The organism is Streptomyces sp. CRN 30, assembly GCF_034105845.1.
This window is the reverse complement of the sequence record NZ_JAVRHI010000390.1, coordinates 1-57,671: the sequence shown is the minus strand read 5'-3', so window position 1 is coordinate 57,671 and position 57,671 is coordinate 1. Positions and strand designations below refer to the sequence as shown.

General features: G+C 72.7%; 46 protein-coding genes and 1 pseudogene (1 of these 47 running past the window's edge). 30 read left to right on the top strand and 17 right to left on the bottom strand.

Annotation, left to right across the window (positions count from 1 at the left end; all coding sequences use genetic code 11):
- Both narH and UW392_RS42250 read right to left on the bottom strand, forming a co-directional pair.
- On the bottom strand, positions 1-1,498 hold the 5' portion of the coding sequence (gene narH / locus UW392_RS42255; RefSeq protein WP_320780599.1) for a nitrate reductase subunit beta. 47 nt of this gene lie to the left of the window's left edge; 1,498 of the gene's 1,545 nt are visible here — the first part of the coding sequence; it begins with the start codon at positions 1,496-1,498; the stop codon falls past the left edge of the window.
- Positions 1,498-5,187, bottom strand: coding sequence for a nitrate reductase subunit alpha (locus UW392_RS42250; protein WP_320780598.1), 3,690 nt, complete (start codon positions 5,185-5,187; stop codon positions 1,498-1,500). The genes narH and UW392_RS42250 overlap by 1 nt, the downstream gene beginning before the upstream one ends.
- Positions 5,188-5,882: 695 nt before the next feature.
- Between UW392_RS42250 and UW392_RS42245 the strand changes: the two genes are divergently transcribed.
- The 4 genes from UW392_RS42245 (at position 5,883) to UW392_RS42230 (ending at position 7,577) form a co-directional block, all read left to right on the top strand.
- Entirely contained in the window at positions 5,883-6,038 is a 156-nt protein-coding gene (locus tag UW392_RS42245) for a hypothetical protein (protein WP_320780597.1), read from the top strand.
- Entirely contained in the window at positions 6,017-6,175 is a 159-nt protein-coding gene (locus UW392_RS42240) for a hypothetical protein (RefSeq protein WP_320780596.1), read from the top strand. The genes UW392_RS42245 and UW392_RS42240 overlap by 22 nt, the downstream gene beginning before the upstream one ends.
- A 126-nt stretch (positions 6,176-6,301) precedes the next feature.
- Entirely contained in the window at positions 6,302-6,487 is a 186-nt protein-coding gene (locus tag UW392_RS42235; RefSeq protein WP_320780595.1) for a hypothetical protein, read from the top strand.
- 100 nt (positions 6,488-6,587) lie between these two features.
- Positions 6,588-7,577: an Acg family FMN-binding oxidoreductase gene (locus tag UW392_RS42230; RefSeq protein ID WP_320780594.1), complete on the top strand. Its 990-nt coding sequence runs from the start codon at positions 6,588-6,590 to the stop codon at positions 7,575-7,577.
- 38 nt (positions 7,578-7,615) lie between these two features.
- On the opposite strand, the gene UW392_RS42225 is transcribed toward UW392_RS42230, so the two are convergent.
- On the bottom strand, positions 7,616-8,038 hold the full coding sequence (locus UW392_RS42225; protein WP_320780593.1) for a pyridoxamine 5'-phosphate oxidase family protein: 423 nt from the start codon (positions 8,036-8,038) through the stop codon (positions 7,616-7,618).
- A gap of 225 nt (positions 8,039-8,263) precedes the next feature.
- On the opposite strand from UW392_RS42225, the gene UW392_RS42220 reads away from it, so the two are divergent.
- Complete coding sequence (locus tag UW392_RS42220; RefSeq protein WP_320780592.1) at positions 8,264-9,514, top strand: MFS transporter; 1,251 nt, start codon at positions 8,264-8,266, stop codon at positions 9,512-9,514.
- A 47-nt stretch (positions 9,515-9,561) separates the two neighbouring features.
- Entirely contained in the window at positions 9,562-10,041 is a 480-nt protein-coding gene (locus tag UW392_RS42215) for a hemerythrin domain-containing protein (protein WP_320780591.1), read from the top strand.
- Positions 10,042-10,051: 10 nt separating this feature from the next.
- Here UW392_RS42215 and UW392_RS42210 read toward each other — a convergent pair whose 3' ends face one another.
- From UW392_RS42210 to UW392_RS42200, 3 genes are all read right to left on the bottom strand, one after another.
- Positions 10,052-11,833, bottom strand: coding sequence for a GAF domain-containing protein (locus UW392_RS42210; protein WP_320780590.1), 1,782 nt, complete (start codon positions 11,831-11,833; stop codon positions 10,052-10,054).
- Positions 11,834-12,047: 214 nt separating this feature from the next.
- Positions 12,048-13,139: a MerR family transcriptional regulator gene (locus UW392_RS42205; protein WP_320780589.1), complete on the bottom strand. Its 1,092-nt coding sequence runs from the start codon at positions 13,137-13,139 to the stop codon at positions 12,048-12,050.
- A 109-nt stretch (positions 13,140-13,248) separates the two neighbouring features.
- Positions 13,249-14,799 (bottom strand): long-chain fatty acid--CoA ligase, encoded by a 1,551-nt coding sequence (locus UW392_RS42200; protein ID WP_320780588.1) that lies wholly within the window; start codon positions 14,797-14,799, stop codon positions 13,249-13,251.
- Positions 14,800-15,131: 332 nt separating this feature from the next.
- Here UW392_RS42200 and UW392_RS42195 point away from each other — a divergent pair, with 332 nt between their 5' ends.
- From UW392_RS42195 to UW392_RS42160, 8 genes are all read left to right on the top strand, one after another.
- Positions 15,132-16,808, top strand: coding sequence for an MFS transporter (locus tag UW392_RS42195; protein ID WP_320780606.1), 1,677 nt, complete (start codon positions 15,132-15,134; stop codon positions 16,806-16,808).
- Positions 16,805-17,245 (top strand): universal stress protein, encoded by a 441-nt coding sequence (locus tag UW392_RS42190; protein ID WP_320780587.1) that lies wholly within the window; start codon positions 16,805-16,807, stop codon positions 17,243-17,245. The genes UW392_RS42195 and UW392_RS42190 overlap by 4 nt, the downstream gene beginning before the upstream one ends.
- Before the next feature lie 258 nt (positions 17,246-17,503).
- Positions 17,504-18,406, top strand: a complete 903-nt coding sequence (locus UW392_RS42185; RefSeq protein WP_320780586.1) for a helix-turn-helix domain-containing protein — start codon at positions 17,504-17,506, stop codon at positions 18,404-18,406.
- Positions 18,407-18,580: 174 nt separating this feature from the next.
- The gene (locus UW392_RS42180) at positions 18,581-19,873 is read left to right on the top strand and encodes a helix-turn-helix domain-containing protein (protein ID WP_320780585.1); all 1,293 of its coding nucleotides are present in this window, start codon (positions 18,581-18,583) and stop codon (positions 19,871-19,873) included.
- Positions 19,874-19,987: 114 nt separating this feature from the next.
- The gene (locus tag UW392_RS42175; protein WP_320780584.1) at positions 19,988-20,893 is read left to right on the top strand and encodes an alpha/beta hydrolase; all 906 of its coding nucleotides are present in this window, start codon (positions 19,988-19,990) and stop codon (positions 20,891-20,893) included.
- Positions 20,894-21,030: 137 nt separating this feature from the next.
- On the top strand, positions 21,031-21,678 hold the full coding sequence (locus UW392_RS42170; protein ID WP_320780583.1) for a helix-turn-helix domain-containing protein: 648 nt from the start codon (positions 21,031-21,033) through the stop codon (positions 21,676-21,678).
- Positions 21,679-21,698: 20 nt separating this feature from the next.
- Entirely contained in the window at positions 21,699-22,451 is a 753-nt protein-coding gene (locus tag UW392_RS42165; protein ID WP_320780582.1) for an alpha/beta hydrolase, read from the top strand.
- Positions 22,452-22,480: 29 nt separating this feature from the next.
- Complete coding sequence (locus tag UW392_RS42160; RefSeq protein WP_320780581.1) at positions 22,481-23,836, top strand: APC family permease; 1,356 nt, start codon at positions 22,481-22,483, stop codon at positions 23,834-23,836.
- A 21-nt stretch (positions 23,837-23,857) separates the two neighbouring features.
- Here the strand turns inward: UW392_RS42160 and UW392_RS42155 are convergent, their stop codons facing one another.
- Positions 23,858-24,292 carry a MarR family winged helix-turn-helix transcriptional regulator gene (locus UW392_RS42155; RefSeq protein WP_320780580.1) on the bottom strand — a complete coding sequence of 145 codons (435 nt, stop codon included), beginning with the start codon at positions 24,290-24,292 and terminating at the stop codon, positions 23,858-23,860.
- A 92-nt stretch (positions 24,293-24,384) separates the two neighbouring features.
- On the opposite strand from UW392_RS42155, the gene UW392_RS42150 reads away from it, so the two are divergent.
- A complete protein-coding gene (locus UW392_RS42150) occupies positions 24,385-25,875 on the top strand; it encodes a DHA2 family efflux MFS transporter permease subunit (RefSeq protein WP_320780579.1) in 1,491 nt (496 codons plus the stop codon).
- Between the two features lie 15 nt (positions 25,876-25,890).
- Here UW392_RS42150 and UW392_RS42145 read toward each other — a convergent pair whose 3' ends face one another.
- Positions 25,891-26,403 carry a DUF1203 domain-containing protein gene (locus UW392_RS42145; protein ID WP_320780578.1) on the bottom strand — a complete coding sequence of 171 codons (513 nt, stop codon included), beginning with the start codon at positions 26,401-26,403 and terminating at the stop codon, positions 25,891-25,893.
- Between the two features lie 107 nt (positions 26,404-26,510).
- Here UW392_RS42145 and UW392_RS42140 point away from each other — a divergent pair, with 107 nt between their 5' ends.
- Positions 26,511-27,314 (top strand): SAM-dependent methyltransferase, encoded by an 804-nt coding sequence (locus UW392_RS42140; RefSeq protein ID WP_320780577.1) that lies wholly within the window; start codon positions 26,511-26,513, stop codon positions 27,312-27,314.
- Positions 27,315-27,349: 35 nt separating this feature from the next.
- The gene (locus UW392_RS42135; RefSeq protein WP_320780576.1) at positions 27,350-27,973 is read left to right on the top strand and encodes a DUF1349 domain-containing protein; all 624 of its coding nucleotides are present in this window, start codon (positions 27,350-27,352) and stop codon (positions 27,971-27,973) included.
- A gap of 42 nt (positions 27,974-28,015) precedes the next feature.
- Here UW392_RS42135 and UW392_RS42130 read toward each other — a convergent pair whose 3' ends face one another.
- The gene (locus tag UW392_RS42130) at positions 28,016-29,035 is read right to left on the bottom strand and encodes a YihY/virulence factor BrkB family protein (protein ID WP_320780575.1); all 1,020 of its coding nucleotides are present in this window, start codon (positions 29,033-29,035) and stop codon (positions 28,016-28,018) included.
- A gap of 650 nt (positions 29,036-29,685) precedes the next feature.
- On the opposite strand from UW392_RS42130, the gene UW392_RS42125 reads away from it, so the two are divergent.
- A complete protein-coding gene (locus tag UW392_RS42125) occupies positions 29,686-30,051 on the top strand; it encodes a hypothetical protein (RefSeq protein ID WP_320780574.1) in 366 nt (121 codons plus the stop codon).
- A complete protein-coding gene (locus UW392_RS42120; protein WP_320780573.1) occupies positions 30,048-30,707 on the top strand; it encodes a nucleotidyl transferase AbiEii/AbiGii toxin family protein in 660 nt (219 codons plus the stop codon). The genes UW392_RS42125 and UW392_RS42120 overlap by 4 nt, the downstream gene beginning before the upstream one ends.
- A 580-nt stretch (positions 30,708-31,287) precedes the next feature.
- Here UW392_RS42120 and UW392_RS42115 read toward each other — a convergent pair.
- Positions 31,288-32,679, bottom strand: coding sequence for a hypothetical protein (locus UW392_RS42115; protein WP_320780572.1), 1,392 nt, complete (start codon positions 32,677-32,679; stop codon positions 31,288-31,290).
- A gap of 361 nt (positions 32,680-33,040) precedes the next feature.
- On the opposite strand from UW392_RS42115, the gene UW392_RS42110 reads away from it, so the two are divergent.
- Entirely contained in the window at positions 33,041-33,214 is a 174-nt protein-coding gene (locus UW392_RS42110; protein ID WP_320780571.1) for a hypothetical protein, read from the top strand.
- Positions 33,215-33,566: 352 nt separating this feature from the next.
- Here UW392_RS42110 and UW392_RS42105 read toward each other — a convergent pair whose 3' ends face one another.
- From UW392_RS42105 to UW392_RS42090, 4 genes are all read right to left on the bottom strand, one after another.
- Positions 33,567-34,406: a hypothetical protein gene (locus UW392_RS42105; protein WP_320780570.1), complete on the bottom strand. Its 840-nt coding sequence runs from the start codon at positions 34,404-34,406 to the stop codon at positions 33,567-33,569.
- Positions 34,403-37,462 carry an AAA domain-containing protein gene (locus UW392_RS42100; protein ID WP_320780569.1) on the bottom strand — a complete coding sequence of 1,020 codons (3,060 nt, stop codon included), beginning with the start codon at positions 37,460-37,462 and terminating at the stop codon, positions 34,403-34,405. The genes UW392_RS42105 and UW392_RS42100 overlap by 4 nt, the downstream gene beginning before the upstream one ends.
- Before the next feature lie 36 nt (positions 37,463-37,498).
- Positions 37,499-38,836, bottom strand: a complete 1,338-nt coding sequence (locus UW392_RS42095) for an AAA domain-containing protein (RefSeq protein WP_320780568.1) — start codon at positions 38,834-38,836, stop codon at positions 37,499-37,501.
- 594 nt (positions 38,837-39,430) lie between these two features.
- Positions 39,431-39,784 carry a hypothetical protein gene (locus UW392_RS42090; protein ID WP_320780567.1) on the bottom strand — a complete coding sequence of 118 codons (354 nt, stop codon included), beginning with the start codon at positions 39,782-39,784 and terminating at the stop codon, positions 39,431-39,433.
- Between the two features lie 250 nt (positions 39,785-40,034).
- Between UW392_RS42090 and panD the strand changes: the two genes are divergently transcribed.
- Positions 40,035-40,454, top strand: a complete 420-nt coding sequence (gene panD / locus UW392_RS42085; RefSeq protein ID WP_320780566.1) for an aspartate 1-decarboxylase — start codon at positions 40,035-40,037, stop codon at positions 40,452-40,454.
- 62 nt (positions 40,455-40,516) lie between these two features.
- On the top strand, positions 40,517-40,861 hold the full coding sequence (locus UW392_RS42080; protein ID WP_320780565.1) for a GNAT family N-acetyltransferase: 345 nt from the start codon (positions 40,517-40,519) through the stop codon (positions 40,859-40,861).
- Positions 40,862-41,378: 517 nt separating this feature from the next.
- Here the strand turns inward: UW392_RS42080 and gndA are convergent.
- Positions 41,379-42,818: an NADP-dependent phosphogluconate dehydrogenase gene (gndA, locus tag UW392_RS42075; protein WP_320780564.1), complete on the bottom strand. Its 1,440-nt coding sequence runs from the start codon at positions 42,816-42,818 to the stop codon at positions 41,379-41,381.
- 300 nt (positions 42,819-43,118) lie between these two features.
- Between gndA and UW392_RS42070 the strand changes: the two genes are divergently transcribed.
- The gene (locus UW392_RS42070; protein WP_320780563.1) at positions 43,119-44,390 is read left to right on the top strand and encodes a transglycosylase family protein; all 1,272 of its coding nucleotides are present in this window, start codon (positions 43,119-43,121) and stop codon (positions 44,388-44,390) included.
- On the opposite strand, the gene UW392_RS42065 is transcribed toward UW392_RS42070, so the two are convergent.
- The gene (locus UW392_RS42065) at positions 44,380-45,405 is read right to left on the bottom strand and encodes a DMT family transporter (protein WP_320780562.1); all 1,026 of its coding nucleotides are present in this window, start codon (positions 45,403-45,405) and stop codon (positions 44,380-44,382) included. The genes UW392_RS42070 and UW392_RS42065 overlap by 11 nt on opposite strands.
- A 295-nt stretch (positions 45,406-45,700) precedes the next feature.
- Here UW392_RS42065 and UW392_RS42060 point away from each other — a divergent pair, with 295 nt between their 5' ends.
- The 7 genes from UW392_RS42060 to UW392_RS42030 all read left to right on the top strand — a co-directional run bounded on the left by UW392_RS42060 (position 45,701) and on the right by UW392_RS42030 (position 57,459).
- Positions 45,701-46,495: a (2Fe-2S)-binding protein gene (locus tag UW392_RS42060; RefSeq protein WP_320780561.1), complete on the top strand. Its 795-nt coding sequence runs from the start codon at positions 45,701-45,703 to the stop codon at positions 46,493-46,495.
- A gap of 37 nt (positions 46,496-46,532) precedes the next feature.
- Complete coding sequence (gene glgA / locus UW392_RS42055; RefSeq protein WP_320780560.1) at positions 46,533-47,693, top strand: glycogen synthase; 1,161 nt, start codon at positions 46,533-46,535, stop codon at positions 47,691-47,693.
- A 118-nt stretch (positions 47,694-47,811) separates the two neighbouring features.
- Entirely contained in the window at positions 47,812-49,032 is a 1,221-nt protein-coding gene (glgC, locus tag UW392_RS42050; RefSeq protein ID WP_320780559.1) for a glucose-1-phosphate adenylyltransferase, read from the top strand.
- A 281-nt stretch (positions 49,033-49,313) separates the two neighbouring features.
- Entirely contained in the window at positions 49,314-51,938 is a 2,625-nt protein-coding gene (locus tag UW392_RS42045; RefSeq protein ID WP_320780558.1) for a PA14 domain-containing protein, read from the top strand.
- Positions 51,939-52,044: 106 nt separating this feature from the next.
- A complete protein-coding gene (locus UW392_RS42040) occupies positions 52,045-54,363 on the top strand; it encodes a GH92 family glycosyl hydrolase (protein WP_320780557.1) in 2,319 nt (772 codons plus the stop codon).
- Positions 54,364-54,512: 149 nt separating this feature from the next.
- A complete protein-coding gene (locus UW392_RS42035) occupies positions 54,513-55,853 on the top strand; it encodes a wax ester/triacylglycerol synthase family O-acyltransferase (RefSeq protein ID WP_320780556.1) in 1,341 nt (446 codons plus the stop codon).
- Between the two features lie 103 nt (positions 55,854-55,956).
- Positions 55,957-57,459: an SDR family NAD(P)-dependent oxidoreductase gene (locus tag UW392_RS42030; protein ID WP_320780555.1), complete on the top strand. Its 1,503-nt coding sequence runs from the start codon at positions 55,957-55,959 to the stop codon at positions 57,457-57,459.
- On the opposite strand, the pseudogene UW392_RS42025 reads toward UW392_RS42030, so the two are convergent.
- Positions 57,438-57,671: pseudogene (locus tag UW392_RS42025) on the bottom strand (hypothetical protein); the annotation flags it as partial. The gene UW392_RS42030 and the pseudogene UW392_RS42025 overlap by 22 nt on opposite strands.

Sequence of the window (57,671 nt, the reverse complement as noted above, 5' to 3'; positions counted from 1 at the left end):
TGGGCAGGCCGAGCATCACCCGCCGGCCGCCGGCGTCCACGGGGGCGCCGGACGACTCGACGGGACAGCGGTTCTCCACGGCGGACAGCGCCGCCGCGTCCTCCTTGTGCGCGGCCGGGACGACGTACCGGTCGGCGTACTTGGCGACCGCGAGGAGCCGGTGCAGGTCCTCCGCCTCGCGCGGGGTGAGCCCCACGGCGTCCAGGGCGGCCGTGTCCCCGGCCTCCCCGAGGGACCGCTCGCGCATGTACGAGCGGAGCGCGGTCAGTTTCATCAGCACCCCGGCGACCACGCCGGTGTCACCTGCGGTGAACAGCTCCGCCAGGTACTCCAGCGGGATACGGAGCCGGGTGACCGCCGCGAAGACGTGGTCGGGGTCGTCCTGGTCGCCGCCCGCCGCGCCCACGGCGTCCAGGACGGGGGAGAGCGGCGGCACGTACCAGACCATCGGCATCGTCCGGTACTCCGGGTGCAGGGGCAGCGCGACCCGGTACCGCACGGCCAGGTCGTACACCGGCGAGCGGCGCGCCGCGGCCAGCCAGTCCTCCGGGATGCCGGAGGACCGCGCCGCCGCGATCACCTCGGGGTCGTCCGGGTCGAGGAACACCTCGCGCTGGGCCTGGAGCAGGTCCCGCACGTCCTCGGTGGCCGCGGCCTCGCCGACGCGGTCGGCGTCGTACAGCAGCACCCCGAGGTAGCGCAGGCGCCCCACGCAGGTCTCGGAGCAGACGGTGGGCTGGCCGGCCTCGATCCGCGGGAAGCAGAAGGTGCACTTCTCCGCCTTGCCGGTGGCGTGGTTGACGTACACCTTCTTGTACGGGCACGCCGTCACGCACATCCGCCAGCCCCGGCAGGCGTCCTGGTCGACGAGGACGATGCCGTCCTCCACCCGCTTGTACATCGCGCCGGACGGGCACGCGGAGACGCAGGCCGGGTTGAGGCAGTGCTCGCAGAGCCGCGGCAGGTGGAAGAGGAAGGTCTGCTCGAACGCGAACTTGACCTTCGCCGCCCACGCGCCGCGCAGATTGGGGTCGTCGCCCGCGTGCTCGGGGGCGCCGCCGAGGCCGTCCTCCCAGTTGGGGCCCCAGGTGATGGGGGTGGGGCGGCCGGTGAGGACCGAGCGGGGCCGGGCGACGGGGACGTCGGGCCCGGCGGGGGCCGACACCAGGTTGTCGTAGTCGTAGGTGACCGGCTCGTAGTAGTCCTCAAGGCCCGGCAGGTCGGGGTTGGAGAACAGCGACAGCAGCCGCTTGACCCGGCCGCCCGAGCGCAGCACGAGCCGGCCGCGCCGGTCGAGGGCCCAGCCGCCCTTCCAGCGGTCCTGGTCCTCGTAGCGGCGGGGGTAGCCGACGCCGGGCTTGGTCTCGACGTTGTTGAACCAGGCGTACTCGACACCGGTGCGGTTGGTCCACGTCTGCTTGCAGGTGACGGAGCAGGTGTGGCAGCCGATGCACTTGTCGAGGTTCATGACCATCGCTACCTGGGCGAGAACACGCATCAGTAGTCGACCTCCTGCGACCGCCTGCGGATCACCGTGACCTCGTCGCGCTGGTTGCCGGTCGGGCCGTAGTAGTTGAAGGCGTAGGTGAACTGGGCGTGTCCGCCCGCCAGGTGGGTGGGTTTGAGGAGCAGCCGGGTCAGGGAGTTGTGGATGCCGCCGCGCTTGCCGCTGACCTCGGTCCTCGGCACGTTCACGGTGCGGTCCTGGGCGTGGTGCATGTAGACGGTTCCCTCGGGCATGCGGTGGCTGACCACCGCGCGGGCGGCGACGACGCCGTTGCGGTTGTACGCCTCGATCCAGTCGTTGTCGGCGACGCCGGTCTTCCCGGCGTCGGCGGGGGACATCCAGATCGTCGGGCCGCCGCGCGACAGCGCCAGCATGTAGGCGTTGTCCTGGTAGTTGGAGTGGATGGACCACTTGGAGTGCGGGGTGAGGTAGCGGACGGTGACCTCGGCCCGGCCGTCGTCGCGCAGGTGCTCGTCGCCGTAGTGCCGCGGAGCGTTCAACGGAGGCCGGTAGGCGGGGAGTTGCTCGCCGAGTTCGCTGATCCAGCCGTGCTGGACGAAGAAGTGCTGGCGGCCGGTGAGGGTGTGCCAGGGCTTGAGGTGCTCGGTGTTGATGACGAACGGCGAGTACCGGCGCCCGCCCGTCTCCGAGCCCGACCACTCGTAGGAGGTCATCACCGCGCGCGGCTGGGCCCGGGTGTCGGCGAAGCTGATCCGCTCCGCCTCCCGCTCGGCGGCGAGTCCGGTGAGGCCCTCGCAGCCGGTCTGCCGCTCCAGCTCCCGGAATCCCTCGGTGGCGAGGCGTCCGTTGGTGGTGCCGGACAGCGCGAGGATCGCCTCGCACATGTCACTGGCGGTGGCGAGGGAGGGCCGCCCGGCGGCGACACCCTCCCGGACGGTGCCGCACCGGTGGCGCAACTCCTCCACCTCCCGGTCCGGGTGGACGGTGACGCCCTTGGTGGTGGTGCCGAGGGTGTCGAGGAGCGGGCCGACGGCACGCATCTTCTGGGCGACGGCGGCGTAGTCCCGCTCGACGACGACGAGTCTCGGCATGTTCCGCCCCGGCACCGGCTCGCACGCGCCGGTACGCCAGTCCGCCGCCTCCCCGCCGGGCTGGGCGAGTTCGTCGGGGGTGTCGTGGGTGAGCGGCACCGCGAGGACGTCGGTACGGGTACCGAGGTGCTCGGCGGCCAGCTCACTGAACCGGTCGGCGATCGTCAGGAAGGTGTCGTGGTCGGTGCGGGCCTGCCAGGGCGGTGCGATGGCCGGGGTGAAGGCGTGCACGAAGGGGTGCATGTCCGTGCTGGACAGGTCGTCCTTCTCGTACCAGGTCGCGGCGGGCAGTACGACGTCGGCGAACAGCCCGGTGGAGGTCATCCGGAAGTCCATGCAGACCAGCAGGTCGAGCTTGCCCTCGGGCGCCTCCTCCCGCCACACCACCTCCTCGGGCCGGCCCTCGGGCGGTGTCTCCTCCGACCGGACGGCCGCGTCCGTCCCCAGCAGGTGCCGCAGGAAGTACTCGTTGCCCTTGCCGGAGGAGCCGAGCAGGTTGGCCCGCCACACGGTGAGGACACGCGGGAAGTTGGCCGGGTCGTCGGGGTCCTCGACGGCGAACCGCAGCCGCCCTTCCTTGAGCTCGTCCACGATGTGCTCGGCGACCGGCCGCCCGGCCCGCGCGGCCTCGTCGGTCAGATCGAGCGGATTGCGGTCGAACCCCGGATGCCCCGGCGTCCACCCCAGCCGCACGGCCTGCGCCAGGACGTCGGCGAACCCCTTGCCCCTGAACCGCCCGTCGCCGAGCGGCGAGGCCAGCTCGTCCGGGCCGAACGTCTCGTACCGCCACTGGTCGGAGTTGAGGTACCAGTACGAGGTGCCCGCCATGTGCCGGGTGGGCCGCTGCCAGTCGAAGGCGAACGCGAGATGCTGGAGACCGGTGAGGGGACGGATCTTCTCCTGCCCCACGTAGTGCGCCCAGCCGCCGCCGTTGACACCCTGGCACCCCGTCATCGTCACCAGCGCCAGGAACGCCCGGTACATGGTGTCGGAGTGGAACCAGTGGTTCGTACCCGCCCCCAGCGCGATCATCGAACGCCCGTCGGTCCGCTCCGCGTTGCGGGCGAACTCCCGGGCGATCCGCGCCGCCTGCTCGGCGGGCACGGAGGTGACGGTCTCCTGCCAGGCGGGGGTGTACGGCTCGCTCGCGTCCTCGTACGACGCCGGCCAGGTGCCCGGCAGACCCGGCCGCTCGACGCCGTACTGGGCGAGCATCAGGTCGAAGACGGTGGTGACCCGGTGGCCGCCGATCCGCCGCACGGGCACCCCGCGCACCATCACCGAACCGCCCTCCGTGCCGCCCTCGTCGAAGCGGGGCAGCGACACGGCCACCGTCTCCTCGGCGCTGTCGAGGAGGCTGAGTTCGGGCACGGTGCCGCCGAGGTCGAGGTTCCAGCGGCCGGGCTCGGACTCGCCCCAGCGGAAGCCGAGGGAGCCGTTGGGGACGACCGGCTCCCCGGTGGCGGAGTCGACGAGCACCGTCTTGGACTCGGCGTGCTCCGTGTCCCGCCCCAGGTCGGCGGCGGTCAGGAACCCGCCCGGGACCAGCTCGCCGTCCGCGTGCTCGCGCAGTGTCACCAGGAACGGCGCGTCGGTGAACGTCCGCAGGTAGCGCCGGAAGTACGGCACCTCCCGGTCGACGAGGAACTCCCGCAGGATCACGTGCCCCATCGCCATCGCCAGCGCGCCGTCCGTCCCCGGGTGCGGGGCCAGCCACTCGTCGGCGTGCTTGACGTTGTCCGCGTAGTCGGGGCTGACGGCGACGACCTTCGTGCCGTTGTAGCGGGTCTCGGTGAGGAAGTGCGCGTCGGGCGTGCGGGTGACGGGGATGTTCGATCCCCACATCACCAGGTAGCCGGCGTTCCACCAGTCCGCCGCCTCGGGGACGTCCGTCTGGTCGCCGAACACCTGCGGCGAGGCCACGGGCAGATCCGCGTACCAGTCGTAGAACGACAGCAGCGTGCCGCCGATCAGCGAGTGGAAGCGGGCGCCCGCCGCGAACGACGCCATCGACATCGCCGGGATCGGCGAGAAACCGGCGACGCGGTCGGGACCGTACTCCTTCACGGTGTGCACCTGCGCGGCGGCGACCAGCTCGGCCACCTCGTCCCAGTCGGCCCGCACCAGACCGCCCTTGCCGCGCGCCCGCTTGTACGCCCGCGCCTTCGCCGGATCACCGGTGATCTCCGCCCAGGCGGCGACCGGGTCGCCCAGCCGGCGCCTGGCCTCCCGCCACAGCTTCAGCAGCGCGCCGCGCACATAGGGGTAGCGGACGCGGCTGGGGGAGTAGGTGTACCAGGAGAAGGAGGCACCGCGCGGGCAGCCGCGGGGTTCGTACTCCGGGCAGTCGGCGCCGATGGACGGGTAGTCGGTGGCCTGGTGCTCCCAGGTGATGAACCCGTCCTTGACGTACACCATCCACGAGCAGGAACCGGTGCAGTTCACGCCGTGCGTGGACCGCACCACCTTGTCGTGGGCCCAGCGGTCCCGGTAGAAGTGCTCCCACCGCGGGTCGCCCGTGCCGAACACGGCGCGTCCGTCGGCGGACACCTCGCGTCGGGTGAGCAGTCTGCGCGCCGCCAGCGGCCACCCGGCGCCGGCGCGGGGCGCTTCGTGATCGTTCTCCATGCCCAGGACGCTAGGCGCGGCGGACGCCGGTCCGCGTGGGGCGACGGGCCCCGGGCGCCCGCCGCCCGGCCCCATCCGCCCGCCCGCACGGTGCCCGAAGGTCCCGGCGGCCGGGGCCGGTCGGCCGGGACACGGACGGCGGTGGTCCGGCTGTGCGGTTTTTCGGGTGTGCGGTGGTCCGGCCGTGCGGAGGTTCGGCAACGAAGGACGGCATGTCATGGAGAGGACCTCCTGGCACCTCACCGCCCTGGTCACCGGAGTCGGTGCCGCCCTCACCGGCACGTGCGTCGCCCCGGTCGCCGCCGCCGGCGCTCTGTCCCACCGGCCCTGACCGCACCGACCGGCCCACCCGCACCCCGCCACGCGGGGACCAACGGCCCCGCCGGTCAAGACCATCGGCCGCCGCGCCACCGGCCCCCGCGGTGGAGGCTGACGGTGACCGACCCGGAGGTGTCCCGTGCACGACCCCATCGACCGCCCTCACGGCCGAACCCACCGCTGTCGCTCGCGGAGGGCACCGCGCACGGTCGGGTCCGGTCGCTCTCCGGCCGCCCGCCGCGTCCGCCCCGACTCCCGGGCGGCCGGACACGGCCCGCGCGCCCTGGGCAGGGCCGCCCGGTGACCGCCGCCGTCCGCCACCAGCGGCACGACGCCGCGGACCGGCCGTTCATCGTCATCTGGAGGCCACCGGCACCGTGCCCCCCCAGCAATTTCCTGCCGCAGGCCGCCGGGACGTCCTCGATACCCCCCTCGCCGAGGAACCGTGGTGCCGCTACGCCCCCGGCTCCTTCCCCTACCGCCGGGAACTGGCGGCCCTGCTGGCCGACCCGTGGGCCACCCCCGGCCGCTGAAGGCGAAGGCCGGGGAACGGGTCCGGTTCCGGGTCGTCGCCGCCGGACCGGACGACGGCGTCGCCTTCCACGTCGTCGACCCCTCGATGCGCCACGCCGACGGCGGCGCGCACGGCACCGTGGAGGTGAGCGGCTGATGGGCACCCTCGCCCCGTGGACCCTGGTGCGGTTCGCGCACGTGGCCGGTGCCGCCCTGTGGGTCGGCGGACAGCTCGCGCTGTCCCTGGTGATCCTGCCGCCGGTTCGGGATGCTGACCGGCGCGGTGTTCCTGCCCGTACAGCTCGCCACCGGCCTCGCGATGGCCGTGCACCGGGGCGTCACCTGGGACTCCCTCGCCGAACCCGGTTACGGCCGCACCCTGTCCGCCGAACTCGCCCTGTTCGCCGTGGTGATGCTCGTCGGCTCCCTCGGTGTCGTCCTGCCGGCCACGGCCCTCCCCGTCACCTGACCCGCGGCCGTACCCCTCTCGGCGCGGAGCCGCGAAGCCACAGAGCCGCGACACCACAGAGCCGCGAAGCCACAGAGTCGCAGAAAGGAAGAGAAGGCCCATGCGTACCCGGACCCAGCTCGACGCCGCCACCGTCAGGTCGCTCCTGGCGGCCGCCGTCGCGGCCCCCTCGATCCACAACACCCAGCCCTGGCGGTTCCGGCTCGCCCCCGACGGCGACACGCTGGAGGTCCGTTCGGCCCCCGAGCGGACCCTGCCGGTGACCGACCCGACGCACCGCGCCCAGTACCTGTCCGTCGGCGCGGCCGTCCTCAACCTCCGGCTCGCCGCCGTCCACCTGGGCCGCCGCCCCGAGGTACGGCTGCTGCCGGACCCGCGCGACCCCGGCCTGCTCGCCGCCGTACGCCTGGCCGAACCCGTCGACGCCGGGGACCTGCCCACCGACCCCGGCCTGTACGAGGCGATCGCGCGGCGGCACACCAGCCGGCTGCCGTTCACCGGCCGCCCGGTGCCGGAGCCGGTCCTGACCCGGATGACGACGGCCGCGCACGACGCCGGCGCCCGGCTGCACCTGCCGGACATCGCCGGGACCCGGCGGCTGCTCGCCCTGACCGCGGCGGGCGAGGCCCGCAACAACGCCCGCCCCGACCGCGCCGCGGAGACCCTCCACTGGCTGACCGCACCCGGCTCGGACGCCCCCTACGGCATCCCCGTCACCGCCCTCGGCCCGCCGGACGCGGGCCGGCGGATGCCGATGCGTGACTTCACCGGCACCGCGCCCGCGCTGCGCCGGCCCGCCCGGTGGTTCGAACGACACGTGCAGCTGGCCCTGTTGTGGACGCCGCACGACCGGCGCGAGGACTGGCTGCGGGCCGGGCAGGGACTCCAGTACGTCCTGCTGACCGCCACCGCCCACGGGCTGCGCACCTCGCTGCTGCACCAGGCGATGGAGTGGTCCGACCTGCGCGCGGCGGCGGCCCCGCACGGACAGAAGCGCTGCCACCCGCACCTGCTGATCCGGTTCGGCTACGGCCCCGACGGCGGCCGCACACCACGGGCGGCCAACGGGTCGGTACCGGCGGAGGGCTGAGCGCGGGGGAGACCCGGTGGGCCGTGGCCGGCCGCGGCTCACCGGGAGCCGCACGCTCCGCGCAGTTCGCGGCCGGTGACCATCTCGGACTCGACGCGGAGGAAGACCGCGTCGCGCAGCGGCATCCACGAGGTGGGGCCCGACCGCGACAGCCGGTCGTGCTCGGCGGGGTCGGTCACCACACTCGCCCGGCCGGTGACGACGACGCTCCACCCCGACCGGGTCTCCGCGTCGAACTCGTCCGCCTCGAAGGCGACCACGACGCCGTCGACGGCACGCATCAGGTCCGATTCGGGCGAGGTGCTCAGCAGCACCGAGTCGTCGGTGTCCAGGGCGAAGTTGACGGGGAGGACCGCGGGCAGGGCCTGCCGGGTGTAGACCACGCGGCCGACCGGCACCTCGGCCAGCAGGCGCAGACACTCCTGCCGGTCGAGTGCGCCGAAGACGTCGTTCTGGGACATCGGCCCATCGTCGCAGCGCCGCCGGCGGGCGGGTAGGGCCGGTCGGCCCACCCCGCACCGCGCGGTGGACGGAAGGGGCCGCCGGAACGGCCGGGACGGCCGGGACGTCGGGGCCCGCACCCGGGGACCGTCCGTCCCCTGACCGGGACCCCCGGCCCCTCCCGGCGCTCCGTTCCGGTGGCGACAGTGGACCCGTACCACCCCGAGAGAAGAAGGACGGACAACATGGTCCAGTCGTTGAGGCCGGCGAGCGACGCCGCGTCACCGGGTGCGCCGGTCCCCGGCAGGGCGTGGCTGACGCTCGCCCTCGCCACCGTCGGATTCGCCGTGAACTTCTGGGCGTGGGCGCTGCTCAGCCCGCTCGGCCCCCGGTTCAAGGACGGCCTCGGCCTGACCTCGTTCGAACAGTCCCTGCTGGTGGCGGTGCCGGTCGTGGTCGGCTCGCTGGGCCGGATACCCGTCGGCGCGCTGACCGACCGGTTCGGCGGGCGGGCCGTGTTCCCGATCGTGTCGGCCGCCACCATCGTGCCGGTCCTCTACCTCGGTCTCGCCGGCCACTCCTCGCTCACCGCCCTCCTCGTCGGCGGACTCTTCCTCGGCATCGGCGGCACCGCCTTCGCCGTCGGGGTACCGCTGGTCAACGCCTGGTTCCCGCCCGAACGGCGCGGCCTCGCCGTCGGTGTCTTCGGCGCGGGCATGGGCGGTACGGCGATCAGCGCCCTCACCACGGTGAAGCTGGTCGACGCGCACGGCACGGCCACCCCGTTCGTCCTCACCGCCGTCGCCCTCGCCGTGTACGCGGTGCTCGCCGCCCTGCTGCTGCGGGACGCGCCCGGCCGCACCGTGCCGACCGAACCGGCGCTCAGCCGGCTGGCCGCCACCGCCCGCCTCGGCATCACCTGGCGGGCGTCGGCGCTGTACGCGGTCGCGTTCGGCGGCTACGTCGCCTTCTCCGTCTACCTCCCCACCTACCTCAAGACCGCCTACGGGCTCGGCCAGGCCGACGCCGCGAACCGCATGGCCGGGTTCGTGCTGCTGGCGGTGGCGATGCGCCCGGCCGGCGGCTGGCTCTCCGACCGCGTCGGCCCCGTCCGGGTGCTCGCGGGCTCCCTGGCCGTGGTCGTCGCCGGGGCGGTCGTCCAGTCGTTCACCCCGCCGCTCGCCCCCGTCGGCACCGTCGCCTTCCTCTGCCTGGCCGCCGCGCTCGGCGCGGGCAGCGGGGCGACGTTCGCGCTGGTCGCCGCCGAGACCCCGACCGGCCAGGTCGGTTCGGTCACCGGCGTGGTCGGCGCGGCGGGCGGCCTGGGCGGCTTCCTGCCCCCGCTGCTGATGGGCTCGCTGTACGGCGAGTACGGCACCTACGCCGTCGGCCTGGTGCTCCTGGCCGCGGTGGCCGCCGCGGCGCTCGCCTTCACCCTCACCGGCGTCCGCGCCGCCCGCACGGCCCCCCGTACGACCGTCCGCACGACCGCCTGACCGCGACGACCGCCTGATCCGTAGGACCGCCTGAAGGGAAGAAAACGGTGTGTGAGTACTGCGGCTGCCAGGCCCTGGAGACCATCGACGAACTCACCCAGGAGCACGAGGAGGTCGTCCGGCTGATCAGCCTGCTGCGGTCCGCCCACCGCGACGGCGCCGTGATCCGCATGGCCGAACTGGCCCGCGAGATCAGCCGGGTGCTCGGCCCGCACACCCGGGTCGAGGAGCGGGGCCTGTTCCCGGCCCTGGCCGGGGAGTTCCCCGAGCGGATCGCCGCGCTGGAGACCGAGCACCGCCGCATCGAGGCGGTGCTGGCCGAGGCCGCCCACGGGGCCCTGCCGGAACCCGGCTGGCCGGACCGGCTGATCGACGCCATGGACCTGCTCCGCGACCACATCCTCAAGGAGCAGGACGGCGTCTTCCCGGCCGCGCTCGCCACCCTCGGCACCGAGGAGTGGGAGGCGGTCGAGGCGGCCAGGAAGGAGGCGGGCGGCACGCTGTCCCGCCCGGGAACGGGCCGCTGACGCCCGCCCCTCACGCCTCCGGCCGCCGCGCCTCCGTCCCCTGCGCCCCTGCCCGTTCTTCCGCGGGCAGGGGCACGTCCCACTCCGCGACCGTGCCGGCGGACCCGCCCGGCCGGACGGTGAACTCGCCGCCCAGGTCGGTGGCGCGCCGACGCAGGTTGTCCAGGCCGCTGCGCCGGGTGACGGCGGGGTCGATCCCGGTGCCGTTGTCGGTGACGCGGACCCGCAGCCGGGTGCCGTCGGTCTCGGCGGTGACCTCGACCTGGGTGGCGTGCGCGTGCCGGGCGGCGTTCGCCAGCGTCTCGCGGACCACCGCCAGCAACTGCCCGGCGTACTCCTCGGGCACACAGGTGTCCAGCAGACCGGTCATGCGCAGGGCGGGCGTGAAGCCCAGCATCGCGGCGGCCCGGTCGGTCTCGGCGAGCAGCTTCGCCCGCAGTTCGCCGCGCCCGCCGGACCGGTCGCCCTCGTGGAGCGCGTAGATCGTGCCCCGTACCGTCTTGATGGTGTCGTCGAGGTCGTCGACCACCCGCCGCACCCGCTCGGCCGCCTCGGGCCGGTCCGCGATCCGCCCGAGCACCGAGTTGAGGGTGAGACCGGACGCGAACAGCCGCTGGATCGCGAGGTCGTGCAGATCGCGGGCGATCCGGTCGCGGTCGGAGAGCACCATCAGCCGCTCGGCCTCGCGCCGGTGCTCGGCGATCTCCAGCGCCAGCGCCGCCTGGTCGGCGAAACCACTGATCATGGCCATCGCGGCGTCGGAGAAGTCGGGCCGCCCCGGCAGGTTGGCCACCTGCAGGACACCGCGCGCGTGCTCCTGGCCGCCGAGCGGCAGCAGGAACCCCGGCCCCAGCTCGATCTGCCCGGCGGAGCCGCCGCCGCCCTGCGCCTCGTCGGACAGGGCGGCACTGGATATCCGCTCGTTGGAGCGGTACACCTGCGCGGCCAGCGTGGCAGGCGCCAGCACGAGGCCGCGGGCCCGCTCGGCACCCTCCCCGTCGGCGGCCTCGATGACCAGTTCGTCACCGCCGCCGGCCAGCGGCACCGCCACGGTCACCAGGTCGGCGCGGGCCAGCGCCCGGACGGTGGTGGCCACCTGGTGCAGCACCGTGTCGGGATGGGTGCCCGAGAGCAGGCTGCGGGTCAGGTCGCTGCTGGCCGCGAGCCACTGCTCCCGGCGCCGGGTCCCCTCGTACAGCCGAGCGTTGTCGACGGCGACACCGGCCGCGGCGGCGAGGGTGCGCAGCACCGCCTCGTCCTCGTCGTCGAACTCCGCGCCGCCGCGCTTGTCGGTCAGGTACAGGTTGCCGAAGACCCGGTCGCGCACCCGGACCGGCGTCCCCAAGAACGTGGTCATCGGCGGATGGCCCGACGGGAACCCGACCGAGGCGGGGTGCGCGCCGAGGTCGGTGAGGCGCAGCGGGTGCGGCTCCTTGATGAGCAGCCCGAGGATGCCGTGGCCCTCCGGGTAGTGGCCGATCTCCTCGACGAGTTCCTCGTCCATGCCGACGGTGATGAACTGCTTGATCCGTCCCTCCTCGCCGAGCACCCCCAGCGCCCCGTACCGGGCGTCCACCAGCGCCACCGCGGACTCGGTGATCCGCCGCAGCACCACGTCGAGGTCGAGGTCGGAGCCGATGGCGAGGACCGCGTCGAGCAGGGTGTGCACCCGGTCCCGGGTCGCCCGCACCTGCGCGACCTGCGCCTGCAGGCCCTCCAGCAGCTCGTCCAGGCGCAGCCGGGGCGCCGTCGGACCGCCGTCCCCGCGCCCCCCTGCCGGAGTCTCCGCCATTGCCGCTCCCTCCGGGACGGCACCGCCGGCGCCCTCCCTCGTCGTGCGGGACGGCCCTGTCGGCACGCGACGACATCAACGAGGCGCGGCCGTCCCCAGCGGTCCGCATCCTATGGCCCCCGCCCTGTCCACCGGTGCGGCCGGGTGGGGCTCCTCGGCCCTCCGGCCGGACGGGCATCAGGAGTCGGCCCTCCGGCCGGACGGGCATCAGGAGTCAGTCCTCCAGCCTGACGGGCATCAGGAGCGAGAACGTCCCCTCGTCGTCGGGGCGCCGGACCGCGAGGGGCGCCGTCGGGGCGCCGAACTCCACGACCAGCTCGGACCGGCCGCCGGCGGCGAGCGCGTCCAGCAGGAACCGGCGGTCGACACCGACCGGAGCCGCGGCGTCCTCCTCGCCCCTGTCCTCGTCCCCGCAGACGGCCACCGAGCCGTCGTCCGTCACCTTCAACACACTGACCTCGCGGGACCCGTCGTCCGCGCCGCCCGGACGGACCGGGCCGCGCCGCACCGCGTCCGCGAACGCCGGTACGTCGACGAGGACGCGGCGCCCGGCGGGCAGCCGGACGAGCCGCCGGTAGTCGGGGAAGTCATGGCCGAGGCAGGCCCCGGCGGTCCGCCGGTCACCGGCTTCCAGGGCCACCTGGTCGCCGTCCACGGTGAGGGCGACGGAGCCCTCACCGCCCAGCAGCGCCCGCATCGCGTCGACGAGCGGTGCGGGTACGACGGCCCGGACGGGCGGCCCGTCGTACCCGGCGACGGCGGTCTCCGCGACGGCCAGCCGGTACCGGTCGGTGGCGACGACGCGCAGCACCCCGTCCGCGAGGTCGAAGAGGACACCGCCCAGCACGGGCAGCTCCGGGTCGGTGCCGACGGCGAAGCGGACCGCGTCGAGCGCGGTGGACAGTCCGGCGGCGGCCGGCCGCACGGTCGCCGTACGAAGAGCGGGCATGAGGTTCTCCCTGGACGCTAGTAGGGCTCGGAGCGCGGAGAACTCGGCGCGGGCGTCGGACAGACTCCGTTCGAGGCGGCGCAGGTGCGTCCGGAGCAGCTCGGCCACCAGCTCGCCGTCGGCCGCCGACCAGCCGGCCAGTACCAGGCGGATGTCGGCCAGCGGCATCCCGGCCCGGCGCAGCCGCGCCAGCACCCGCGCCTCCGCCACCTGCTCCGGCGCGTACCACCGGTACCCACTGCCCGGGTCCACCCGGGCGGGCACCAGCACCCCGGCCCGGTCGTAGAACCGCAGGGCACTCACCCCCAGGCCACTGTCCCGGGCCGTCTCGCCGATGCTGCGCATGTCGTTCTCCACGGGAGGGACTCTGGTGCCTGCACCTGGTCGAGGGTCAAGCCGAGCCACCGAGCCACCGAGCCACCGAGGGACGAGGGGTGATACGAGGACCGGGCGCGGCGATGGGCGGTCACGGGCGGGGCCGGTCCTCCGCCCCCGCCGCGCGGGCCGCCCGCACCGCCGCCTTGACGACCTTCCCCGACGCCGTACGCGGCAGTTCCGGCGCGAATGCGACGGTCTTGGGAATCTTGTACTTCGCCAGCCGTCCCCGCAGATGGGCGAGGAGTTCCGCGCCGTCCGCCCGTGCGCCCGGGGCCAGGACGACGACCGCGTGGCCGACCTCGCCCCACTCGGGGTCCGGCACACCGACGACCGCGCACTCCCGGACCGACGGATGGCTCAGCAGCGCGTCCTCGACCTCGGCGGGGGAGACGTTCTCGCCGCCGGAGACGAACATGTCCTTGAGCCGGTCGACGATGTACGCGTACCCGTCCTCGTCCGTCCGCGCGACGTCGCCGGTGCGCAGCCAGCCGCCGTCGGTGAACGCCGCCGCGGTGTCCTCGGGGCGGTTCCAGTAACCGCGCATGACGTTCGGGCCCCGGACCAGGATCTCGCCGCGCTCCCCGGGGCCGGTGTCGCGGCCGTCGGGCCCGGACACCCGGGTGTCGGTGAAGAAGTGCGGCACCCCGGCGGACCCCGCCTTCGCCGCCGTCTGCTCCCGGTCCAGGAAGAGCACACCGGGCGACGCCTCGGTCATGCCGTACCCCTGGCTGAAGGCCAGGCCGCGGGCGAGGTACGTCTCGATGGTGCGGGCCGGGACCGGGGCGCCGCCGCAGCTCAGGGAGCGCAGACTGGACAGGTCGGCGGTCGCCCACCGCGGCTGTGCGGCCATCGCGTCGTACATGGTGGGGACGCCGAACATGTACGTCACCCGGTGGCGCTCGATGACGTCGAGGACGCGGGCCGGGTCGAAGGAGTCCAGCAGCACCACCCGGCCGCCCTTGAGGAGCGTCGGCAGGCAGGTCATGTTGAGTCCGGCGGTGTGGAACAGCGGGGCGACGACCAGGGTCACCTCGTCGGCGGCCAGGTCGGTGTCGACGAGGACGTTGACGCTGTTCCAGGTGATGTTCGCGTGGGTGAGCACCGCTCCCTTGGGACGTCCCGTCGTCCCGGAGGTGTACATGATGAGACAGGGGTCGTCCGGGCCGACGCTCCCGTCCGGCGGGGCCGGCGGCGCGTCACCGGTGCCGCCGAGCAACTCCTCGTAGCCCGCGGCGCCCTCAGTGGGCGCGCCGAGCACGATCCGGTGCTTCACCGCCGTGCCCGCCGTGCCCGCCGTGCCCGCCAGGGCCGTCGCGTCGTGGACCAGTACGGTGCTGCCCGAGTCGGCGAGCTGGTACGCCAGTTCCGGCGCCGCCAGCCGGGTGTTGAGCGGCACGAAGACCGCGCCGAGCGTCCCGGCCGCGAACAGCGTCTCCAGGAACGCGGGATGGTTGGGGCCGAGGTAGGCGACCCGGTCGCCGTGGACCACTCCGAGGTCGCGCAGCGCGCGGGCGAGGCGCAGGACCCGGCCGTACAGCTCCCGGTAGGTGTACCGCCTGTCCCCGTGGACGACCGCCGTGCGCCCGGGTGTTTTGCGGGCCCGGCGCGCGGGCCAGGAACCGATGCCTTGGTCCACCACGGGGCCCCCTTCGGTCCTCGGACGGAACGAGCGGCCGGGCGGCGTGCTCGGCGTCCACGGTGGACACCACGGCGGCCGCACGACGCCCCCGGTGGTACGCGGCCGCCCCGTCGGAGGCGGGCCGCCGGGAACCCCGGTGGTCGCGTCCAGTGTTCTCGGTCGTCGGAAATCCTGTCAATCACCCGGGGCGGGCCGCCGCGAGAGACCGCACCGTGCGCTACCGGGCAAGGCCCGGTGCACTCGCCACGGACCGGACCGCGCCGACCGGCTTAGCGTGGCGACGGAACCACGCACGCCTTACACACGCAGGAGGCCGGCCCCACGTGCCCACCATGCCGACGGGCGGGACGACCCGGACGACCCGGACGACCCCCCGCACCACCGACGCCGCCTCGGCCTGGGCCCCCCTCGCCACCCGTGTCTTCCGCGCGCTCTGGATCGCCCAGCTCGTCTCCAACACCGGCACCTGGATGCAGACGGTCGGCGCCCAGTGGCTCCTCGTCGGGCACAGCGCCGCGCTGGTGACGCTCGTACAGACCGCGTCCAGCCTCCCGGTCGTGCTCCTCGCGCTGCCCTCGGGCGTCCTGGCCGACCGCTACGACCGCCGAGCGGTGCTGGTGACCGCGGAGTTCGCCATGCTCGCCGTCTCCGGCGTCCTGACCGTGCTCGCGTTCCGGGACGCGCTCACCCCGGCGCTCCTGCTCGCCCTCACCTTCCTGCTGGGCTGCGGCACCGCCCTGATGGGTCCGGCCTGGCAGGCCGTCCAGCCGGAACTGGTGGCCCGCGAACAGCTCGGCCAGGCCGCCGCGCTGGGCGCCGTCAACATGAACCTGGCCCGCGCCGTGGGACCCGCCCTCGGCGGAGCGGTCGTCGCGGCGGCGGGCGCGGGCTGGGTCTTCGCCTTCAACGCCCTGTCCTACCTCGGCATCGCGGCCGTCCTGCTGCTGTGGCACCGGCCGGCCGAACCGCGGACCGCCATCGGACGCGAGGGACTGCTGGCCGCCGTGCAGGCCGGCCGCCGCTACGTCCGGCACGCCCCCGCCGTCCGCCGGGTCCTGCTGCGCACGGTCCTGTTCATCCCGGGCGGCGCCGCCCTGTGGTCGCTGCTCCCGCTGGTCGCCGGCGGCTCCCTCGGCCTCGGCTCCGGCGGCTACGGACTGCTGCTCGGCGTCGTCGGCGTCGGCGCGGTCGGCGGCGCCTTCGCTCTGCCGGCGCTCCGCCGCGTCCTCGGCCCGGACGGCGTGCTCGCCGCCGGGGCGGCCGTCTTCGCCGCCGCGCTGGTGGTCCTGGCCACCGTCCGCCAGCCCTGGGCGGCGATCGTCGCCCTGCTGCCCGCGGGCGTGGCCTGGATCGCCGTCCTGTCCACCCTCAACACCGCCGTCCAGCAGCGGCTGCCCGGCTGGGTCCGGGCCCGCGGCCTCGCCGTCTACCTGGTGGTGTTCCAGGGCGGGCAGGCACTGACGGCTCCCCTGTGGGGCGTCCTCGCCGACCGGCTGGGCCTCGGCCCGGCCCTGCTGGCCGGCGCCGCGCTGCTGGTGGCCGGCGCGCTGACCGTCCGCCGCCTGCCGCTGTACGCCACGGACCCGGGCGGGCCCGAGCCGTCCGACCACTGGCCCGCCCCGCCACTGGTGTTCGAGCCCGGTCCGGCCGACGGCCCGGTCCTCGTCTCCGTCACCTACCGGGTCGCACCCGAGGACGCGGCCGCCTTCACCGCCGCCATGCGGCACGTCGCCCGCTCCCGGCGCCGCACCGGCGCCCTCACCTGGGGGCTCTACCAGGACGGCGGCGACCCCGGCCGGTTCGTGGAGAACTACCTGGTCGCGTCCTGGGCGGAACACCTGGCCCAGCACCACGGCCGGCTCACCGCCACCGACCGCCGCTTCGAGGAGTCGGCCCGCCGGCTGCTCGTGGCCGGCACCGCGCCGGAGGTCACCCACGCGTTCGACGCGTCCGGGGGGCCACCGGTCCACCGCAGTACCCTTCCGTCCGGACTCACCGAAGAGAGATGAACACCGTGTTCCAGCACATACTCGTCGCCGTCGACTCCAGCCCCTCCCGCCGCGGCGCCGTGCGCCTGGCCGCCGACATGGCCCGGCTGACCGGCGCGAAGGTCAGCGTGGTGCACGTGGCCGCCGCCGCCGCGACGCTCGCCGCCGTGGTCTCCCTGGAGGACGAGCAGGAGGCCGGGGCCGTCCTCGACGAGGCCCTCACCGCGCTGCGCGAGGCGGGCGTCACCGCCGAGGGCACCGTCGTCCACGCCCTGACGACGCAGATCGCCACCACCATCTCCGCCGCCGCCGAGGAGCAGGGCGCCGACCTGCTCGTCCTCAGCCCGCACCACCGCGGCTCGCTGGAGGCGCTCATCCACCCCCGGGTCAGCGACATCGTCGCCCACGGCGCCCGTACGGCCGTACTCCTGGCGCCCGAGGACGAGCAGTCCCGCTGAGACGACGCCCCTGGCCGCACCGACCGGCGCCGACGGAGCCGCGCCGCGACACGCGCTGCCCGAAGGGAGCCCCGCCCGTGTCCGAACGGGCGGGATTCCGCGGTCCGGCCCGGCGGACGTCCCTGTACCGCCTAGGCTCCGGAACGGGCGGCGCAGCCACGGGCCCCGGGCCCCGGGCCCCATGGCCCAGGGACACAGGGACACAGGGACACAGGGACGGGCACGGTGGTCGAGTACTTACACGGACAGGGGCCCTCCGTGGCCGCCGCCGGCACGGGTCCGGGCGGCCCCCGGTTCGTCGTCTCGCCGCTGCGCGAGACCTGCCACAGCCTCTGGACGCTGCGCGACCCCGGCCGCTACCCGCACCAACTGCCCTGGCTGCGGCGGCTGCGGAGACTGACCCCGCGTCCGGACGCCGCCCTGCTCGTGGCGCTGACCGGCGACGGCCACCGGCTGCCGCGCTTCCTGACGGCACTCCCGCCGACGCCCGCCCCGGACCTGCCGGCCGAACTCGCCGCCGTCCGCCGCGCCGAACCGGCCACCGTCGTACGGGACATCGCGGCCGTCTACCGCGACGGACCCCCGCCCGCCGTCCTCGGGGATGACGCGACCCACCTGCGCGACCGGCTCGCCGACGCCCTGGAGAGCTACTGGACGACCGTCATGGAGCCGCACTGGCGGCGCCTTCGGGGCGTACTGGAGGCGGATGTGCGGTACCGGGGCCGCGTCCTGGCGGAGCGGGGCACACCGGCACTCGTCGCGTCCCTGCACCGGCAGGGCGAAGAGCCGTACCGGCCCCGTACGGACGCCGACGCGGTCCTCTGCCCTTCGGTCTTCGCCCACCGGGTGACGGTCGCCGAGGAGGAGACCCTCCAGATCACCTATCCCGCGCGGGGCGCGGCCACCGTCTGGGACGACGTCACGCCGCCCACGGCGGAGGCGCTCACCGGTCTCATCGGCCGCCCCAAGACGACCATCCTCACGACGCTGTCCGTCCCGGGCACGACCGGGGCGCTGGCGCGCGCCATGGGTGTCTCGCCGAGCGCCGTCTCCCAGCACCTGGCCCGGCTCACCGCGTGCGGCCTGGTGACCCGCCGCAAGGAGGGACGGACGGTGCTCTACCTCCGCAGCGAACTGGGCGACCGGCTCGTGGGCGGGTGACACGGCGGTGCGCGTGCGCGGCGGTTGCCGATCCGTGCACGGTCCTTGTCCGTGCGTGCATCCGCCGGGGCCGGCCACCGGCCGTGACCTCACACTGTAGGAACCGAGGGTCCCCTCTTCCACGCCCTGTAGGAAGGGATCGACCCGGTGGGAGGGACCAGGGGAAGGAACGGCATGGCGGACGGGTCGCGGCGGGCACGGGCGGGCAGCGAGGAGCTGCGGGAACTCGTGGAGGAACTGGCCGACAGACTCCGGCGCTCCGTGGTCCTCGACGACCCGCTGGTCCGCCTGGTCTGTTCCAGCCGCCACTTCGGCGACGCCGACCCGGTACGCGTCCGCAGCCTGCTCCAGGGACGCGCCGACGACGAGATCATCCGCTACGTCCTCGACCAGGGCGTCACCCAGTGGCGGCAGCCGGCCTATCTCCCGGCCGACGACGGCCTCGGCTTCCAGGCCCGCTACTGCGTCCCGCTGCGCGAACACGGCCACCTGCTCGGCCTGCTCATGGTCCTCTCCCCCGAGGAGGATCTGACGGAGCAGGAGACCGCCGACATCGACAAGTGGGCACGGCTCGTCGCCACCCAGATGTACGCCGAGCACCTCGCCGACGGCGCCGGGTCGCACGAGGCGCGGGAACAGGAACAGCTCCTGGCGCTGATCGGGGCGAGCCCCGCCGCGCGGACCGCGGCCCGGCGCCACTTCCTCGGCACCGGCACGGACACCGGCGCCGGCACCGACGGCACGGACGTACGGCACGCGCTGGTCACCGTCGTCCAGGTGACCCGCACGCAGGAGCCCCCCGGCCGGACGGAGACGGCGCTGCGCGGCGCCCTGGAGCGGTTCCGGCGCACCCGTCGGACCCAGGACGCCGTCGCCGTCAGCCCCGACCGGGCCGTACTGCTCCAGTTCGGCGAACGGGCCCCGGACGCGGGCGCCCTGAGTGCCCAGTCGGCCGGCATCCTGGAAGCACTCGGCACCTTCCTCGACGCGGGGGCCGCCCCCGTCCTCGGTGTCGGCGGAGCCCAGGCGGGCCTCGCCGACGCCTGGGTCTCCTACGAACAGGCACTCGTCGCCGCCCGCGCCGCGCGCCGGCTGCCGCGGTTCGGCCGGATCGCCCGCTGGGAGGAACTGGGGGAGTATGCCGTCCTGTTGCAGCTGCCGGACCGCGCGCTGAACGCCTCGCTGCTGCCGGGGCCCCTGCGCGCACTGCTGGAGGCACCAGGCGGCCCCCGGCTGGTGGACACGCTGAGCACCTTCCTGGAGCACGCCGGTTCGGTGCCGCGCACCGCGGAGAGCCTGGGTATCCACCGCACCTCCCTCTACTACCGGCTGCGGCAGATCCAGGACATCACCGGGCTCGACCTCGACAGCGGCGCCGACCGTCTGGTCCTCCACCTCGGTCTGCGCCTCGACGGTCTTCTACAGAGCGAGAAAAACGACACCGCCGGTTCCACAGCCGCGCAGTGACCGCTACAGAGTGACGAAGTTCTCGTGAGCCGATCCCTACGAAGCGCGGTGGTGCGCCCAGGGCCCGGCGGATCACAATTAGCCCCGTCGGAGCCGGGGAGACGGAGCGGAGCAATGGGGAACACCACGGGTGAGCTGACGACGAACGACGGAGTCCGGCTGACCTATCGGGACAGCGGCGGTGACGGAATTCCCCTGGTGCTGCTGCACGGCTGGGGACAGACCCAGGAAATGTTCCGTCACCAGTTGTCGGGTCTCGGGCGGCGCGTCGTCACCCTGGACCTCCGGGGGCACGGCCGCTCGGAGAAGCCCCGCCACGGCTACCGCGTCGCCCGCCTGGCCGGGGACGTCCTCGACCTCGTCGACCACCTGGGCCTCGGCCGTTTCGACGCGCTGGGCTGGTCGATGGGCGCGTCCGTGTGGTGGAGCTTCATCGACCGGTGGGGGACCGGCCGGATACGCCGGTTCGTCGTCGTCGACCAGCCGGCCGCCGTCGCCGCCGTACCGTGGATGAGCACCGAGGAACAGCAGCTCAGCGGCGCCATCTTCGACGTCTCCGGTCTGCTGGAGCTGGCCGCCGGGCTGGCGGGTCCCGACGGTGAACACGTACGCGGTCAGTTCGTGCGCTCGATGTTCTCCGGCACCCCCGACCCGGACCTGCTCGCCTTCGTCGCCGAACAGATCCGCGCCACCCCGGCGTACGCGGGAGTGCCGCTGCTCTTCGACCACTGCGCCCAGGACTGGCGCGACGTCCTTCCCCGCGTGGACGTCGAGACACTCGTCATCGGCTGCGACGGCAGCCATGTCGACCCCGTCTCGCAGCGCTACATCGCCGACCGCATTCCCCGGGCGCGACTGCACGTCTTTCCCACCGACGTGGCCGCCAGCCATTTCCCGTTCCTCGAAAACCCCGCAGCCTTCAACGCGGTGGTGGACGCGTTCCTTTCCGAGGACACGTTCCTCTCCGAGGACGCGTTCCTTTCCGAGGAACCCGCTCAGCCTCAAGACTTGATTTCATAACTGGAGTTCACATGACCAGTTCGGTCATCACACGCATGCCCGAAAACCCGGAACACGGGCCCTGCACTACCCTCCCCTGGAATTTCCGAGAAGCCAAGGATGCCTTCCTCTACATCGGGCTGAACGGCACCGGCGACATGCTCCTGCTCGACGCCCGTCACCACGCACCGCTCGCCCGTGACCCGCGCCTCACCTTCTTCCGCGTCCCCTGCTCGCACCTCGGCGTCGCACCGGAGGAGCTGCGGCACCTGGCGGACCTGCGGGTCGACGGGGCCGGCGGCATCCCGGGGCTCATCGCCGGCTTCCTCTCCACACTGACCGGCGAGAGCGGCCTGCGCGACTCGGCGACCGGCCGACGGCTCGCGCTCAACGCGGTGGACCTCATCGCCCTGCTCGTCGCCGGCCTGCTGGAGCCCCACCGGCCGGCGGCGCCCGGCACGGGCAGCGACCTGGTGCCCAGGATCCGCGCCCACATCGAGGAGAACCTGATGGACCCGGATCTCTCCCCGGACACCATCGCCCGCGCCCACCACATCTCCGTCCGCTACCTGCACAAGCTGTTCCACACCGAGGGCACGACCGTGGGCACCTACGTGCGGCAGCGCCGGCTGGCGGCCTGCCGCCTCGACCTCGGCCGCTCCCGCAACCGCCGCCGCACGGTCGCGGCCGTCGCCCAGACCTGGGGCTTCGCCAACCCGTCGCACTTCAGCCGCCTGTTCCGCCGCGCCTACGGCGTCTCGCCGAGCGAGTGGCAGGTCACGGCGTCGGGCCACCCGGGCCCGTGACCGAGGAAGGACACCCACCCATGTCCCCCGCCCTCCCCACGGCGGTCCTCGTCCACGGTGCCTTCACCGACGGCGCGAACTGGCTCGGCGTCATCGACGAACTGCAACGCGACGGTGTGTCCGTCGTCGCCGTGGCCAACCCGCTGCGGGGCCTGACGGCCGACGCCGCGTACGTAGCCTCCCGCGTCGCGCAGATCGACGGCCCGGTGGTCCTGGTGGGCCACGCCTACGGCGGCGCGGTCGTCACCGTCGCCGGGACCGCGCGGAACGTCGTCGCCCTCGTCCACGTGGCCGCGTACATCCCGGCGGAGGGCGAGACCCTCGCCGCCCTCCGGGACCGCTTCCCGCCCCCGGCGCCGCCGGGCGACCTGCGGCGCTGGACCTACCCGGGCGGCGACGGGGAGGCGGCCACGGAGGTCAGCGTCGCCGCGGAGGCGTTCCACGCGACCGTCGCCGCCGACGTCTCCCCGGCCGTCGCCCGCGCCCTGGCCGCCACCCAGCGCCCGCTGGCGGCCGCCGCCCTCACCGAGCCCGTCCCGGCGGCCGCCTGGCGCACCAGGCCGTGCTGGGCCCTGGTGGCCGGCGCGGACCGTGTGATCCACCCCGGTCTGGTGCGCTTCGGCGCCGAGCGGGCCGGGGCCGTCACCGTGGAACTGGCGGACGCCTCCCACGCCGTGACGGTCTCCCGCCCGGCGGCGGTGGCGGCCCTGATCCTGGAGGCGGTCCACGCCGCCGCCGCGCCGGAGCGGACGCGCGGCACGTCCCGGGCGTGACTCCCGCGCCGCGGGGGACCTGGGACGGCATGGCAAGAGTCGCGAAACCGCTGTCCGCGGACACCGGGGGCCCGGCGCTCAAGCGCACCCTGACCACCCCGCTGCTCTATCTCTTCATCCTGGGCGACGTCCTCGGGGCGGGGGTGTACGTCCTGGTGGGGCAGGTGGCCGCCGACGCCGGGGGAGCGGTGTGGGCGCCGCTGGCCGTGGCGCTGCTGCTGGCCCTGCTGACCGCGGCGTCCTACGCGGAACTGGCCACGAAGTACCCCCGCGCGGGCGGCGCCGCCCACTACGCGACCCGCGCGTTCGGGCCCTTCGCCGGGTTCGTCGCGGGGTTCTGCATGCTCGCCGCCGGCATCGTCTCCGTGGCCGCGCTGGCGCGGGGCTTCGCCGGGGACTACCTGTCCGCCTTCGTGACCCTCCCCGTGGGCCCGGTCGCGGTGGTGTTCCTCGCCCTGCTCGCCCTCGTCAACGCGCGCGGTGTGAAGGAGTCGACCCGCGCCAACGCCGTCGCCACGGTGATCGAGGTGGGCGGCCTGCTGACCGTCGTCGTCCTCGGCGGCGTGCTCCTGCTGCGCGGTGACGGCGACCTCGGCCGGCTGGGCTCGCTCGGCACCCCCGAGCAGGGGCCCACCGCGGCGCTGCTCGGCGGCTCGGTCCTCGCGTACTACTCCTTCGTCGGATTCGAGACCTCCGTGAACGTCGCCGAGGAGACCCGGGACCCGCGCCGCTCCTACCCCCGTGCCCTGTTCGGCGCGCTCACCACCGCGGGGGCCGTGTACGTGCTGGTGGGCGTCGTCGCGTCGGCCGCCGTGCCCACCGCCCGGCTGGCCGGGTCCAGCGGGCCGCTGCTGGAGGTCGTCGAGGCGGCCGGCGGGGTGCCGCCCCGCCTGTTCGGCGGCGTCGCGCTGGTCGCGGTCGCCAACGGCGCCCTGCTCACCGGCATCATGTCCTCCCGGCTCGCCTACGGCATGGCCCGCGACGGTCTGCTGCCCGGCGTCCTGGCCCGGGTACTGCCGGGCCGCCGTACGCCCTGGGCGGCGATCGCGGTCACCACCGTGCTGTCGATGGCGCTGGCCCTCACCGGCAGTGTCACCACCCTGGCCGCCACGCTGGTCCTGCTGCTCCTCGTCGTCTTCCTCGCGGTCGACATCGCCGTGCTCGTCCTGCGCCGCGACCCCGGGGAGCCCGGTCACTTCCGCGCCCCGACCGCGCTTCCGGTCCTGGGCGCGGTGTCCTGCGTGGTCCTCGCCACGCAGGTCGAGGCCGAGGTCTGGCTGCGCGGACTGCTGGTCCTGGCGACCGGGACGGTACTGGCCGCGGTCGTCGCCGTACGCGCGGCCCGGCGCCCCGCCCCGGCCGGCGGGCGGCCCCCCGCTCCCTGACCGGCCGGGCCCCGGCCGGCCTCAGACCGTGTGCTCCCTGATCCGCGCGAGCAGGGAGCGCAGCTGTTCCCGCTCCCCGGCGTCCAGGGCCGCCGTGGCCTCGGCGAGCGCCAGCCGGTCGATCTCCTCCGCCTCCCGGTGGCGGCGCACGCCCTCGTCGGTGAGGCGGAGCAGGAAGGCCCGCCGGTCGCGGGGGTGGCGGACCCGGTCCACGAGCCCGTCCCGCTCCAGGCTGTCGACGATGGTGGTGGCGGTGCGCGGCGCGATACCCGCCCGTTCGCTCAGATCGCGCATCCGCAGGGGCTCCTCCGCCCGCGCCAGCATGCGCAGCGCGCGCAGCCGTGCCACCGACGCCCCCTTCGCGTGCAGCCGGTCCTCCACGAAGTGCCGCAGCCGGTACGTCGTCTCGTACAGCTCGTCGATGAGGATGTCGCTGCTGCCCTGTACCGCCGCCATGATCCGCGTCCCGTCGTCCGGTGCCGTGCTGTCTGCGTGGCGCCTGTTGCGGCCACTCTACTGAGTACACACATAGTGTGTATGCTCAGCATATGCGTCGCCGACGTCACTCCTCCGTGCTGTCCGCACTTCCCCTCCGGCTCAGCCAGCGCCTCGTCGTCCCCGTCGTCTGCGTCTGCGTGACCTTCATCGCGATCGTGGACGGCGCGATCACCACCGTGGCGCTGCCCTCGATCGCCCGGCAGTTCGACCTGACGACGGCGGCCCTGGACGGGGTCGTCGTGGCCTATCCGGTCTGCCTGGCGATGGCGATACCCGCCTCCGCGTGGCTGGTCGAGCGGTTCGGCGGCAAACGCGTACTGCTGACCGCGCTCGTCGGGTTCCTCGTCTCCTCGACGCTGTGCGGCGCTGCCGCCGACCTCGGCCAACTGGTCGCCTACCGCGTGGTCCAGGGGCTGTCCGCGGGGCTGCTGCTGCCCGCCTCCGCCGCGCTGCTCTTCTCCACCTTCACCGCGTCCGAGCAGGTACGGGTCTCCCGGTACATGATCGTCCCGCAGCAGATCGCCCCGGCCGCCGCGCCGGTCCTGGGCGGGCTGCTGGTGGACCATCTCTCCTGGCGCTGGGTGTTCTTCGTCAACGTGCCGGTGGGCCTGCCGGCCGTGCTCTTCGGCGCGCTCTTCCTGGCCGGTCACCGGGGCGGCCGGCCGGGCCGTTTCGACCTGCCCGGTCTGCTGCTCAGCGGGGTGGGCCTGGGCGCCGTGATGTTCGGGGTCAGCGAGGGCCCCAACCGCGGCTGGTCGTCGCCCGCCGTGGTCGTCTGCCTGGCCGTCGGCGCGGCCCTGCTGGGCGGCGCCGTCTTCCACGAACTCCGCGTCACCGCGCCCCTGTTGAAGATACGGCTCTTCGCCGACCGCCTGTTCCGGGACACCAACCTCCTCAACATCGTCGGGCTGGTGCCGATCCTCGGCGCGATGTACCTCGGGCCGCTCTTCCTCCAGCAGGCGCAGGGCCGCAGCGCGTCGGAGTCCGGCCTGGCCACCTTCCCCGAGGCGTTCGGCGTGCTGCTGACCGTCCAGCTCGTCGGCGTGCTGTACGCCCGGGTCGGTCCGCGTGTCATCGTCGGCTGCGGCATGACCGGCGTCGCGGTCGTGCTGCTGCTCTTCGCGGGCTGCGACGCGGACACCGGCCTGTGGACGTTCCGCCTCTACATGTTCCTGCTCGGCCTCTCCATGGGCTGCTTCTTCATCCCGACGACGGTGGCCTCGCTCGCCACGATCGACCGCGCGGACCTGCCGCACGCGACCACCCTCAACACGGTCGTACGGCAGACCGGCGGCGCCCTGGCCCCGGCGGTGGTGACCAGCGCCCTCGTCCTGGCCACCCCCGCGGCGGCGGTGGCGGACCCGCCGGTCACGGCCTACCAGCAGGCGTACCTGGTCCTGGCCGCGCTCGCGGCGGTCACCGCGGCCTTCGCCTTCACCCTCCCCGACGGTCCCGCCCGCGCCGCCGCCCGCGGCACGACGACGGTCTCCGCCCGCCCCGCCCCGGCACCGGAACCCCCGAAGCGGGCCGGCCTCCACTGACCCGGCCCCACCGCTTCAGGGCCGGGACACCTCGTACAGGAAGCAGCCGTGTTCGACCGCCCGTACCTGCACCAGTGCGGTCTCCGGATCGGCGAACGCCTTCTCCACGGCGTCGGCCAGAGCGGCCCGCGCCGCGTCGGAGTCCCGCGGCAGCGCCAGCAGTTCACCCCCGGCGATGGCACCCCCGGCGGTGTAGCGACGGACGACGCGCGCGGCCCCGGTCCCGGTGAACGGGTGGCCCGCGCCCGGGTCGGGTCCCGCGCAGGGACCGAGGTGGACGAAGACCGGCCCGACCTCGTCGTAGGCGCCCGGGGTGGCACCCGTGCGCGCGGCCCAGCGCCGCAGCGGCGCGTACGAGACCAGGGCGATCCGTTCGCCCGCGCGGCTGCGCCGCAGACAGCAGCGCAGCGGCAGGCCGTCCTCGTCGCGCGGCCAGGGGCGGGGAACCGCGCCGGCGTCGTCGCGGGCGCGGAGTCCGGCGAGCACGTCACGGGGAACGGCGGCCGGGCGGTACGTCGGTGTGTCCATGCGGCCAGGCTGCCCGCCGCGGCCGGCGGACACCGGCGGGGAAACGACATCGAGTTCGCGGGCGCCGGCCCGTCCCGAAAAGATCAGGCACATGGAATGCTTTGGCCATGACTTATCCGAGTGACGATGTCAGGGCGCGACTGAGGACCGACCGGCCGCACTCCGCCCGGGTGTGGAACTACCTGCTGGGCGGCAAGGACAACTACCCCGTCGACAGCCAGGCGGGCGACGTCATCCTGTCGACGTTCCCGGAGTTCGCCGCCGTGGCCCAGGTGCAACGCCGGTTCCTCGCGCGCGCCGTGCGCTTCCTGGCGGGGGAGGCCGGAATCCGCCAGTTCCTCGACATCGGCACCGGACTGCCCACCGCGGACAACACGCACGAGGTCGCCCAGCGCATCGCGCCGGAGAGCCGCGTCGTGTACGTCGACAACGACCCGCTCGTCCTCGTGCACGCCCAGGCCCTGCTCACCAGCAGCGCCGAGGGCGCCTGCGCCTACCTCGACGCCGATGTCAGGGACCCCGAACACATCCTCGCCGAGGCGGCGAAGACGCTGGACCTCACCCGCCCGGTCGCCCTGACCCTGCTGGGCATCCTCGGACAGGTCTCCGACGCCGAACGCCCCGGAGAACTGGTACGCACCCTGATGGCGGGGCTGCCCGCGGGCAGTTACCTGGCCCTGAGCGACGGCATCGACACCAATGTGGCGCTGAACACGGCGGTCGGGGCCTACAACGGCCAGTCGGCCAACACGTACCACCTGCGGTCGCCGGAGACGATCGCGTCCTTCTTCACCGGCCTGGAGCCGGTGGAACCGGGCGTGGTCTCCACGGTCACCTGGCGCCCGGACACCGGCCGCCCCCAGGAGGACACGGCCGAGGTCTCCGTCTGCGGCGTCGCCCGCAAGAACTGACGCGCCGAGACCGACAAGGACAGGTGAACGGTTCCATGACCGCCGACCGACAGGTGCCGGCTCTCCCCTTCCCCCTCGCTCCCTCCGAGGGCGCGGCCTGGGAGACGGACCCGGCAAGCGGTGCGCTGCGGGTCACCGCCCGCCCCCGCAGCGACATCTTCATCGACCCCGCCGACGGCACCACCGACGAGGCGCGCACGGTGCTCGACGCCGTGACGCTCCTCGGCCGGCCGCCCGCCGGGGACTTCCGGCTGAGCGCGCGCGTGCGCGTCGACTTCGCCGCGGCCTACGACGCCGGGGTGCTGCTGCTGTGGACCGACGAACGCCACTGGGCCAAGCTCTGCTTCGAACACTCCCCGCAGGGCGAGCCGATGGTCGTCTCCGTGGTCACCCGCGGTGTCTCCGACGACGCGAACGCCTTCGTCGTGGACGGTGACTCCGTATGGCTGCGCGTCTCGCGCGTCGGCCGTGCCTTCGCCTACCACGCCTCCACCGACGGCACCGACTGGCGGATGATCCGGTACTTCGCCCTCGACGACACCGGCGGCGCCCTGGTCGGGTTCGAGGCCCAGTCGCCGACCGGCGAGGGGTGCGCCGTCGCCTTCGACGACATCCGCTTCACCCGGGAGCGCCTCACGGATCTGAGGGACGGCTCCTGACCCACCGCCCACGGCCCCGCGCCGGCCGGGGAGCCGCTCGTCTCACCGGTCCGGCGCGGGTTCCGGCGACCGGCGCGCCGCGACGCCCGGTTCCGTCGGCCCGTGCGACCCGGGGTCCGGCCGCACGGCGCGGGTGAGGCCGGCGCGGGCCGCCTCCAGCTGCGCGGCGAAGGCGATGCCGAGGAAGAGCGCGACAGCCGTGAGGTTGGCCCACAGCAGCAGCGCGACGAACGCGGTCAGCGGCCCGTACACGGCACCGAAGGCGCCGCTCCTCTCCACGTACAGGGCCAGCAGCCAGGTGGCGGACACCCACAGCAGCAGGTGCACGGCCGAGCCGAACGCCAGCCAGGTGTACCCCGGTTGGACCCGCCGTGGCGACCACCGGAAGATCACCGCCGACGCCACCCAGGCCAGCGCCAGACCCACCGGCAGGTCCAGCGCGTCCCACCAGCGCGGCCCGTCGCCCCCGCCGCCGGAGAACTCCGTCACCGCGTCCCCCACGGCCTCGCCGGCCACCAGCACGACGAACCCCAGCACCAGCGGCAGCCCCGCGGCGAACGCGAGCACCGAAGCCCTCCCGTACTTGCGCAGCGGCGGGCGGTCCCGCTCGATGCCGTAGATGCGGTTGGCGCCGCGTTCGATCTGCCCCATGGCGGACGCGAGGTTCAGCACCGCCAGGCCGAGCCCCAGCCACAGGGCGAGCGCGCCCCGCACATCGCCGTCCGCGGTACGCCGCGTACTGTCGAAGACGTCGCTCACGACCTCCTCACTGGCACCCGGCACGATCCGGCTCAGCGTCAGCTCGATGACCCGGCCCACGCCCTCGGTGTGCACGGAGGTCGCCAGCCCGACCAGCACCACCAGGCACGGGACCAGCCCGAGCACCACCTGGAAGGCCAGCGCCCGCGCGTTGGTGAACCCGTCCGCGTACCGGAACCGCGCGAAGGAGTCGGCCAGCAGCCGCAGTCCGCCGTAACGGCGCAGCGCGGCGTACGCCTCGTCCCCGGACAGTTCCTCCCCGATCATGTCCCTGGTCTCCGGCACGTGCACAGCGGTCCCCATGGCGGGCACCCCCTCGCGGTCGAACGGCTGCTGCCCCCAACGGATGCCCAGCCGCCGCCCTTCCGTGCGGCGCCCGCCCCACCGGAACGGGAGTGACAGCGATCACCGACCCGCTTCACGCGCTGCCGCCCCCCGGGAGCGCGACTCGTTGTAAAGTGGCAAAATGCCCTTGACCTGCGCTTATGCGGGCAGGGAGCCTACCCGCAGGAGTGCACATGTTGCGTACCATGGTCAGGTCCAAGATCTAGCATTTGGGTGTTTTTGCAGGTCAGAGGCTCGATGGCCCCGCTGAGGTCAGCAAACGGTCAGCATCGGGCACGGGAGTGTCCCAGCTTGTTGACGGGTGGCAGCCATGACGGTTGACCTCGACAGGTCTCTGGCTCCCACCAGACCGCAGCCGGACCCACCGCGGCGGCCCTCCGCGTGACCTGCTGCGTCATGATCACCCGCGCCCGCGAGCGGGGCTGGTCCCGGGCCTGCAGGGCGGCCGGTTGCCGCGCTGCCTGGGGGCCTGCACGGGTAGGCGATGATGCGCCAAGCGCCCACTGGGTGAGATGTCCGAGGGAAGGGCGGGCGCCCGCCCGACGTACGTACGACAGGGGACCCCCGTATCCGCCGTGCCGCCGCCTCCGAGCAGCGATACTGGATGCATGGACGCGCCGATCACCGCCCCCCGCGCCGAGGTGCTGCGGGACCGCTACCGCAGCCGACTGCCCGAGCGCTTGCAGGAGCTGGCCGGCCCCATCGAGGGCAACGTGGACCTGCCGCTCCATATCGTCTGGTCCGGGCGGACGAGCTACAGCCTGGACCGTCCGAAGTCCCGCATGACGCTCTACCGGACCGTCCTCGCCGAAGGACTGCGCGAGGACCTGGTGACCCTCCTGCATCACCGACTGCTCGCCGAGCAGTGGCCCGTGCTGCGGCGCTTCATCAGTCCCTACATCCGCGAGGTCTGGGAGGACGCCTTCCCCGAGCTGCTCCGCACTCCCGCTCCGGCCGACACGACCGCCGAGTGAAGCTCACTCCGCTCCACGAGCGTCTCCTCGCCGACATCCTCGACCTCGGCTCCCCCTACCCTCTGGTCCTCACCGGCGGATACGCCGTGCAGGCCCACGGCCTGGTCGAACGCTTCAGTCGTGATCTCGACGTCGCCACCGAGAACCCCGCTCCGATGCAGGAGATCGTCGCCTCACTCACAGCAGGGCTCAGCACGCGCGGATGGCGGACCACGCACGTCCAGACAGATCCGCTTAGCGGCCGGTTCCTCGTCACCGATCCGGACACCGGCGAGGAGTGCGAGGTCGACGTTCTCAAGGAGGCGTTCTGGGCTCCGCCCGCCCAGACCCCCTACGGTCCCGTTCTTTCGCTGGACGATGTGATCGGCACCAAGGTCCGTGCCCTCGCCGACCGCGGCACCGTCCGCGACCTCATCGACATCCAGGCTGCCTCCCGCCACCGCTCCACCGCCGACCTCGAATCTCTGGGCCGCCGTCGCGCCCACGACGAGTTCAGCCTCGAAGACCTACGGGACCGGCTCATCGGCGCGGACTGGTACGAGGATGAGGACTACATCTCCTACGGGCTCACCTCCCGGCAGATCGAGGAGCTCAAGGCGTGGGCGCTGGAGTGGGCGGAGGATCTGGGCGCACGGATCCATGACGAGAACGCCTGAGAGGCGGTCATCGCGTCCATCTGCTCCACCGTCGGTGCAACGAGAGGATGCGGATTTGCCTGGCGGCCGAGTGATAGCTAGCAGTGGACTCACGGCGAAACCGGGGTGCGGTAACGGTCAAAGGCTTCCGGCTGGATCCGTTGACTACCAGCATCGATCTTGCACCCGCAGTCCAGCACGCCTCGTTGCCGATGCGCGGGCTGCGCGGAATCCGCTTGTCGTCCGACTCGGTCCACCGGACCGGTGCACATGCTCGGTCAGTCCTGTCCGCTGCGCATCGTGCTTGACGCCGTGAGCCTTGGCGTATTCCTACAGATTGTCGATCACGAGAAGGCGGCTGGACCACCTCCCGGGCCATACGGCGTACAACGCGGACTCACCGGCCACTGCCCGCTCGTACGCCGCTCGGTCACTGTTGAGGGTGACGCTGCCCTCCTTCGGGGTGGGTGAAGCAAGGCCATGCTCTGCATCGCCCGCGCCTACACCGTCACCGCGAGTCGAGGCCCACGCTCCTGGCCGTCATGTGGTTCGGTCGTTCGCCCAGAGGCCGTCCTGACGGACCTGTCGGCACATAGGTGCGTCAGCGAGACGAGCACGCGCAGGGTTCCTCGTTCTGCCCCGGCAGCAGTCGCAGGGCGAAGACGGAGCCGTCGGCGTGGACGGAGACCGGACCGCCCCAGTCCTTGTCGAAGGTGAGGCGGGGGCGGGCGTGGCGGCTCGCGTGGACGAGGGCGCGGTACTCCTCGATGTCGCCCCTGACGAGGAGTCGGAAGACCTCCTCGCCCACGCCGGAGAACGCCTCGACGCGGGGGCCGTTGAGGCGGAAGACGTGGTCGGTGCCGACGTACTCGTTGCCGAAGAGGGTGTGGGCGGCGTCCTGGATGCTCATGCTGGCCGCGTGTTCGAGACCGGTGTAGCGTTTGCGGCCCTGCCGGTCGGTCAGGTGGCGGGCGGTGGCGTGGCCGGAGCCGGTGAAGGCCATGAGGCCCGCTGCCGTGGTGTGGGCCAGGGACTCCTGGAACCAGGCGTAGTCCTTCGGCTGCACGTGGCAGCCCCGTACGGGTTCCGGTGCCACCAGGCCCTCGGCCGGCGGATGGATGTCCGGCATCACGTTCGCCTGGAACGGCGGGGCGTTCCGATTCGCTTCCCGGCCCTCTGCCGGTGACAGTCGACCGCCACTGCCCGGCGTCTGGAGGGCGTGGACGGTCATCGTGCCGCCGTCCGTCGGGAGTTGTGTGCTGAACAGCAGGCCGGGGGTCTCGTTCCACGTGCCGATGTGGACCGCTTCGGCGTGGGCCGAGGCGGAGGCCAGTTGCTCGGCGGAGGTGGCGGAGTCGCTGTGGTTGCCCTTGCAGGCGAGGGGGATGCCAAGGGACGGCTCGCCCGGCCGCCAGACCTCGGCGAAGTATTGGGGGCGATAGCGGTACTTCACCTTCTCGCCCTTGTCCCTGCTGGTGAGGGCCCAGCCCGCGCGTAACGCCGTGTCCGCGGGGACGATCGTCACCGAATGGTCGGGGAAACGACTGCGCAGCATGTGCTCGCTAAGCGTGAGCGCGAAGCCGATGCCGAGCTCGCTGGACTGCAGCGACTTGTAGTGGTCCGCGATGCGGTGGCCTTCGTCGGTGAGGCCGAGAAAGGAGTCACGACCGCCGGCCAGGGCCTGGGTGTACTTGAGTGCGCCCCAGTGCTCCGCCAGCCCCCGGCCCGCACCGCGCCACGACAGGGCAGTGGCCCGGGCGAGGGTGTGGAGTACGTCCCAGAGGGTCACTTCGAACTGCCGGGGCAGCTCGGTCGGCAGGATCGGGACGAGGGCGGGCTTCCGGCGGAGCGGCTCGCCCTCGTTCTCCTTCCGCTTCTCGTCGTCCGCCGTGATGGCGGCCTTCACCGCCCCGACGAGCGCGTCATCGGAGTGGATGGAGACGTTCGAGGACTGGGTAAGCTCCTGGAGCACTTCCTCGGTCGGCTTCAACATCTCTCCTTCACGGTGTGCGCTGGCGGTTCGCCATCGGCTGGACCGTACAGAAGGGACGAGCGGCGCACGCAAGTGCGCACGGGCGCGTGACTTGGACTTCGGCTTGGGCGGGCCGACGTCGGCGCCTTGGCCCGCCTCGCTCGCGAGTCCCGCGCTGCCGAGGGGCCTCCGGCGGGCGGCAGGCAGCGAGCCGACTTCCGGGGCGGTCGAGCGTCGACCGGTCGATGTCCAAAGGGAACCGTGTTCCACGAACAAAGATCTCCCACCGGAGGGGGTGTCGGGATGTAAGGCTTCCGCCACTGCTTCGCCTCGAACGCCCTCGGAAACGGCATCGATCCCCACCACCGACGTCGCGGAATGGATGGGCCACACGTCCATCGAGGAGACGTACTGCACCTACCGGCACCTGGTGCCGGGCAGCATCACCAAAGCCGTCCGGATCCTGGACGCCGCCCTCCGGGAAACAGCCTGGCCGGCGTTGGAGCAACGGAAGGCTTGCCGTCTGCTGGTGGCGCAGCAACTGCACCGCACTTGAACAGCGGAGAAGGTGGGTGTTGAGGTTCTCGAAATGCGATGGCCGCAAACCGTCCGGATCTTGGCGGTGGGGTGAAGCATGGCGGCACTGGGTTCATGAGCAGGCACCCGGAGGAGCCTGCTGGATCGCCAGCGAGGTTCCTTCTTCGTCCATCAGCGGCGCACTCGGGTGCAGCCGAAGCATTGAGCTCCTTCGGTGCCTACGCTCCCGGGCGGGGGGACCGCGGCGATGGCGTCATGCGGTTGGGCGGCAGCGGAGGATGCGAGTGCGGGAGCTGCTGGGGATGCCGGATGGCCGCCCTGCGCTCAGACTCGTCTGACGAGCTGCGCGCGGGACGGTGCGGTTCGGATGATCAGACTGCCTTCGGCTGGGAGTCGGCGAGGTCGTTCAGGACCGCGTTGACCACGGGCCAGCACATGTCCAGGGTGTCGCGGTCCGGGGCGTGAGCTTCCCGGATCTCGGCGCGCGGATGCACGAAGTTGCGGTACTTGCGCAACTCGTGGCAGAAGCGTTCGACATCGGCCCCGATCCAGCCGGCGTCGTGACAGGTCTTGATCAGGGTATCCAGGCTCACCCTGTCCGGGGATGTAGGGCCGAGTAGAGAGGCGTTGCGCTCGTGGACGACATGGACGAGGACGCCTTCGAGGAGGCTGCCGAGCATGATGATGGCGGCCACATGAGCACCGTTGGCGTAGCAGGTGTGGGCCTCGTCCAGGCGGTGTTGGAGGAGGCCGGCCATGTTCTTGTCCGTGATGAGGTCGGTCATGGTGGCTCTGAGTTCGACTGGTCCCTGGCTGCCCGGATGGGCGAGAGAGGGGTCGCAGGCGACGAGGCGGGGGCGGCCGCCGGGGTTCTCCAGGCGTACGCCCTCATGGATGAGGAAGGCGTTGACGGCGGAGATGACGGCGGGGAGCTGTTCGGGCTCGTCGAGGTACTCGCGTGGGTCGGCGAGCCGGAGAAGGACCCTCTCCAGCTCGGTGGGGTCCTCGCGGCGCTCGGTGAGCTGTGCGAGGGCCCACTCCCTGCGGTACTCGCCGTCGTACTCCGGCACGCGCTGCCAGCCGGCGTGTTTCAGGAACCGGGCGATCTCGTAGCCCTTGCGGTAGTAGAGGTGTTCGTCGCCGCAGATGACGCGGGCCAGTTCCTCCAGGGTGTTGGCGTCCAGGATGCCGAAAGGGGAGTGCGGGGTCATGCCGAGCCTTCCGTGATGTCTTCGAGTTCTTCGTCCTCGGCCGTTTGCAGGACAGCGAGGGGACCTGCTGCGTCGGTGGTGTCCGCGGCTTCCGCCGTGTCCTCGGTCAGGTCCTCGTCGGAGGAGAGGTCGAGCGGGGTCCACTGCACAGCGGAGGGCGCGGGGGACGGTGTGAGGGAGCGGGCGTCGTCGAAGGTGGCCGGATGGATGCCCAGCCGGTTCAGCTCCGCCCACAGTCCGGTCAGTGACTCGTCGGGGTCGAAGCGGAACTCGCTCTCTCGGATACGCCAGAACGTCCAGCCCACTCGCTGGAGTTCACGGTCGCGCCGTTGGTCGCGCCGGATCTGCTCGGGCGTGGAGTGGAATCGGTCGCCGTCGCACTCCACCGCCAGACGGCTGCGGGCACCCACCACTACGAGGTCGATGCGCCTGTTCCCGGCGGGGAACTGCGGGACGACGTGGTAGCCGTGTGCCTTCATGCGCAGGTAAACCTGCTGCTCGAAGAGGGACTCGAACGGATCCTGCGCGATGTCCGCCGAGACATCGCCGATCCGGTCGGCGGTCGCCAGAACGGCGGGCGGGTTCTCCATGTAAGCGAGGAGATTGAACCGGAGGTCTTCCTTTTTCAGACGGTCCGGCGGAATCGAGTAGAACAGCCACATCTGGTCCTGAGCCCGGGAAGCGGCGACGTTGTACGCCTGCCGTTCGCTGCGTGCACCGCCCGCGATCCGCGGCGGGTGCGTCGCCACCATCGACAACAGGATGACGTGTCGCTCGTCTCCCTGGAACGAGGCGGGATTGCCCACCCGAATCTGGTGGTGCTCGCGTACCGGCGCCGGAATCCTCTCGTTGATCAGCTGTTCCAGCAGCTTGACCTGCCCGACCGGGCCCTGCAGGGCAATGACGCCCATGGTCTTGTCCTGGTAGGCGGGATCCTCGACGAGCCGGGCCAGACAGTCGGCGACGGCCTCGGCTTCCTTCGGGTTGCGCAGGCGGCTGTCGCGGCCCTGGGTGACGGCTCCCTCGACAAAGTGCGTCACGAGCGGGTCGAGGCGCTCACCGCCGAACTGTCGAAGCGGCTGCAGCTTGTCGTTGTAGAAGGTTCGGGAGGACCAGCCGATGATCTCGGGCATGCAGCGGAAGTGCTCTTCCAGCCGGATCACCTTCGGGAAGAACGTGGACAGCAGCTGGTAGAGATTGGTGGCAGGGGTGTAGAGCTGGCGCAGCATCGGCGGCATGTCCGGTAGATGCGTGAGGAGCCGGTCCTGGATCGCCTGGAGCCGGCCCATCCCGCTGACCGGAGGCGCGCACTGCTTGTCGTCACCGACGACAATCACGCGGGGAGCGAGCCACAGCAGGAACAGCGCGTCCATGCCGGCCTGGCTGGCTTCATCGACGATGACGACGTCGAAGACGTCGCGCTTGGGCGACACCATTTCCGCCACCTGAGAGACAGGCATCACCCATGCGGGCACCGCTCCCTGCGCCGTCCGCATGGCGTCGTGCGCTGCGGCACGGTAGCGGCCCGCGTTGCGTCCCTTGCCCTTGCCGTACGAAGCCATGTGATTGCGGTATGCCTGCAGCGCCGAACGCTGCTCCTGCGTCATGCGCTCCAGGCAATGCAACCTGCCCCATGCGGCCGCGAGATCGCCGGTTAGTACTTCCAGACGGTGCTCGCACTCACCCAACTCGCCTTCCAGCTGACGCTCCCTCCCCGGCGTGCGTAGGCGCTTCACGAACGCGGAGGCCGTCGCCCAGGCCCATGCCTCGGCCAGGGAGTCCAGCCGCTCTTCCCAGGTCGGGTTGTCGGGGGCCTCCGTCAGCTGGTCCGCGAGCAGCGGGTGTGCCCGGCGCAGACTGTCCAGGAGCACAGCGCATCGTCGCTGGCGGTGCTCGCGCCGATGCGCCTCCCGCAGCGCGTCAAGTTCCTTGGAATAGCGCTCGGCGTCCTGTTCCCGGATGGCGTGTGCTGCGGCCAGTGCCTCGGGGGCGGGATGCGAACCCCTTGACGGTGTACGCAGCTGCTCCTCCCAAGCGGCCAGTCGGATCAGTGCCTCGTCCGCGGCCCGCCGATCCGACAGCGCCGCCAGTGCATCGGCGAAGTCCTGCCAGGCCATGCGTGAGGTGAGATCGATGTGCAGGCCGTGGCGGACGAGGACGTCGTCGATGCGCTCGCGGGCGGCACCGAAGGCATCGACTTGCCTCAGGCGCGTGTATGCCTCCGTCAAGGACGCCAGTCGGAGCTCCAAAGGACCGTCGGAGAGGGGGGCGCCTACCTGCGCCCACCGGTCCGCGATCGCGTCCACGATGGAGAGCGCTTGCAAGTGCGCGAGGACGGCGTCGAGTTCGCTCGTCGTACCGGGCGAATGACCGTCGACAGAGCAGACGTCGAGGAGGTCCTGGGCATCCTTCTGCGCCTTCGAGGCCAGGAGGCTGCCGCGCTTGCGCAGCCTGCCGCCTCCGGCGAGATGGGCTCGCAGGGCGGCGCCGGCGGTGCTGAACGTGTCGGCCTGCTGCCCTGTGAGCGTCTCGGGCAGGGCCACACGCCGTGTGACGACGGCTTCCAGCTGCTGTGACGCCCCGGTGAGCTGGTCGTTGAGGGCGTACACCTGGCGCCACAGGGTGAAGTTTTCGCGTGACAGACGGTGGGACAGGGCTTTCGTCGTCCACTTGTCGGCGTCCCAGTATCTGGCGTTTGACGGCAGGCCGAGGTGGTGCAGGGCCGTACGGCAGTCGCTCGCAAGTGAGGCCAGTTCGTCGGTGACGGAGGTGTCGAGTTGCGTGAGACTGTCGCGGATGCCGACCGACTCGAGGGACAGGCCATCGTCGGTAATGCGTCCTGTCTCAATAGCCTGACTCAGATCCTCGGGCGAGGGGAGGGTGTCAGGATCCGGCAAAGTACCTCCGGCCCGGGGTTCCGCGGCGCCCTCACGCAGCAGGCTCAGCAGTTCGGCTGCCTGAGCGGGTGACAGGGAAGGGAAGGGGGATGTCGGACCCCCCTCCGGAACCAGGCCGATCCAGGAGTGGCGCTCGGCATTGTCGCGGACGCGCTGCACGATGACGGCGAGAACACCGCCGTACCCTGGAGCGATCTACGGGTGCCGGTACACCTCTGCCTCCCGCAGCGAGATCACCTCCTCGGTGAGCGTGGCAATCCGTTCACGTACCTCCTCGCGCTGTCCCGCGAGTTGGCGGATCTCGTCCCGCAGCTGCTCCGGATCGCTGGCAGCGACCTGGTCAGTCAGGGCGTTGATCGTCCGCTCCAGTTCGTCCGCCCCGTCCTGGCGGGCGGAGCTGAGCAAGAGGACGCACAAGTCGCGTACGGCAGGGGGAAGTTTGTCCCGCAGGACGGTCAGGGCCTGGTCCCGGGCGCTGGTCACCAGGACCCTTTGCCCCTGGGCCAGCAAAGCCGAGATAAGGTTAGCGATGGTATGCGTCTTGCCGGTGCCTGGCGGACCCTGTACGACCACGCCGGTGTCGTGTTCCAGGCGCCGCAGCACACTGCGCTGGCGTTCATTGGTCTTGCCCGGGAAGAGCGGGTCGACCCCGAACAGGGGCGGGCTCTCTCGCCCGTCCCAATGCGCACGAGCCTCCGCGTCCAGGGGTAGCACCAGCTGTGCCAGCGCCAACGGCGCATGCGCCTCGGAAGCTACGCTGTCGGCGATCCGCTCATAGAAATTCAGCAGGGCGTTTCGGTCCCGGGGACGCAGCACCAACGCCGGGGCGTACGTGAGGCGTGCCCCCGGCTCCGGCTCGCGAGGAGGCTGCCACTCGGCGCTGAACGTCACAGGACGCTGCAGTACGCGTTCCTGCCACTGGGCCAGGTGCTCCAAGGTTTCCGAGCCGAGGAGATGCAGTGACTGGGGCGCGATCTCCTCGGCGAGCGCGGCCGACCGTTCGGGGATCCAGCCGTCGTCGGTGTCGAGAAACGCCTGGTCCTCCAGCCGTACCGCTCCTTCGACCGTTAGCCGGACAGTGAGCCGGGCGGTTTTGCGGTCCACCGAAGTCTCCACCCGGTGGGTGAGGATGTGACGATGAACTGCGTCACCGCGTGGGTCACTCCAAGTCAACAGACCTGTGACTAGAACAAGTTCGAGCTGGTCGTCCTGCTGGGTCAGTTTCTGGTGCCAGTGGTAGACCTGCTCGTACAGCTCCCGTAGGGCCCGCTCGGCGCGTTCCCGCTCGGCCCAGCGTCGCCACCGCGCCAACCACGGTCCGTAGGCCCGCAACACTTCAGCCGCGTCTTCGCGGCGAACGCTGCGGTCGTCGGCCTCCTCCCGCCATTGGCGACCGTCCTCCGCCCGCACCAACTCCTGCCCCGGTCCCTCGCTCGCGAGTGGCGGATCCTCACCGTCCGCGTCCCGGCACAGTTCAGGGGACACCCACCCGTCCAGCACTTCCGGCAGCGGCGGCGGGGCGGCCTGGGGCACGTGGTCGAGGGTGAGCAGGACGCCGTCGGGCCGGTCGACAGGGCGCCGTATAGAGGCTGGCAAACTGGCGAGCCACACACGCTCCCGCGAACGCCGGTCGTCCCGTAGACGCTGGTGGCTGCTTTGGACGACCTCTCGCAAGAAGCCGATCAGCCCAGTGGTCTGCCCGATGACATCAGGGCTGTTCGCGGCGTACCGTGGCACCTTTACCTGTCTCCCCTCAGCTGGTGACGAACGTTCCAGAATCGGGTGACCGGGGAGGCCTGACAACACGGTCCGGGAGAATGGCGTGATCCACACGCTGTTAGGCTGGATTGACGCACTGTAATTGGACGGCGGGGGGGGCGCTTCTGAGGGGCCCGCGCAGAGCGTGGGGCCGTTGCGTAGCGATTCAGGTCCTTGCGCGCGTTGTCGTCCGAGCACGCGTTGTGGAGAGCTGAGCTTGCAGGGGGAGCCGCCCAGTGCCCGGCGGCACTGCGCGGCCAATGTCGGTGGCAACGTCTTGAGTCCGGCACATGTCTGCTTCGTCAACTGAGCTCAAGGCTGAGGAGCCCCTGGCGCCGGTGTACCCCTTCAATGCGTCAGGGGAGCCGATCACCCTCTACGACGGACCCATTGGACCGGCCGGGCTGAGGTGCCCGGGGTTGTCCAGTACGACTGCTCCGCTTGCTGGTCCATCTGCAGCGCGGGCCATACACGGCCGGGTACCTGCCCGGCGGCACCGAGGGTGAGCACTGCCTCCCACGGTACGTCCGACCACCGCTCGCCGTGGTCGGACGCGATCCCGTGGAAGACGGTGCGCAGGCGGGCGAGCGACCGTTCGACGTCATCGGCGCCGAGTAGATGGGCCTGGCACGCGATGCGTGCGGCACGCAGCACCCAGCGCGGCGCGTCGGCGGTTGAGAGGAGAGTGAAGCCGTCCGTGACGAGCAGCCGCACCACCGTCATGTCTCGCACTAGAACGCTGGCGAACCGATCAGACGGGCTGCAGGCGCTGGTCGCGCCGAGGGGCTTTCGAGTAGGTGCGTCTTCGACGAGCCACAACAGCCGAGTTCCCGTGGAAGACCAGGCAGGAGTCTGCTCACCGAAGTGAAGCGATGTTCTTCACAATCTTCGACTCAGGCGCGTGCCGGTTGTAGGGTGATAAGGCCCTTGACCTGCAGAAAGCTGGCAGGGAGCCGTCTTCCAGGAGTCCAAAGTGCTGCGTACCATGTTCAAGTCCAAGATCCACCGTGCCACCGTCACCCAGGCCGACCTGCACTACGTCGGCTCCGTCACCGTCGACGCCGACCTGCTGGACGCCGCCGATCTGCTCCCCGGTGAGCTGGTGCACATCGTGGACATCACCAATGGCGCCCGGCTGGAGACCTACGTCATCGAGGGCGAGCGCGGCTCCGGTGTCATCGGGATCAACGGCGCCGCCGCCCACCTCGTCCACCCCGGCGATCTCGTGATCATCATGAGTTACGCTCAGGTCACCGACGCCGAGGCGCGGTCGCTGCGGCCGCGTGTCGTGCACGTGGACGCCGACAACCGCGTCGTCGCGCTCGGCGCCGACCCCTCCGAGCCGGTACCCGGCTCGGACCAGGAGCGCAGCCCGCAGGCCGTGCCGGCCTGACGAGCCGTGTCGGCCTGACGAACCGTGTCGGTCTGACGACGAGAACAAGGAGCGTGCGTGCCGTGAGCGACATCGAGATCCGTGACGACCGGGCGGCGGGACGCCTGGAGGCGGTGGCCGGCGACGAGGTGGTCGGCCGGATCGAGTACTTCGTGCTCGACGCCCCGGCGACCGCCTTCGTGCCCGTGCACACCATCGTCGAACCCGCCCACGAGGGGCAGGGCATCGCGGGCTCGCTGGCCCGCGAGCTGTACGCCACCGCGGAGCGCGAGGGCGTCACCGTCGCCCCCCTGTGCCCGTACGTCGTCAAGTGGGCCGAGCGGCACCCCGACGAGGCCCCGGCGGCCGACCCGGCGCTGCTGCGCGCGGCGAAGGACTGGCTGAAGGCCCACCCCGGCCGCTTCTGACCGGGCCGCAGGCGGTTTCCGGCGGACCCGGCCGGGTCGAGCGGTGTGGCAGACCCGGCCGGGTCCCTTCCGCACCAACGAAAGGGACCCGGCCGGGTCCCTTTCGTTGGTGCGGGGGAGTGAGTGACGGAGCGGTCCCCGGGTAGGCGGGGGATCAGTCCAGAGCCGACGCAGACCTACTGGCCGGAGGACACCCGCCATGACCAACCCGTTCCCGGATCCCGTTCCGCCGGGGCCCACGCCGGGCCCGGCCCCCGACCCGGTGCCGCCCGGCCCCGGCCCCGGCCCGCAGCCGACACCCCAGCCGCCGGGGCCGGGCCCGCAGCCCACTCCACAGCCGCCGGGACCAGGGCCGCAGCCCGGCTCCCCGGAGCCCTCGCCGTCACCGGTCCCCCCGGGACCGGAACCGGCCCCGAGCCCGGAACCCGGACCGCCGCTGCGCTGAGGCGATCCCCACGACGCGAGTGGCCCCGCCGGTTCGACCGGCGGGGCCATACGCGTGTCAGAGGGCCGGGGCTCAGCCCGCCACCTCCGACCTGTCCCCGCCCCACAGCGTGTGGAACGTGCCCTCCCGGTCGGTCCGCCGGTACGTGTGCGCCCCGAAGAAGTCCCGCTGGCCCTGGGTCAGCGCGGCCGGCAGCCGCTCGGCGCGCAGGGCGTCGTAGTAGGCGAGGGCCGCGGCGAAGCCCGGCGCCGGCACGCCTTGCCGGGTCGCGGCGATCAGGACCTCCCGCCAGTCGTCCTGCGCCTCGGCGATCTCCCGCGCGAACGTGTCGTCCGACAGCAGGCTCGGCAGGTCCGGCCGGGCGTCGTACGCGGCGCGGATACGGTCCAGGAACGCCGCGCGGATGATGCAGCCGCCCCGCCAGATCGCCGACACGGCGCCCAGGTCGATGTCCCAGCCGTACTCCTCGCTGCCCGCCGCGATCTCGTGGAAGCCCTGCGTGTAGGAGACGATCTTCGACGCGTACAGCGCCTGCTCGACCCGGTCGGCGAAGGCCGCCGCCTCCGCCTCCGACAGCGGCGACGCCGTGGGACCGGCCAGGTGCCTCGACGCCTCCCGCAGCGCCGCGTGCCCGGACAGCGAGCGGGCGAACACCGCCTCCGCGATGCCGGAGACCGGAACGCCCAGGTCGAGGGCGATCTGCACGGTCCAGCGGCCGGTGCCCTTCTGCTCCGCCTGGTCGACCACCACGTCGACGAACGGCTCACCGGTCGCCTCGTCCACGTGCGCGAGCACCTCGGCGGTGATCTCGATCAGGTACGAGTCGAGCCGGCCCGTGTTCCAGGTGCGGAAGATCTCCGCGATCTGCGCGGGGGAGTACCCGGCGACGTCCCGCAGCAACTGGTAGGCCTCGCCGATCAGCTGCATGTCGGCGTACTCGATGCCGTTGTGCACCATCTTCACGAAGTGGCCCGCGCCGTCCGGGCCGACGTGCGTCACGCACGGCGCGCCGTCCGCCGCCTTCGCCGAGATCTTCTCCAGCATCGGACCCAGCGAGTCGTACGACTCCGCCGGACCGCCCGGCATGATGCTCGGGCCGTTAAGCGCGCCCTCCTCGCCGCCCGAGACGCCCATGCCGACGAAGTGGATGCCCTGCTCGCGCAGCTCGCGCTCGCGGCGCCGGGTGTCCGCGAAGTGCGCGTTGCCGCCGTCGATGATCATGTCACCCGGCTCCAGGAGCGGCGCGAACTCCTGGATCACCGCGTCGGTCGGGTCCCCGGCCTTCACCATGACCACGAGCCGCCGCGGACGCTCCAGCGCCGCCACGAACTCCTTCGCGGTCTCCGTGGCGACGAACGTGCCCTCGTCCCCGAACTCGTCCACCAGCGCGTGTGTCTTCGACGCGGTCCGGTTGTGCAACGCCACCGTGTACCCGTTGCGGGCGAAGTTCCGGGCGAGGTTGCGGCCCATGACCGCGAGACCCGTGACGCCGATCTGCGCTGTAGTGCTCATGTGCGTTGGCTCCTAGTGACCTGGGTGTCTGTGGTGCCGGTCGTGCTCGCCAGCCTACGGCCGCCCGACCATCCTGACGTGCCGGTACCCCTGCCGCACGTCCGGGACCGACGTACACCGATACGCACGGCGGGGGCCCCACGCCTCAACCGGCACGCGTGTCATCCGGCCAACGAGCGCCGGTTCTGCGCCACTTCGCCGCAACGCGCGGGCGAGAGCCGTATTGTCATGGCTCGATCGCAGCGCTTACCTTTGCCGCTCCATGACCCAGCTCCTGACCCAGTGTCGAGGGGGACCTCCATGGCCGTACGCGGCCGGCACCGCCGGTATCAGCCGAACAGGATCAACCGCGCCTCGCTGACGGTCACCGCGGGCGGGGCCGGGATGGCGCTCCCGCTCATCGGCACCGGCACCGTGCACGCGGCCGACGTCGAGACCTGGGAGAAGGTCGCCGCCTGCGAGTCGACCGGCGACTGGGACATCAACACGGGCAACGGTTTCTACGGCGGCCTGCAGTTCACCCAGTCCACCTGGGAGGCGTTCGGCGGCACGCGGTACGCGCCGCGCGCGGACCTGGCCACCAGGGACCAGCAGATCGCCGTGGCGGAGAAGGTCCTGGACGGACAGGGCCCCGGTGCCTGGCCGGTCTGCTCGTCCCGCGCCGGGCTGACCCGCGGTAGCGACGCCCCCGACATCCACCCGGCGGGCGGCAGCGGCAAGAGCGCTGCGGCGAAGAAGGACACGAAGAAGGACACGAAGGACACGAAGGGCACGGAGAACGGCGGGAGCGGTGAGAAGAAGGCATCGACGGCCGCCGAGGAGGCCGCGGCCGACGTCCAGCCGCAGACGACCCCGCAGTCCCGGGCCGGCCGGTCCCGGATGTACACCGTCATCTCCGGCGACACCCTCTCCGGCATCGCGGACGACCAGCGCGTACGCGGCGGCTGGGAGCGGCTCTACGCGGCCAACCGCGGCGAGGTCGGCGCCGACCCCGACATGATCCTGCCGGGCCAGCGGCTGTCGCTCACCGGCAAGGCTTCGAGCACGTCGCAGAGCAAGCAGCAGAGCAAGCAGCAGAGCAAGGCGGAGCGCAAGGACTCCTCGGCCAAGCAGCGGCAGGCCGAGAAGAAGTCGGAGAAGAAGACCGAGAAGAAGTCCGGCAGCGGGCATTCCATGGTCGCCCCCGTCGACGCGGGCACCGGTACGCCCTACCACCAGTCGGGTTCCTCCTGGTCACAGGGGTACCACACCGGTGTCGACTTCCCCGTGCCCACCGGCACGTCGGTGAAGTCCGTCGCCGCGGGCCGCGTGGTCAGCGCCGGCTGGGAGGGCTCCTTCGGCTACCAGGTGGTCGTCCGGCACGGTGACGGCCGGTACAGCCAGTACGCGCACCTGTCCGCGATCTCCGTGAAGGACGGGCAGAGCGTAGGCGCGGGCCAGCGCATCGGCCGCTCCGGGTCCACCGGCAACAGCACGGGCCCCCACCTCCACTTCGAGGTGCGGACCGGGCCCGGCTTCGGCACGGACGTGGACCCGCTGGCCTACCTGCGGGCCGGCGGCGTCACGATCTGACCCGCTCACGGTCCCGGCGGGGGACGGGCACCAGCGAGGCGCCGGACGGGACGCCCACGGCCGAAGGCACAGAAGACGTCGGCGGCACCGAAGGCACCGGCGGCACCGAACGCGCCGGCGGCACGGCCGTAGCCGCCGTGCCGCTCCCGCCGTCCTCCCGGCCGCTCGCGGAACCCTCCCGCTCCGTACGGGCGATACGCTCCGTCGTCAGCAGGATCAGGCCGCCCGCGGCCACCACGCCGCAGCCCAGGGCGAGCACCGTGCCCGCCGTGCCGTAGCGGAACGTCTCGCCGAACATCGTGATCCCGACGGCCGCGGCCACCACGGGATTCACCACGGTCAGCGTGGCCAGCGGCGCGGCCAGGCCCGCGCCCCGGTAGGACGCCTGGGAGAGCAGCATGCCCGCCGTGGCCAGCACGCCGATCACCGCCAGGGACGGCAGGTCGCCCGCCGACACCCCGCCCGCCCAGTCGACCGCGACGGTCTTGGTGAACACCGACGACATGCCGAAGGCGACACCGGACGCGGTCGCCAGCAGCGCGCTGCGCACCGCCGGGTGCCGGTGGGCGGCCCGCGCCGCGATCATCAGCGCCACCACCGCGCCCGCGGTCGCCAGGGCCACCGCCGTGCGCTCGGGCATGCTCAGGGAACGGGAGTCCGCCGAGCCGACCAGCGCCAGCAGACCCGCGAGGCCGACCGTCGCCATGATCGCGCCGCGCCAGGCCGTCGCGCCGGCCCTGCGCCGTACGAAGAGCGCCGCCATCGGCAGCGCGAACACGATGGTCAGCGCGCCCAGCGGCTGTACGAGGCTGAGCGGGCCGTAGGCGAGAGCGACCACGTGCAGCAGGCCGCCGAGTCCGTTCAGGGCGACCGCCGCCCACCAGCCGGGCCGGCGCATCGGCGCGTACTGCCGGTCGGGGCACGCCAGCGCGACCTGCTCCTGCACGATGGCCCCGCCCGCGTAGGCGACGGCGGACACGAGGGACAGCACCACGGACAGCGCGAGGGCGCTCATCGGCTGCTCCTCTGCGTGGGGCGACGGCCGGACCGGGTCGGTCCGGACCGGCACGGCGAACGGTCGGCTTCCATAACCAACACCATGCCGCGCGCGGAACTTCCCGTCGTCAGCCCTGAGCACTCATTGCGTCATACTGCCGATGGAGTACGGGCCCCGGATGTTCCTCCCCAGGGTGGGTATGCGGGCGGAGCGGACGGCCCGGTACTCCGTCGGAAGGCGGACGGGGAGGCCGGTCCGCCGCTCACCGTACCCGGCCTGCCGCACCCGGCCCCCGCTTGGTACTACTGACCCGGTGGACCCCGCCCCCGACCGCGCCCCCGCCCCCTCCGACCGGGACCTCGCCGCCCTCGCCGCCCTCGGCGGCTTCTTCGCGCTGCGCGCCCAGGGACCGCCGCCCCGGCCCCTGCCGGCCCTCGCGCACGCCTACGGCCGCGGCGGCCCCCGCGACGACGACCCCCTCACCCGCCGCGTCCGCCGGGTCGGCGACGCGCTGCGCGCGCCCGAACCGAGGGTCGCCGCCTCGGTGGCGCACCAGGGGCTCGCGGCCCGGCTGTGGTCGGTGGCCCTCGGCAGCGCCGCGCTGTACGGCGGGGTCCCCGACCTCGACCCGTCCCTGCTGCGCTGGGACCCCATGGCCTCCGCACCCGACGACCTGTGGCTGACCGAGGTGCGTCCGCTGCCCGGCGACGCGGCGACCGTCGCCCGGGTCGTCCTCGACGGCCACCTCGCGCCGCTGGCGGCGGCGCTGCGCGCCCGGTACCGGATCGCGGAGGGCCTGCTGTGGGGCAACGCGGCCTCGGCCCTGGCGGCGACCGCCCGCGAGCTCACCCGGTGGTCCCGTGAGCGGGACCGCCCGCACACCGCCGCGCGGACCCGCGCCCTCGCCGCGGAACTCCTCACCCACCCCCGCCTCACCGGAGCGGCGACCACCACCCCCGCCTTCCGGCGCCGCAGTTGCTGCCTCTACTACCGCGTCCCCGGCGGCGGCCTCTGCGGCGACTGCTGCTTCACCCGGCCGCCCCGCCCCCCGGCCACCGCCCCACGCGGGAACCCCCCGCACTCTTCCCCCCGGGCCCCCGCTGGGTGACCATAGGGAGCCAGCCGCCGAGACAGGAGGTTCCGGGGTGCGTGTAGGTCTGCTGACCCGGGAGTACCCCCCGGACGTGTACGGCGGCGCCGGCGTCCACGTGGAGTTCCTCGCCCGGGAGCTGTCCGCCCTCGTCGATCTCGACGTGCACTGCTGGGGCGAGGCGTCCGGCGCCGACGGCTCGGGCGTCCTGCGCCACCGGCCCTGGTCCGCGCTGGACGGAGCCAACGACGCGCTGCGCACCCTCTCCGTGGACCTCGCGATGGCCGACGCCCTCTCCGCCGCCGAACTGGTCCACTCCCACACCTGGTACGCCAACATGGGCGGCCACCTCGCCAAGCTGCTGCACGGCGTCCCGCACGTCATGACCGCCCACTCCCTGGAGCCGCTGCGCCCCTGGAAGGCCGAGCAACTGGGCGGCGGCTACGCCCTGTCGGGCTGGGCCGAGCGCACCGCCGTGGAGTCCGCGGACGCGGTGATCGCCGTCTCCGGCGCGATGCGCGACGACATCCTCGCCTGCTACCCGGCGCTGGAGCCCGACCGCGTGCACGTCGTGCACAACGGCATCGACACCCGCGTCTACCGGCCCGACCCGGCCACCGACGTCCTGGACCGCATCGGCGTGGACCGCTCCCGCCCGTACGTGCTCTTCGTCGGCCGCATCACCCGCCAGAAGGGCGTGCCCCACCTGCTGCGCGCGGTACGGGACATCGATCCGCGCGTCCAGGTCGTGCTGTGCGCCGGAGCGCCCGACACCCCGGAGATCGACCGGGAGTTCCGCGACCTGTTCGGCGAACTGGGCCGGGCCCGCGAGGGCGTGCACTGGATACCGCAGATGCTGCCCCGGCCCGAGGTCGTCCAACTCCTCACCCACGCCGCCGTGTTCGTCTGCCCGTCGGTCTACGAGCCGCTGGGCATCGTCAACCTGGAGGCGATGGCGTGCGGCACCCCCGTCGTCGCCTCGCGGGTCGGCGGCATCCCCGAGGTGGTGACGGACGGCGCGACGGGGGTACTCGTCGACGTGGACGACGCCTTCGAGGCGGGGCTCGCCCGAGCCCTGGACGAGGTCGTCGGCGACCCGGCCGGTGCCCGGCGGATGGGCGAGGCGGGACGGGAGCGGGCGGTGACCGAGTTCGGCTGGGACGCGGTCGCCCGCCGTACGGTCCGGCTCTACGAGGACGTGCTGAAACAGGCGTAGCGACGTGCTGAAACAGGCGTAGCGACGTGCCGAAGAGGCGCAGCGACGCGCCGGAACAGGCGTAGGCGGTCGGGCCCGGGGCAGAAGCGGGCCACACGGAGGGTGGAGGGGAGCGGCCATGCGTCGTGGAGGTCCTTCGGTGCTCGGCATCGTCCTGGCGGGCGGAGAGGGCAAGCGGCTGATGCCGCTGACCGCGGACCGCGCCAAACCGGCGGTGACGTTCGGGGGCACGTACCGGCTGGTCGACTTCGTGCTCTCCAACCTGGTCAACGGCGACATCCTGCGCGTCTGCGTGCTCACGCAGTACAAGTCGCACTCGCTGGACCGGCACGTCACCACCACCTGGCGGATGTCCAGCCTGCTCGGCAACTACGTCACCCCGGTCCCGGCCCAGCAGCGCCTCGGGCCCCGCTGGTACCTCGGCAGCGCCGACGCCATCCTGCAGTCGCTCAACCTCGTCCACGACGAACAGCCCGAGTACGTCGCGGTGTTCGGCGCCGACCACGTGTACCGCATGGACCCGCGCCAGATGATCGCCCAGCACATCGAGTCCGGCGCGGGCGCCACCGTGGCCGGCATCCGGGTGCCGCGCGCCGAGTCCTCGTCGTTCGGCGTGATCACCCCGGGCAGCGACGGGCGGACCGTGGAGAGCTTCCTGGAGAAGCCCGTCGACCCCCCGGGGCTGGTCGACGACCCGCAGTGCGTGTTCGCCTCGATGGGCAACTACGTCTTCACCACCAAGGCCCTCATCGACGCGCTGAACCGGGACGCCGAGGACGACAACTCCGTGCACGACATGGGCGGTTCGATCCTGCCCCAGCTCACCGACCGGGGCGAGGCGGCGCTGTACGACTTCAGCGCCAACCACGTGCCGGGGGAGACCATGCGCGACCAGGGGTACTGGCGCGACGTGGGCACCCTCGACGCCTACTACGACGCCCACATGGACCTGATCGCCGAGCGCCCCGCCTTCAACCTCTACAACCGGCAGTGGCCGATCTACACCTCCTCCGGGCAGCTCTCGCCCGCGCGGTTCAACGCCGGCGGCATCGCGAGCGAGTCGATCATCAGCGCGGGGTGTCTGATCCGGGGACAGGTGACCCGGTCGGTGCTGTCGCCGGGGGTCGTGGTCGACCCGGGCGCGGTGGTGCAGGGCTCGGTGCTCCACGACAACGTGCACATCGGCCGGGGCGCGGTGGTGCGCGGCGCGGTGCTGGACAAGAACGTCCAGGTGCCGCCGGGCGCGACGATCGGCGTCAACCCCGAGCGGGACGCCGAGCTGTACACGGTCTCCAAGGCCGGGGTGATCGCCCTGGGCAAGGGCCAGCGGGTCCCGTGAGCCGCGCCCCCGAGTGACCGACTCCGGCCGGGCAGTCCCGTGCGCTGCCCGGCCGGTGCACCGCGCGCCGTCCCGGTCGGTCGGGCCGGCGCGCGGGCGCGACCCGGGTACCACGCGCCCCGGAACCCATGTCTTGTCATGTCCCTGGACGTCAAACGGAATCCGTGTTGTCATGCGTCTGTCGTGTCTGCCGTTACATCGATGTAATGAAGTACCTCGATGTGCCGAGGGAAGACCCGACAGACCTCGGAGAACCCGGAAAACCTCGAAGGAGAGGATCCGTGCGCATCAGACGACTCAGAGACCGTCTGGCCCTGCTGCTCGCGGCGGCGCTCGGCGTCGGCGGACTCGCCGCCGTCCCCGCCGCGGGAGCGGCCGCCGCCCCCGACGCCACCGCCCGCGCCGCCGCGGAGATCCAGGGCCTCAAGGGTGAGTACTACACCCAGTCCGCACCCGGCGCCTTCGACTTCGACCGGCTGAAGGCCACCGGCTTCGACCCGCGGCTCGACTTCGACAACCTGGAGTCGCGCCTGAAGTTCGCCACCGGACAGTCCGACGACGTCAGCGTCCGCTGGACCGGACGGCTGGTCCCCGAGGAGACCGGCCCGCACACCTTCTCCGTCATCGGCGACAACGGCTTCCGCCTGTGGATCGGCGGCCGGCTCGCCATCGACCACTGGGTCGACGACTGGGACAAGGAACAGACCGCCGAGCCGATCGAGCTGACGGCGGGGGAGTCGTACGACATCAAGCTGGAGTACTTCGAGCACTACGGCGGCTCCAACCTGCATCTGCGCTGGACCGAGCCCGGCGGAGCCAAGGAGGCCGTCCCGCAGTCCGCGTTCCGGCTGCCCGAGGGCTTCGACTACGACGGGGCGACCTCCGCCGAGGTCCAGGCCACCGGCCGCACCCTCAAGCTGGGCTTCGCCCACCCGCTCACCGCGCCCCCGGCCGGCTTCACCGACCACCTCGAAGCGGTGATCGGCGGCGCCACCTGGCCGCTGGGCGAGGCCCGGACCGACCCCGCGGACCCGGCCGCCCTCCTCGTCGCCCTCGACGAACCGGTCGTCGGTGACAGGACCGGCACGGCGCCGGGCACCGCCGACATCCGCTACGACGGTGAGGGTGGCCTGACGACAGCCGATGGCAACGTTGTCAACGCCTTCTGGGCGAGCGGCACCAACCGCTCCACCTACGAGCTGCGCACCGAGTGGGCCGACGAGGTCGGACCGGACAACGCGCTGCCCGAGTACCCGCGCCCGCAGCTCACCCGGGACGCGTGGCAGAGCCTCAACGGGCGCTGGCAGTTCGCCGCCGCCGAGGCCGGCGAGCAGCCGCCCGTCGGCGAGGACCTCGCGGAGCGCGTCCTGGTCCCGTACCCGGTGGAGTCCCAGCTCTCCGGCCTGGAACGGCACGAGGACCGCATGTGGTACCGCCGCACCTTCACCGTGCCGAAGAACTGGGACATCGGCTCCGGCAAGCGCCTGAAGCTCAACTTCGGCGCCGTCGACTGGCAGTCCGAGGTCTACGTCAACGGCGTGAAGGTCGCCGGCCACAAGGGCGGCTACGACAAGTTCGGCGCCGACATCACCGACGCGCTGAAGCCCGGCCGCACTCAGGAGCTGATCGTCGGCGTCTACGACCCGACCGACGCCGCCGACGGCGAGAACCCGCCGCTCGGCAAGCAGCGCCTGGACCCGAGCGGCATCTGGTACACCCCGTCCTCCGGCATCTGGCAGACGGTGTGGATGGAGCCGGTCGCCGCCGACCACGTCGACACCCTCAAGCTCACCCCCGATGTCGACGCCTCCACCCTGACCGTCGAACCCCAGGGCGTACGCGCCGGTGTGAAGGTCACCGCCACCGCCTACCAGGGCAAGCGCAAGGTCGCCACGGCCACCGGCCGCACCGGCACCCCGCTCACCCTCAGGATCACCGACCCACGCCTGTGGTCGCCCGACGACCCCTTCCTCTACGACCTCGACGTCACCGTCGGCAAGGACCGCGTCGGCAGCTACTTCGGTATGCGCTCCGTCTCCGTGGAGAAGGTGAACGGCACCCCGCGCACCCTCCTCAACGGCGAGCCGGTCTTCCTGATGGCCACCCTCGACCAGGGGTTCTGGCCCGACGGCCTGCACACCGCGCCCACCGACGAGGCCCTCGCGTCCGACCTGAAGGCGCACAAGGAGATGGGCTTCAACTCGGTCCGCAAGCACATCAAGGTCGAGCCCGACCGCTGGTTCTACTGGGCGGACAGACTGGGCCTGCTGGTCTGGCAGGACATGCCGGCCATGACGGCGGGCAAGACCCCCTCCACCGCCGCCCGCGCCGAGTACGAGCGCGAGATGAAGGAGATCATCGACGAGCACATCAGCAGCCCGTCGGTCATCATGTGGGTCACCTTCAACGAGGGCTGGGGCCAGTACGACATCGGCCGGATCGCCGAGCAGGCCAAGTCCTGGGACACCACCCGCCTGGTCAACAACCAGTCCGGGCTCAACCTCGGCGCGGACGGAGGGGCCGGCGACATCATGGACGAGCACGGCTACCCCAGCCCCGCCCTGCCGCCGTCCCCGGACGGTGAACGGGCCCTCGTCAGCGGCGAGTACGGCGGCCTCGGCCTCGCGGTCCCGGGCCACGCCTGGTCCGTCCAGCAGTCCTACGTCGACGTCGACCCGGCGACGTACACCGACGACTACCTCACCAAGCTCGACGAGGTCCACGCCCTGGCCTGCGAGGGCGGCAACGGAGCCGTCTACACCCAGATCACGGACGTCGAGGGCGAGCTGAACGGCCTGCTGACCTACGACCGCAAGGTGGTCAAGCCCGATGTGCAACGCCTGCGGGCGGCCCATGAGCAGCTGATAGCCGACATCTCCCGGCCGACCCCCGCCGGCTGCGCCTGACGGAACGACGAAACGCCGGGTGCGGTGACGTCCCTGAGGGGCGCGGGGAACTGCGCGACCAGCCCCCACGGCCCCGCACCCGGCACCGAAGCTGGAGGCACCCCCTATGAGATGGACCCACCGACTGCGCGGCGCGGCGGCGATCGCCGCCCTGCTCGGCACCGCCCTCGCCGGCCCCTCCGCCCACGCGGTGACCCCCCTTGACGGCCGGTTGACCGACCTGGTCAACCCCTTCATCGGCACGGAGAACGAGGGCAACACCTACCCCGGCGCCGCCGTCCCCTTCGGCATGGTGCAGCTCTCCCCGGACACCGGCCACAACGTCGGCTACGACTACTCCGACGACCACGTCAGGGGCTTCTCCCTGGTCCACCTCTCCGGTGTGGGCTGCGGCCTCGGCGGCGACCTCCCGGTCCTGCCGACCACCGGTGACGTCACCGAGACGGACTACACCGAGTACGCCGCCGGATTCAGCCACGACGACGAGTCCGCGAGCCCCGGCTACTACCGCGTCGGCCTGGACTCCGGCATCGAGGCCGAACTGACGGCCACGGCGCGCACCGGCGTGCAGCGCTACACCTTCCCCGCCACCGACAAGGCCAACGTGCTGCTCAACGCCGGCCAGTCGCTGCACCGGACGGTGGCCACGAAGGTCGAGATCCTCGACAGCCGCACCGTGCGCACCAGCATCACCGGCAGCGGCTTCTGCCAGGACACCGAGCCGTACACCGTCCACACCCTCACCCGGTTCGACCGGCCGTTCACCGCGTACGGCACCTGGGAGGACTCCACCGTCACCGCCGGCGCGAAGACCGGCACCGACGGCGCCTACCTGCGCTTCGACACCACGGAGGACCGCACCGTCGAGGCGACCACCAGCCTCAGCTACGTCGACGCGCGCGGCGCCGCGCTCAACCTCCGCGCCGAGGGCGGCCGTTCCTTCGACGCCGTCCACCGTGCGGCCGAGCGCACCTGGGAGGACCGCCTCGACGACGTCCGCGTCCGGGGCGGCGACGACACCCTGCGCCGCACCTTCTACTCGTCCCTGTACCGGTCCTTCCTCGCGCCGAACACCGGCAGCGACGTGGACGGCCGCTACACCGGCTGGGACCAGGAGATCCACCGCGCCGAGGGCTTCACGTACTACCAGAACTGGTCGCTGTGGGACACCTACCGCACCCAGTCCCAGCTGCTGTCGCTGCTCGCGCCCCGCGAGGCCCGCGACATGGCGATCTCCGTGCTGCTGATCGACGAGGAGAGCGGCTGGCTGCCCAAGTGGGGCTACGGCACCGTCGAGACCAACATCATGACCGGCGACCCGGTCACCCCCTTCCTCACCAACGCCTATCAGCAGGGGCTGCTGAAGGGCTATGAGGAGCGGGTGTACGAGGCGCTCAAGAAGAACGCCGACGGGGTGCCGCCCGCCGGCTCACCGGCCGTCGGCCGGGAGGCCAACCGGGAGTACCTCGCCGAAGGCTACGCCCCGTACGTCAAGGGCCGCCCGCACGCCAAGCCCGGCGACTCCGACTACGACCACGGCGCCTCCGCCACCCTTGAGTACGCCCTGTCCGACGCGATGCTCGCGCGGATGGCACGCGACCTCGGCCACGACGAGGACGCCGAGCGGTACGCCGCCCGCGCGCGGAACTACCGCACCGTCTTCGACGCCTCGACCGGCTTCTTCCGCGCCCGCGACGCCTCCGGCGCCTTCACCGGGCCCGCCGACCCGGCGCAGAGCGAGGGGTTCCACGAGGGCACCGCCTGGCAGTACCAGTGGCTCGTCCCGCAGGACCTGCCCGGCATGATCGACCTGATCGGCGGCACCGGCGCCGCGAACGAGCGCCTCGACTCGTTCTTCGCCTACGAGCAGCTGCTGGCAGACCCGGCGGGCACCGCCCGCGAGGTGTGGGTCAACGGGCCGTACGACTACTACAACGCCGACAAGTACAACCCGCAGAACGAACCCGACCTCATCGCCCCGTACACCTACCTCTCCACCGGGCAGCCCTGGAAGACCACCGACGTGGTGCACGCGGCGCTGACCCTCTTCACCGACACCCCGACCGGTATGACCGGCAACGACGACCTCGGCACCATGTCCGCCTGGAACGTCCTGTCCTCGATCGGGATCTTCCCGATCCAGCCCGGCTACGACACCTGGGGCCTGTCCACGCCCGTCTTCGACCGGGTCGACCTGACCCTGGACCGCCGGTACTACCCGCGCGGCGCCCTGACCGTCACGGCGCCCGGCACCTCGGACACCGACCGCTATGTGCAGTCGGCCCGCACCGACGGCACGGCGTACGCGCGGACCTGGCTGACCACCGACGCGCTGCGCTCGACGCGCTCGCTCGCGTTCACGGTCGGCCCGCAGCCGTCCGGGTGGGGAACCTCACCACAGGCGGCGCCACCTGCGCTGACGTAATCACAGGCGCCACAGGAGTCCCGCCCCTTCCCCGAGGGGCGGGACGTAATGCGTTGTTAACTGTGCGTAGCTTGATCGTACTTGACCGTAATCGTCGGGGAGCGATTGACTGCTTGTCTCCACTGCCGTCATCGATGCGAGGCAAGCCCTTGACTTCCGACCTGCTCGCTCCCCTCGATCTGGCGTTCTGGAACATCGAGACCGCCGAGCACCCCATGCACCTCGGGGCGCTCGGCGTCTTCACGGCCCACTCACCCACCGCCGGCGCCCACGCCGCCGACCTGCTCGCCTCGCGCGCGGCCGGCGTCCCCGGCCTGCGGATGCGCATCCGGGACGTGTGGCAGCCGCCGCTCGCGCTGCGCCGCCCGTTCTCCTTCGGCGGCGCCGCCCGCGTACCGGCCCCCGGCTTCGACCCCCTCGACCACGTACGGCTGCACGCCCCGACCCGCGACTTCCACGCCGTCGCCGGCCGGCTCATGCAGCGCCCGCTGGTCCGCGAGCGCCCGCCGTGGGAGGCCCACGTGCTGCCGGGCGAGGACGGCACCTCCTTCGCCGTGCTGTTCAAGTTCCACCACGCCCTCGCCGACGGACTCAGGGCCCTGACGCTGGCCGCCGCCGTCCTCGACCCGATCGACATGCCCGCGCCCCGGTCCCGGCCCGCGCCACCCCGCCGCGGACTCCTGCCCGACGTGCGCAGGCTGCCGGGAGCGGTGCGCGGCGCCGTCTCCGACGCGGGCCGCGCCGTCGGCATCGGCGCCTCCGTCGCCCTCTCCGGCCTCGACGTGCGCTCCTCCTCCGCGCTGGCCGCCGAAGCCTCCGGCACCCGCCGCACCGCCGGTGTCGTGCTCGACCTCGACGACGTGCACCGGGTCCGCAAGGCCGCCGGCGGCACCGTCAACGACGTACTGATCGCGATCGTCGCGGGCGCCCTGCGCCGCTGGCTGGACGAGCGCGGCGACGGCAGCGCGGGGGTCGCGCCCCGCGCCCTCATCCCCGTCTCCCAGCGCCGCCCGCGCTCCGCCCACCCGCAGGGCAACCGGCTCTCCGGCTATCTGATACGGCTCCCCGTCTGCGACGCCGACCCGCTCTCCCGGCTCGGCTCGGTGCGCACCGCCATGGACCGCAACAAGGACGCCGGGCCCGCCCGGGGCGCCGGCGCCGTCGCGCTCCTCGCCGACCACGTCCCGGCGCTCGGCCACCGGCTCGGCGGCCCCCTGGTGAGCCAGGCCGCGCGGCTCTGGTTCGACATCCTGGTCACCAGCGTGCCCCTGCCCAGCCTCGGCCTGCGGCTCGGCGGTCACCCGCTCACCGAGATCTGTCCGTTCGCGCCGCTGGCCCGCGGCCACGCACTCGCCGTCGCGGTCTCGACGTACCGGGGGCGGGTCCACTACGGACTGGTCGCGGACGCCGAGGCCGTACCGGACCTCGACCGGTTCGCCCGCGCGGTGACCGAGGAGGTGGCGGCGCTGATCGCGGCCTGCGGCCCCTGAACCGCCGGGTTTGGCGGCCGGTCCCCCCGCTCGCGTAAAATCCACGCTTCGAAAGCGGACGCGAGTCGGAGCGCCGCGAGCAGACCAGGGAACGGCAGCGGCGATGACGGTGACACAGGACGGTTCGGCGACCACGGACGGGGCGCTCGCACCCGCGTACGGTCCCGGCATCGACCCCGAGCGGCTCGCCGTCTGCCTCGGCGTGCTGGAGGAACTCGACGGGCTGGAGGTCGACCACCCGGACGCGATCCTGGTGCGCCGGGCCACCGCGGCGATCTACCGCACGGTAAAGCAGCGCCGCCGCCAGGAGCGCCGGGCCGCCAAGACCGCCCACGACAAGGCGGTCACCGAGGCCACCGCCACCGGCTCGGCCGAGCGCATCGACGACGAGACCGAGGGGCTGCTGCCCTCCTCCCGCACGGAGGAGGGCACCATCGCGGGGATACTCCAGCGCCCCCGCTCCTGCTACACCTGCAAGCAGCGCTACGTCCAGGTCGATTACTTCTACCACCAGCTCTGCCCCTCGTGCGCCGCCGAGAACCGGATGCGGCGCGACGCCCGCGCCGACCTCACCGGCAAGCGCGCCCTGCTCACCGGCGGCCGCGCGAAGATCGGCATGTACATCGCGCTGCGGCTGCTGCGCGACGGCGCCCACACCACCATCACCACCCGGTTCCCCAAGGACGCCGTCCGCCGCTTCAAGGCCATGGACGACTCCGCGGACTGGATCCACCGCCTGGAGGTCGTCGGCATCGACCTGCGCGACCCCGCCCAGGTCGTCGCGCTGGGCGAGCGGGTGACCGCCGCGGGACCGCTCGACATCCTGATCAACAACGCCACCCAGACCGTGCGCCGGCTGCCCTCCGCCTACGCGGCGCTCGTCGAGGGCGAGAGCGCCCCCCTGCCCGCCGGTGAACTGCCCGCCCGGCACGTCATCGGCGCCTTCGACTCCGGCTCGGTCGACGGACTGACCGCGCTGCCCGCCGGGGTCAGCGGTCTCGACGCGCAGGCGGTGGCCGACCTGGCGCTCGTCGGCGGCAACGCCAGCGTCGTCCGGCACCGCGACGGCACCGCCATCGACGCGGGCGGCCTGGTCCCCGACGTCGTCGACACCAACACCTGGGTGCAGACCATCGAGCAGATCTCCCCGGTGGAGCTGCTCGAGACCCAGCTGTGCAACTACACGGCGCCGTTCATCCTGATCAGCGCCCTGCGCCCGGCGATGGCCGAGGCCGCCCGCAAGGCCGTCTCGGGCCGCGCCTACGTCGTCAACGTCTCCGCGATGGAGGGGGTGTTCGGCCGCGGCTACAAGGGCGCGGGCCACCCCAACACCAACGCCGCCAAGGCGGCCATGAACATGGTGACGCGGACCAGCGCCCAGGAGATGTTCGAGGCCGACCGCATCCTGATGACCTCGGTCGACACCGGCTGGATCACCGACGAACGCCCCCACTACGACAAGCTGCGCCTCGCCGAGGAGGGTTTCCACGCCCCGCTCGACCTGGTCGACGGAGCGGCCCGCGTATACGACCCGGTCGTGCGCGGCGAGGCGGGCGAGGACCTGTACGGCGTCTTCATGAAGGACTACGCGCCCGGCAAGTGGTGAGCCCCCGCGGCGCGCGGCCGGCCGCCGGAACCCGTCCGCGCGCCGCGCGCCGCCACCAGTTCGAGGACCGTGCGCCAGTCCTCCGGGACCCCGGCGTCGAAGACGGCGGTACGGGCCTCCTCCGCCGCCTCCCGCAGCCGGCGCACGTCGTCGTCCACGGCGCCCGGCGCGTGCCGGCCGGCGACGAGCCGGGCGACCCGGTCGCCGAGCAG

Coding starts and splice junctions, on each gene's coding strand:
- UW392_RS42040 (WP_320780557.1), top strand. CDS start 52,045: ATGAGATGGACCCACCGACTGCGCGGCGCGGCGGCGATCGCCGCCCTG.
- UW392_RS42030 (WP_320780555.1), top strand. CDS start 55,957: ATGACGGTGACACAGGACGGTTCGGCGACCACGGACGGGGCGCTCGCA.
- UW392_RS42195 (WP_320780606.1), top strand. CDS start 15,132: ATGCCGACGGGCGGGACGACCCGGACGACCCGGACGACCCCCCGCACC.
- glgC (WP_320780559.1), top strand. CDS start 47,812: ATGCGTCGTGGAGGTCCTTCGGTGCTCGGCATCGTCCTGGCGGGCGGA.
- UW392_RS42180 (WP_320780585.1), top strand. CDS start 18,581: ATGGCGGACGGGTCGCGGCGGGCACGGGCGGGCAGCGAGGAGCTGCGG.
- UW392_RS42210 (WP_320780590.1), bottom strand. CDS start 11,833: ATGGCGGAGACTCCGGCAGGGGGGCGCGGGGACGGCGGTCCGACGGCG.
- UW392_RS42110 (WP_320780571.1), top strand. CDS start 33,041: ATGGGCCACACGTCCATCGAGGAGACGTACTGCACCTACCGGCACCTG.
- UW392_RS42145 (WP_320780578.1), bottom strand. CDS start 26,403: ATGGACACACCGACGTACCGCCCGGCCGCCGTTCCCCGTGACGTGCTC.
- UW392_RS42170 (WP_320780583.1), top strand. CDS start 21,031: ATGCTCCTGCTCGACGCCCGTCACCACGCACCGCTCGCCCGTGACCCG.
- UW392_RS42150 (WP_320780579.1), top strand. CDS start 24,385: ATGCGTCGCCGACGTCACTCCTCCGTGCTGTCCGCACTTCCCCTCCGG.
- UW392_RS42230 (WP_320780594.1), top strand. CDS start 6,588: ATGCGTACCCGGACCCAGCTCGACGCCGCCACCGTCAGGTCGCTCCTG.
- UW392_RS42070 (WP_320780563.1), top strand. CDS start 43,119: ATGGCCGTACGCGGCCGGCACCGCCGGTATCAGCCGAACAGGATCAAC.
- UW392_RS42125 (WP_320780574.1), top strand. CDS start 29,686: ATGGACGCGCCGATCACCGCCCCCCGCGCCGAGGTGCTGCGGGACCGC.
- UW392_RS42140 (WP_320780577.1), top strand. CDS start 26,511: ATGACTTATCCGAGTGACGATGTCAGGGCGCGACTGAGGACCGACCGG.
- UW392_RS42220 (WP_320780592.1), top strand. CDS start 8,264: ATGGTCCAGTCGTTGAGGCCGGCGAGCGACGCCGCGTCACCGGGTGCG.
- UW392_RS42105 (WP_320780570.1), bottom strand. CDS start 34,406: ATGACCCCGCACTCCCCTTTCGGCATCCTGGACGCCAACACCCTGGAG.
- UW392_RS42175 (WP_320780584.1), top strand. CDS start 19,988: ATGGGGAACACCACGGGTGAGCTGACGACGAACGACGGAGTCCGGCTG.
- UW392_RS42065 (WP_320780562.1), bottom strand. CDS start 45,405: ATGAGCGCCCTCGCGCTGTCCGTGGTGCTGTCCCTCGTGTCCGCCGTC.
- UW392_RS42135 (WP_320780576.1), top strand. CDS start 27,350: ATGACCGCCGACCGACAGGTGCCGGCTCTCCCCTTCCCCCTCGCTCCC.
- gndA (WP_320780564.1), bottom strand. CDS start 42,818: ATGAGCACTACAGCGCAGATCGGCGTCACGGGTCTCGCGGTCATGGGC.
- UW392_RS42250 (WP_320780598.1), bottom strand. CDS start 5,187: ATGGAGAACGATCACGAAGCGCCCCGCGCCGGCGCCGGGTGGCCGCTG.
- UW392_RS42190 (WP_320780587.1), top strand. CDS start 16,805: ATGAACACCGTGTTCCAGCACATACTCGTCGCCGTCGACTCCAGCCCC.
- UW392_RS42130 (WP_320780575.1), bottom strand. CDS start 29,035: ATGGGGACCGCTGTGCACGTGCCGGAGACCAGGGACATGATCGGGGAG.
- UW392_RS42165 (WP_320780582.1), top strand. CDS start 21,699: ATGTCCCCCGCCCTCCCCACGGCGGTCCTCGTCCACGGTGCCTTCACC.
- UW392_RS42225 (WP_320780593.1), bottom strand. CDS start 8,038: ATGTCCCAGAACGACGTCTTCGGCGCACTCGACCGGCAGGAGTGTCTG.
- UW392_RS42090 (WP_320780567.1), bottom strand. CDS start 39,784: ATGACGGTGGTGCGGCTGCTCGTCACGGACGGCTTCACTCTCCTCTCA.
- UW392_RS42155 (WP_320780580.1), bottom strand. CDS start 24,292: ATGGCGGCGGTACAGGGCAGCAGCGACATCCTCATCGACGAGCTGTAC.
- UW392_RS42115 (WP_320780572.1), bottom strand. CDS start 32,679: ATGTTGAAGCCGACCGAGGAAGTGCTCCAGGAGCTTACCCAGTCCTCG.
- UW392_RS42160 (WP_320780581.1), top strand. CDS start 22,481: ATGGCAAGAGTCGCGAAACCGCTGTCCGCGGACACCGGGGGCCCGGCG.